The 57087-nt window shown below is 59.8% G+C and carries 52 protein-coding genes (2 of these 52 cut by a window edge); 28 read left to right on the top strand and 24 right to left on the bottom strand.

Features of this window, described 5'->3' with window-relative positions:
* The 4 genes from glgA to H4W29_RS12330 all read left to right on the top strand — a co-directional run.
* Window positions 1-1158: the 3' portion of a glycogen synthase GlgA gene (gene glgA, locus H4W29_RS12345; protein ID WP_192729163.1), read on the top strand. It extends 285 nt beyond the left edge of the window; 1158 of the gene's 1443 nt are visible here — the last part of the coding sequence; its start codon lies off the left edge, out of view; its stop codon occupies window positions 1156-1158.
* 6 nt (window positions 1159-1164) lie between these two features.
* Complete coding sequence (locus H4W29_RS12340; protein ID WP_192729162.1) at window positions 1165-2796, top strand: alpha-D-glucose phosphate-specific phosphoglucomutase; 1632 nt, start codon at window positions 1165-1167, stop codon at window positions 2794-2796.
* A 12-nt stretch (window positions 2797-2808) separates the two neighbouring features.
* Window positions 2809-4779: a glycogen debranching protein GlgX gene (gene glgX, locus H4W29_RS12335; RefSeq protein WP_192729161.1), complete on the top strand. Its 1971-nt coding sequence runs from the start codon at window positions 2809-2811 to the stop codon at window positions 4777-4779.
* 87 nt (window positions 4780-4866) lie between these two features.
* Window positions 4867-5355 (top strand): MaoC family dehydratase, encoded by a 489-nt coding sequence (locus tag H4W29_RS12330; RefSeq protein ID WP_192729160.1) that lies wholly within the window; start codon window positions 4867-4869, stop codon window positions 5353-5355.
* A 14-nt stretch (window positions 5356-5369) separates the two neighbouring features.
* Here the strand turns inward: H4W29_RS12330 and H4W29_RS12325 are convergent, their stop codons facing one another.
* Genes H4W29_RS12325 through H4W29_RS12310 form a run of 4 tightly spaced genes read right to left on the bottom strand, consistent with a single transcriptional unit; the run spans window position 5370 to window position 10508 of the window.
* Complete coding sequence (locus tag H4W29_RS12325) at window positions 5370-5918, bottom strand: sarcosine oxidase subunit gamma (protein ID WP_192729159.1); 549 nt, start codon at window positions 5916-5918, stop codon at window positions 5370-5372.
* Window positions 5911-8904, bottom strand: a complete 2994-nt coding sequence (locus H4W29_RS12320) for a sarcosine oxidase subunit alpha (RefSeq protein WP_192729158.1) — start codon at window positions 8902-8904, stop codon at window positions 5911-5913. Before H4W29_RS12320 ends, H4W29_RS12325 begins: the two co-directional genes overlap by 8 nt.
* Window positions 8901-9242 (bottom strand): sarcosine oxidase subunit delta, encoded by a 342-nt coding sequence (locus H4W29_RS12315; protein WP_192729157.1) that lies wholly within the window; start codon window positions 9240-9242, stop codon window positions 8901-8903. The genes H4W29_RS12320 and H4W29_RS12315 overlap by 4 nt, the downstream gene beginning before the upstream one ends.
* Window positions 9243-9254: 12 nt before the next feature.
* Window positions 9255-10508 carry a sarcosine oxidase subunit beta family protein gene (locus tag H4W29_RS12310; protein ID WP_192729156.1) on the bottom strand — a complete coding sequence of 418 codons (1254 nt, stop codon included), beginning with the start codon at window positions 10506-10508 and terminating at the stop codon, window positions 9255-9257.
* 241 nt (window positions 10509-10749) lie between these two features.
* On the opposite strand from H4W29_RS12310, the gene H4W29_RS12305 reads away from it, so the two are divergent.
* Window positions 10750-11919: a FecR family protein gene (locus H4W29_RS12305; RefSeq protein ID WP_192729155.1), complete on the top strand. Its 1170-nt coding sequence runs from the start codon at window positions 10750-10752 to the stop codon at window positions 11917-11919.
* Window positions 11920-11923: 4 nt separating this feature from the next.
* Here H4W29_RS12305 and H4W29_RS12300 read toward each other — a convergent pair whose 3' ends face one another.
* Entirely contained in the window at window positions 11924-14095 is a 2172-nt protein-coding gene (locus H4W29_RS12300; RefSeq protein ID WP_192729154.1) for a CHASE2 domain-containing protein, read from the bottom strand.
* A 299-nt stretch (window positions 14096-14394) separates the two neighbouring features.
* Here H4W29_RS12300 and H4W29_RS12295 point away from each other — a divergent pair, with 299 nt between their 5' ends.
* The 6 genes from H4W29_RS12295 to H4W29_RS12270 all read left to right on the top strand — a co-directional run bounded on the left by H4W29_RS12295 (window position 14395) and on the right by H4W29_RS12270 (window position 20918).
* The gene (locus H4W29_RS12295) at window positions 14395-16023 is read left to right on the top strand and encodes an adenylate/guanylate cyclase domain-containing protein (RefSeq protein WP_192729153.1); all 1629 of its coding nucleotides are present in this window, start codon (window positions 14395-14397) and stop codon (window positions 16021-16023) included.
* A 179-nt stretch (window positions 16024-16202) separates the two neighbouring features.
* Complete coding sequence (gene rpsU / locus H4W29_RS12290) at window positions 16203-16415, top strand: 30S ribosomal protein S21 (protein WP_003585885.1); 213 nt, start codon at window positions 16203-16205, stop codon at window positions 16413-16415.
* Window positions 16416-16553: 138 nt separating this feature from the next.
* The gene (locus H4W29_RS12285; RefSeq protein WP_192729152.1) at window positions 16554-17420 is read left to right on the top strand and encodes a tetratricopeptide repeat protein; all 867 of its coding nucleotides are present in this window, start codon (window positions 16554-16556) and stop codon (window positions 17418-17420) included.
* 24 nt (window positions 17421-17444) lie between these two features.
* Window positions 17445-18518 (top strand): NAD(P)/FAD-dependent oxidoreductase, encoded by a 1074-nt coding sequence (locus H4W29_RS12280; protein ID WP_192729151.1) that lies wholly within the window; start codon window positions 17445-17447, stop codon window positions 18516-18518.
* Between the two features lie 211 nt (window positions 18519-18729).
* The gene (locus H4W29_RS12275; protein ID WP_192729150.1) at window positions 18730-20373 is read left to right on the top strand and encodes a sensor histidine kinase; all 1644 of its coding nucleotides are present in this window, start codon (window positions 18730-18732) and stop codon (window positions 20371-20373) included.
* Between the two features lie 62 nt (window positions 20374-20435).
* Complete coding sequence (locus H4W29_RS12270; protein ID WP_192729149.1) at window positions 20436-20918, top strand: DUF992 domain-containing protein; 483 nt, start codon at window positions 20436-20438, stop codon at window positions 20916-20918.
* 47 nt (window positions 20919-20965) lie between these two features.
* On the opposite strand, the gene H4W29_RS12265 is transcribed toward H4W29_RS12270, so the two are convergent.
* The 6 genes from H4W29_RS12265 to H4W29_RS12240 form a co-directional block, all read right to left on the bottom strand.
* Window positions 20966-22360, bottom strand: coding sequence for an NAD(P)(+) transhydrogenase (Re/Si-specific) subunit beta (locus H4W29_RS12265; protein WP_192729148.1), 1395 nt, complete (start codon window positions 22358-22360; stop codon window positions 20966-20968).
* Window positions 22361-22367: 7 nt separating this feature from the next.
* Window positions 22368-22766 carry a proton-translocating transhydrogenase family protein gene (locus H4W29_RS12260; protein WP_192729147.1) on the bottom strand — a complete coding sequence of 133 codons (399 nt, stop codon included), beginning with the start codon at window positions 22764-22766 and terminating at the stop codon, window positions 22368-22370.
* Window positions 22766-23914 (bottom strand): Re/Si-specific NAD(P)(+) transhydrogenase subunit alpha, encoded by a 1149-nt coding sequence (locus H4W29_RS12255; RefSeq protein WP_192729146.1) that lies wholly within the window; start codon window positions 23912-23914, stop codon window positions 22766-22768. Before H4W29_RS12255 ends, H4W29_RS12260 begins: the two co-directional genes overlap by 1 nt.
* Before the next feature lie 106 nt (window positions 23915-24020).
* The gene (locus tag H4W29_RS12250) at window positions 24021-24245 is read right to left on the bottom strand and encodes an aa3-type cytochrome c oxidase subunit IV (protein ID WP_192729145.1); all 225 of its coding nucleotides are present in this window, start codon (window positions 24243-24245) and stop codon (window positions 24021-24023) included.
* 165 nt (window positions 24246-24410) lie between these two features.
* On the bottom strand, window positions 24411-25163 hold the full coding sequence (locus H4W29_RS12245; protein WP_192729144.1) for an N-acyl amino acid synthase FeeM domain-containing protein: 753 nt from the start codon (window positions 25161-25163) through the stop codon (window positions 24411-24413).
* Window positions 25164-25305: 142 nt separating this feature from the next.
* Entirely contained in the window at window positions 25306-27609 is a 2304-nt protein-coding gene (locus tag H4W29_RS12240) for a putative bifunctional diguanylate cyclase/phosphodiesterase (protein WP_192729143.1), read from the bottom strand.
* 318 nt (window positions 27610-27927) lie between these two features.
* On the opposite strand from H4W29_RS12240, the gene H4W29_RS12235 reads away from it, so the two are divergent.
* On the top strand, window positions 27928-28467 hold the full coding sequence (locus H4W29_RS12235) for a TRAP transporter small permease subunit (RefSeq protein ID WP_192729142.1): 540 nt from the start codon (window positions 27928-27930) through the stop codon (window positions 28465-28467).
* Between the two features lie 21 nt (window positions 28468-28488).
* Complete coding sequence (locus H4W29_RS12230) at window positions 28489-29979, top strand: TRAP transporter large permease (protein ID WP_192729141.1); 1491 nt, start codon at window positions 28489-28491, stop codon at window positions 29977-29979.
* 131 nt (window positions 29980-30110) lie between these two features.
* Here the strand turns inward: H4W29_RS12230 and H4W29_RS12225 are convergent, their stop codons facing one another.
* Window positions 30111-31217: a TRAP transporter substrate-binding protein gene (locus H4W29_RS12225; protein WP_007817421.1), complete on the bottom strand. Its 1107-nt coding sequence runs from the start codon at window positions 31215-31217 to the stop codon at window positions 30111-30113.
* Window positions 31218-31508: 291 nt separating this feature from the next.
* On the opposite strand from H4W29_RS12225, the gene H4W29_RS12220 reads away from it, so the two are divergent.
* Complete coding sequence (locus H4W29_RS12220; protein ID WP_192729140.1) at window positions 31509-32288, top strand: gamma-glutamyl-gamma-aminobutyrate hydrolase family protein; 780 nt, start codon at window positions 31509-31511, stop codon at window positions 32286-32288.
* Between the two features lie 54 nt (window positions 32289-32342).
* Here H4W29_RS12220 and H4W29_RS12215 read toward each other — a convergent pair whose 3' ends face one another.
* The 4 genes from H4W29_RS12215 to H4W29_RS12200 form a co-directional block, all read right to left on the bottom strand.
* Window positions 32343-33374 carry an aldo/keto reductase gene (locus tag H4W29_RS12215; protein ID WP_192729139.1) on the bottom strand — a complete coding sequence of 344 codons (1032 nt, stop codon included), beginning with the start codon at window positions 33372-33374 and terminating at the stop codon, window positions 32343-32345.
* Between the two features lie 262 nt (window positions 33375-33636).
* Complete coding sequence (locus H4W29_RS12210; protein ID WP_192729138.1) at window positions 33637-34593, bottom strand: 2-hydroxyacid dehydrogenase; 957 nt, start codon at window positions 34591-34593, stop codon at window positions 33637-33639.
* Window positions 34594-34617: 24 nt separating this feature from the next.
* Window positions 34618-35640 (bottom strand): LacI family DNA-binding transcriptional regulator, encoded by a 1023-nt coding sequence (locus tag H4W29_RS12205; RefSeq protein ID WP_112544249.1) that lies wholly within the window; start codon window positions 35638-35640, stop codon window positions 34618-34620.
* Between the two features lie 119 nt (window positions 35641-35759).
* The gene (locus H4W29_RS12200; RefSeq protein WP_007817440.1) at window positions 35760-36269 is read right to left on the bottom strand and encodes a MarR family winged helix-turn-helix transcriptional regulator; all 510 of its coding nucleotides are present in this window, start codon (window positions 36267-36269) and stop codon (window positions 35760-35762) included.
* Between the two features lie 84 nt (window positions 36270-36353).
* Here H4W29_RS12200 and H4W29_RS12195 point away from each other — a divergent pair, with 84 nt between their 5' ends.
* The 4 genes from H4W29_RS12195 to cysE all read left to right on the top strand — a co-directional run bounded on the left by H4W29_RS12195 (window position 36354) and on the right by cysE (window position 40196).
* The gene (locus tag H4W29_RS12195) at window positions 36354-37145 is read left to right on the top strand and encodes a creatininase family protein (protein ID WP_192729137.1); all 792 of its coding nucleotides are present in this window, start codon (window positions 36354-36356) and stop codon (window positions 37143-37145) included.
* 141 nt (window positions 37146-37286) lie between these two features.
* The gene (locus H4W29_RS12190; RefSeq protein ID WP_192729136.1) at window positions 37287-38378 is read left to right on the top strand and encodes a CobW family GTP-binding protein; all 1092 of its coding nucleotides are present in this window, start codon (window positions 37287-37289) and stop codon (window positions 38376-38378) included.
* On the top strand, window positions 38378-39367 hold the full coding sequence (locus tag H4W29_RS12185) for a WD40 repeat domain-containing protein (RefSeq protein ID WP_192729135.1): 990 nt from the start codon (window positions 38378-38380) through the stop codon (window positions 39365-39367). Before H4W29_RS12190 ends, H4W29_RS12185 begins: the two co-directional genes overlap by 1 nt.
* A 10-nt stretch (window positions 39368-39377) precedes the next feature.
* Window positions 39378-40196 (top strand): serine O-acetyltransferase, encoded by an 819-nt coding sequence (gene cysE, locus H4W29_RS12180; protein WP_192729134.1) that lies wholly within the window; start codon window positions 39378-39380, stop codon window positions 40194-40196.
* A gap of 15 nt (window positions 40197-40211) precedes the next feature.
* On the opposite strand, the gene H4W29_RS12175 is transcribed toward cysE, so the two are convergent.
* Window positions 40212-41369, bottom strand: coding sequence for a GGDEF domain-containing protein (locus H4W29_RS12175; RefSeq protein ID WP_192729133.1), 1158 nt, complete (start codon window positions 41367-41369; stop codon window positions 40212-40214).
* A 300-nt stretch (window positions 41370-41669) separates the two neighbouring features.
* Between H4W29_RS12175 and H4W29_RS12170 the strand changes: the two genes are divergently transcribed.
* The gene (locus H4W29_RS12170; RefSeq protein WP_192729132.1) at window positions 41670-42635 is read left to right on the top strand and encodes an NAD-dependent epimerase/dehydratase family protein; all 966 of its coding nucleotides are present in this window, start codon (window positions 41670-41672) and stop codon (window positions 42633-42635) included.
* Window positions 42636-42698: 63 nt separating this feature from the next.
* Here H4W29_RS12170 and H4W29_RS12165 read toward each other — a convergent pair whose 3' ends face one another.
* Both H4W29_RS12165 and odc2 read right to left on the bottom strand, forming a co-directional pair.
* Window positions 42699-43289: a GNAT family N-acetyltransferase gene (locus H4W29_RS12165; protein ID WP_192729131.1), complete on the bottom strand. Its 591-nt coding sequence runs from the start codon at window positions 43287-43289 to the stop codon at window positions 42699-42701.
* 96 nt (window positions 43290-43385) lie between these two features.
* Entirely contained in the window at window positions 43386-44519 is a 1134-nt protein-coding gene (gene odc2 / locus H4W29_RS12160; RefSeq protein WP_192729130.1) for an ornithine/lysine decarboxylase, read from the bottom strand.
* A 525-nt stretch (window positions 44520-45044) separates the two neighbouring features.
* On the opposite strand from odc2, the gene H4W29_RS12155 reads away from it, so the two are divergent.
* The 3 genes from H4W29_RS12155 (at window position 45045) to H4W29_RS12145 (ending at window position 47743) form a co-directional block, all read left to right on the top strand.
* Window positions 45045-45938 (top strand): LysR family transcriptional regulator, encoded by an 894-nt coding sequence (locus H4W29_RS12155; RefSeq protein WP_192729129.1) that lies wholly within the window; start codon window positions 45045-45047, stop codon window positions 45936-45938.
* Window positions 45939-46037: 99 nt separating this feature from the next.
* Complete coding sequence (locus H4W29_RS12150; protein ID WP_192729128.1) at window positions 46038-46679, top strand: DUF1007 family protein; 642 nt, start codon at window positions 46038-46040, stop codon at window positions 46677-46679.
* Window positions 46673-47743 (top strand): nickel/cobalt transporter, encoded by a 1071-nt coding sequence (locus tag H4W29_RS12145; protein ID WP_192729127.1) that lies wholly within the window; start codon window positions 46673-46675, stop codon window positions 47741-47743. Before H4W29_RS12150 ends, H4W29_RS12145 begins: the two co-directional genes overlap by 7 nt.
* Window positions 47744-47746: 3 nt before the next feature.
* Here H4W29_RS12145 and H4W29_RS12140 read toward each other — a convergent pair whose 3' ends face one another.
* The 3 genes from H4W29_RS12140 to H4W29_RS12130 form a co-directional block, all read right to left on the bottom strand.
* The gene (locus H4W29_RS12140) at window positions 47747-47953 is read right to left on the bottom strand and encodes a hypothetical protein (RefSeq protein ID WP_192729126.1); all 207 of its coding nucleotides are present in this window, start codon (window positions 47951-47953) and stop codon (window positions 47747-47749) included.
* Between the two features lie 85 nt (window positions 47954-48038).
* Entirely contained in the window at window positions 48039-48758 is a 720-nt protein-coding gene (locus tag H4W29_RS12135; RefSeq protein ID WP_192729125.1) for a tellurite resistance TerB family protein, read from the bottom strand.
* Window positions 48759-48887: 129 nt separating this feature from the next.
* Complete coding sequence (locus tag H4W29_RS12130) at window positions 48888-49526, bottom strand: 2-dehydro-3-deoxy-phosphogluconate aldolase (protein ID WP_192729124.1); 639 nt, start codon at window positions 49524-49526, stop codon at window positions 48888-48890.
* Between the two features lie 151 nt (window positions 49527-49677).
* Here H4W29_RS12130 and H4W29_RS12125 point away from each other — a divergent pair, with 151 nt between their 5' ends.
* The 4 genes from H4W29_RS12125 to trhO all read left to right on the top strand — a co-directional run bounded on the left by H4W29_RS12125 (window position 49678) and on the right by trhO (window position 52604).
* On the top strand, window positions 49678-50166 hold the full coding sequence (locus H4W29_RS12125) for a CYTH domain-containing protein (protein WP_192729123.1): 489 nt from the start codon (window positions 49678-49680) through the stop codon (window positions 50164-50166).
* Window positions 50144-51052 (top strand): CHAD domain-containing protein, encoded by a 909-nt coding sequence (locus H4W29_RS12120; protein WP_192729122.1) that lies wholly within the window; start codon window positions 50144-50146, stop codon window positions 51050-51052. The genes H4W29_RS12125 and H4W29_RS12120 overlap by 23 nt, the downstream gene beginning before the upstream one ends.
* Before the next feature lie 75 nt (window positions 51053-51127).
* Entirely contained in the window at window positions 51128-51604 is a 477-nt protein-coding gene (locus H4W29_RS12115; RefSeq protein ID WP_192729121.1) for a VOC family protein, read from the top strand.
* Between the two features lie 70 nt (window positions 51605-51674).
* Window positions 51675-52604 (top strand): oxygen-dependent tRNA uridine(34) hydroxylase TrhO, encoded by a 930-nt coding sequence (trhO, locus tag H4W29_RS12110; RefSeq protein WP_192729120.1) that lies wholly within the window; start codon window positions 51675-51677, stop codon window positions 52602-52604.
* Window positions 52605-52613: 9 nt separating this feature from the next.
* On the opposite strand, the gene H4W29_RS12105 is transcribed toward trhO, so the two are convergent.
* Window positions 52614-54818: a bifunctional diguanylate cyclase/phosphodiesterase gene (locus H4W29_RS12105; RefSeq protein WP_192729119.1), complete on the bottom strand. Its 2205-nt coding sequence runs from the start codon at window positions 54816-54818 to the stop codon at window positions 52614-52616.
* A gap of 181 nt (window positions 54819-54999) precedes the next feature.
* On the opposite strand from H4W29_RS12105, the gene H4W29_RS12100 reads away from it, so the two are divergent.
* Together H4W29_RS12100 and H4W29_RS12095 are read left to right on the top strand one after the other, a co-directional pair.
* The gene (locus tag H4W29_RS12100; protein ID WP_192729118.1) at window positions 55000-55470 is read left to right on the top strand and encodes a MarR family winged helix-turn-helix transcriptional regulator; all 471 of its coding nucleotides are present in this window, start codon (window positions 55000-55002) and stop codon (window positions 55468-55470) included.
* Window positions 55467-55931 carry a hypothetical protein gene (locus H4W29_RS12095; RefSeq protein WP_192729117.1) on the top strand — a complete coding sequence of 155 codons (465 nt, stop codon included), beginning with the start codon at window positions 55467-55469 and terminating at the stop codon, window positions 55929-55931. Before H4W29_RS12100 ends, H4W29_RS12095 begins: the two co-directional genes overlap by 4 nt.
* A gap of 39 nt (window positions 55932-55970) precedes the next feature.
* Here H4W29_RS12095 and H4W29_RS12090 read toward each other — a convergent pair whose 3' ends face one another.
* Window positions 55971-57087, bottom strand: partial view of a GH1 family beta-glucosidase gene (locus tag H4W29_RS12090; RefSeq protein ID WP_192729116.1) — the 3' portion only. It continues 257 nt past the right edge of the window; the window shows 1117 of its 1374 coding nt (coding positions 258-1374); the start codon falls outside the window, past its right edge; its stop codon occupies window positions 55971-55973.

Raw genomic sequence — 57087 nt, 5'->3', positions numbered from 1 at the left:
TATCTCGATACGACCGGCAAGGATCACCCGGATAACTGGCGCCGTTTTGCCGCTCTTTCGCTGGCTGGCTCCGAAATCGCCGCGGGCCTGTTGCCTGGCTGGTGGCCGGATCTCGTGCATGCCCATGACTGGCAGGCCGCCATGGTGCCGGTCTATATGCGCTATTATCCGACGCCTGAACTGCCGAGCATCCTGACGATCCACAACATCGCCTTCCAGGGCCAGTTCGGCGCCGATATCTTCCCCGGCCTGCGTCTGCCGCCCCATGCCTTTGCCACCGAAAGCATCGAATATTACGGCACTGTCGGCTTCCTGAAGGGCGGCCTGCAGACCGCCTCCGCCATCACCACCGTCAGTCCCTCCTATGCCGACGAGATTCTCACTCCCGAATTTGGCATGGGTCTCGAAGGCGTCATCGCCAGCCGCCGCGACGTGCTGCATGGCATCGTCAATGGCATCGATGCTGACATCTGGAACCCGGCGACTGATCCGGTCGTCCACACGCATTACGGCCCGACGACGCTGAAAAACCGTCTGGAGAACCGCAGGTCGATCGAGGAATTCTTCCATCTCGACCATGACGACGCGCCGATCTTCTGTGTCATCAGCCGGCTGACCTGGCAAAAAGGCATGGACCTTGTCGCAAGCACTGCAGATAGGATCGTCGCGCTCGGCGGCAAGCTCGTCGTGCTCGGATCCGGCGAGGCGGCACTCGAAGGCGCGCTGCTGGCAGCCGCCAACCGCAACCCCGGCCGCATCGGCGTTTCCATCGGCTACAACGAGCCGATGTCGCACCTCATGCAGGCGGGCTGCGACGCCATCATCATTCCGTCGCGGTTCGAGCCTTGCGGTCTCACCCAGCTCTATGGCCTGCGTTACGGCTGCGTCCCGATCGTGGCGCGCACCGGCGGTCTCAACGATACCGTGATCGATGCCAATCATGCCGCACTTGCGGCAAAGGTGGCGACAGGCATACAATTCGCGCCTGTAAACGAAGAAAGCATGCTACAGGCACTGCGCCGCGCCATGCACCTTTACGCGGATCAAAAAGTCTGGACCCAGTTGCAAAAGCAGGGCATGAAGTCGGATGTCTCTTGGGAGAAGAGCGCCGAACGTTATGTTGCCCTGTATTCAAGCCTCGTCTCGAAAGGCATGTGAACTAAAATGATCAAGTCCGTTCCCTCCACGCCCTATCAGGACCAGAAACCCGGCACTTCGGGTCTGCGCAAGAAGGTTCCCGTCTTCCAGCAGCCGAACTATGCGGAGAACTTCATCCAGTCGATCTTCGATTCGCTGGAAGGCTATCAGGGCAAGTGCCTGGTCATCGGCGGCGACGGACGCTACTACAATCGCGAAGTCATCCAGAAGGCGATCAAGATGGCCGCTGCCAATGGCTTCGGCAAGGTCATGGTCGGCAAGGGCGGTATTCTTTCGACGCCGGCAGCCTCTCACGTCATCCGCAAGTACAAGGCCTTTGGCGGCATCATTCTCTCGGCCAGCCATAACCCCGGCGGCCCGACCGAAGATTTCGGCATCAAGTACAATGTCAACAATGGCGGTCCGGCACCGGAAAAGATTACCGACGCGATCTTTGCCCGCTCCAGGGCGATTGAGAGCTACAAGATCGCCGACTTCGCCGACGTCAATATCGACCGCATCGGCAAGGAAGAGCTGCCGGGTGGCATGATCCTCTCGGTCATCGACCCGGTCGAGGACTATGCCGCGCTGATGGAAGAACTCTTCGATTTCGGCGCGATCCGCAATCTCATCAGCCTTGGTTTTCGCATCGCCTTCGATGCCATGAGCGCCGTGACCGGCCCCTATGCCAAGGAAATCTTCGAGAACCGTCTCGGCGCCCCCTCGGGCTCCGTTCGCAATTTCATGCCGCTGCCGGATTTCGGCGGCCATCATCCGGATCCGAACCTCGTTCATGCCAAGGAGCTCTACGACGAGATGATGGGTGAGGATGCGCCCGATTTCGGCGCTGCATCCGACGGCGACGGCGATCGCAATCTCATCATCGGCCGCGGCATTTTCGTCACCCCGTCCGACAGCCTTGCAATCCTCGCGGCCAACGCCAACCTGGCGCCCGGCTATTCCGGCGGCCTCGCCGGCATTGCCCGCTCCATGCCGACATCGGGCGCCGCTGACCGGGTGGCTGAAAAGCGCGGCATCGGTATTTACGAGACCCCAACCGGCTGGAAATTCTTCGGCAACTTGCTCGACGCAGGCATGGCGACGATCTGCGGTGAAGAGAGCGCCGGTACCGGATCCAACCATGTCCGCGAAAAGGATGGCCTCTGGGCCGTGCTGTTGTGGCTGAACGTCCTTGCCGTACGTGGCGAAAGCGTGCAGGAAATCGTTACCCAGCACTGGCAGACCTATGGCCGCAACTACTATTCCCGCCATGACTATGAAGGCGTCGACAGCGATGCCGCAAACGGCCTGGTCGACAATCTGCGCAGCCAGCTTTCCACCCTGCCCGGCAAGACGTTTGGCGATCTGACCGTCGAGAAGGCTGACGATTTCGCCTATCACGATCCGGTCGACAAGTCGGTCAGCGAACATCAGGGTATTCGCGTCCTTTTCCAGGGCGGCTCCCGCGTCGTCTTCCGACTTTCCGGCACCGGCACGTCTGGCGCAACCCTGCGCGTCTATATCGAGCGCTATGAGCCGGATTCGACTCGTCATAATATCGAAACGCAGGAAGCGCTCGCCGATCTGATCGCGGCCGCAGAAAGCATCGCCAACATTCGTGAGCGCACGGGACGCAACGAGCCGACCGTGATCACCTGATCCGGGGGGCATATGGGGGGCAACAGTTCCGCACAGGGCGGCGCCATCGTTTTTGAAACAGGCGTTGAATTTTCTGTCTGGTCGCATCATGCAGCGCAGATTGATCTCTGCCTCTTCGACGATGACGGCAAGGAATATGCGAGGCTCCCCATGGCCCGCGACAGCGATCATGTCTTCCGTCTCTTCGTCGATGGAGTGAAGGAAGGCGCCCGTTACGGCTACCGCGCGGATGGTATCTATGCCCCGGACAACGGCCTCTGGTTCGATCCCTCGAAACTGCTGATCGATCCCTATGCCAAAGCGGTCGACGGACCATTCCGTTACGATCTGCGCCTTGGCATCTTCGGTGAGGATACGCAGCACCTGATGCCGAAGTCGGTCGTCACCAAAGACGCGCCTGTCAAAATCCGAAAGCCGCTCTTCAAACCGGGCGGCTTTATTTACGAGGTCGCCGTCAAGCCCTTCACCATCCTGCATCCGGATGTGCCGGAAGCTCAGCGCGGCACGGTCGCCGCCCTTGCCCATCCCTCCGTCGTCGCTCACCTGAAGCGCATCGGCGTCGATGCCGTCGAGTTGATGCCCATCACCGCCTGGATCGACGAGCGGCATCTGCCGCCGCTCGGCCTGACGAATGGCTGGGGTTACAATCCCGTTGCCTTCATGGCACTCGATCCGCGTATCGTGCCCGGGGGCATCGCCGAGCTCAACGAAACAGTGGCGAAGCTGCATGAGGAAGGCATCGCCGTCATCCTCGACCTCGTTTTCAACCATACGGGCGAAAGCGACCGCTATGGCACGACGCTGTCGCTGCGCGGTATCGACAATCTCAGCTACTACCGCCACGTAGTGGACCGGCCATCCGTGCTCGTCAACGATACTGGCACGGGCAATACGGTTGCCTGCGACCATCCTTACGTCCAGCGGCTCATTATCGACAGCCTGCGCCATTTCGTCCGTAGTGCCGGCGTCGACGGCTTCCGTTTCGACCTCGCGCCGGTTCTTGGTCGCACAGCAAATGGCTTCGATCGGAACGGAACGCTGGCCGCGATTCTCGCCGACGATCTGCTCGGCGATCGCATCATGATCGCCGAACCATGGGATATCGGCCCAAGCGGCTATCAGCTCGGCAATTTCCCGACGCCCTTCCTGGAATGGAACGACCGTGCCCGAGATGACATCAGGTGCTACTGGCGTGGCGATGGCTGGAAGACGGGTTCGCTCGCAACTGTCCTGGCCGGCTCTTCGAACATCTTCTCAGCCAATGGCCAAACAGAGACCCGCAGCGTCAATTTCCTCGCCGCCCATGACGGTTTCACGCTCATGGACCTCGTGTCGTACAACGATAAGCACAACGAGGCGAATGGCGAGAACAACCGCGACGGCCACAACGAGAACCATTCCTGGAACAACGGCGTCGAAGGTGAAACCGCCTATCCCGTCATCCGGGAACGTCGCAAGGCTGATGTCATGGCGCTCATCTCCACCCTCTTTGCCAGCCGCGGCAGCGTCATGCTGACGGCAGGCGACGAGGGCGGCCGCACGCAGCACGGCAACAACAATGCCTATTGCCAGGACAACGAGATCACCTGGGTCGACTGGAAGCTTCTGGACGAAGACCTTATCGCCCATACCGCCTTCGTCGCCACGCTTCGCCGCCGCTTTTCGGTCTTCTCCGACCTGACCTTCTTCTCCGGCAATGGGGATGTGGAATGGATCTCGCTCTCAGGCGAACCGATGACAATAGACGAATGGGAAACGCCCTCGTTCTCCACCCTTGGCATGGTACTTGCGACCGGCGATCGTTCCAACCGCAAGCAGACCCGCCTTGCCGTGCTCTTCAACCGCTCCGAACAGCATCAACTCTTCACGCTTCCCTCAGCCGGCGAAACAAACTGGCGTCAGCTTTTGCCGGATGGCGCACGGAAAGTCGGCGGCCGCGCCACCATTGAGCCACGTTCGGTCGCCTTTTTCGTGGAAAATTGATCCACGAAACCCGCCAGCGCGAATCATTATCGCAATCGTCACGAATGCGCGATAAGGCTTGCGGCTGCGGCTTTTTACGAGGAATGCATGGTGATGGAAATTTCGCTCTCGGAGATCCGGGGGCTGGTTGGCACGGAAACAGGATTGTCTGACTGGATCCTCGTCGATCAGAAGATGATTGATGCCTTCGCAGAGGCGACCGGCGACCATCAGTTCATTCACGTCGATCCTGTTCGTGCAGCAGCCGAAAGCCCCTTCGGCGGAACTATCGCCCATGGCTTCCTGACACTCTCTCTATTGTCGACGATGAACTACAATTGCCTGCCCAAAGTGCGCGAGCAGACGTTGGGCATCAATTACGGTTTCGATAAGGTCCGCTTCATGTCGCCGGTCAGGAGTGGCACGCGCATTCGTGGCCACTTCGTACTCTCGGACGCCCGCTTTCGCGGCGCCGGCATGCTGATGACGACCTATGATGTCTCGATCGAAATCGAGAACGAAAAGAAGCCAGCACTGACCGCCCGCTGGATCACCATCATCCAGTTCGACCCGAAAGATCGGCCGGAAGACGCTTAGGTTCTTTGCGGGCCTTAGTGACTCGCATCCTCGGCGCCTTCGGCGAGCAGCCCGAAGACATAATCCGAAAACGACCGCCAGCACTCCACCCGGAACGTATCGTCCTCGGTGCGGAAGAGCACGATCTCGGCCTTGCCGAAGATTGTCCGCGAGCAGGCCCCCACGGGGAAAATCTCCAGAGAGAGGTTCTGAGGGCAGCCAGCGGACAGTGTCACCTCCGCACCCGGTCCGGAAACAATGATACCCACATTGCGGTGAGAAACATCGACCGCCGAATGAAGAGCGTCCGCGCCGGGGAGAAGCGACAGAAGATCCGAGCCGGCCTCGTCAATTACGAGCCACTCGTCCGGTCCCAGCCAGAGCGCCGAACGTCCCCCGGCACTGCCGGAGGTCTTGGGTGATGTAGGCAAAGTCACCCCTAGCGCGGAAGAGAGCGCGGATACGGATTCAGCCGGCGCACGCAGCGAAAGGCGGCTTGCGACCGGCGCCACCGTCAGGCGCACCGTCGCCGACCCGGCGAGGAGACCGGAGAGAGCCGGTTTGCGAATTGCGACCTCAGCCATGGATACGGCCTCCTTCCTTGTCAAAGAACACCAGATCCGTCACCTCGACCGGAATGGTCCGGTCCGGCATCGGCACATAGAGCGTTTCGCCCAGCAGATTGCGGCCACCTTCAACCAGTGCAAAGGCGATCGAGCGGCCACAATTTTCAGACCAGTAGGCCGATGTCACGTGACCGAGCATCGTCATCGGCTTAGGCTGGTTCGGGTTGGCGACGATCTGCGCGCCCTCTTCGAGCACCAGCTTCGCATCCTTCGTCGCAAGACCGACGAGTTGCTTGCGGCCTTCCTTGACGAGATCGGGCCGCTTCAGGCCGCGAATGCCGACGAAATCCGCCTTCTTCTTCGAAACAGCCCAGGAGAGCCCGGCATCATCGGGCGTCACCGTACCGTCAGTATCCTGGCCGACGATGATGTAGCCCTTTTCGGCGCGCAGCACATGCATGGTCTCGGTGCCGTAGACGCAGGCGCCGACTGGCTCGGCATTGGCCCAGACTGCCTCCAGCACCGACTGGCCATAGTCGGCTGGCACATTGATTTCGAAGCCTGTTTCACCGGTGAAGGAGACGCGGAAGAGACGCGCCGGAACGCCCGCCACCTTGCACTCGGCCACACTCATGTGCGGGAAGGCCTCGTTGGAAATATCAAGCCCTTCGACCAGAGGCGCGACGATCTCACGTGCTTTCGGTCCTTGCACCGCGATAACAGCCCATTGCTCGGTGACAGAGGTCAGCCAAACTTTCAGATGCGGGAATTCCGTCTGCAGATAGTCTTCCATGTGGTTGAGAACACGCGGCGCCCCACCGGTCGTGGTCGTTACATGGAAACGGTCATCGGCGAGACGACCGACGACGCCGTCATCATAAACGAAACCATCCTCGCGCAGCATGATGCCATAGCGGCATTTGCCTGGTTTCAGCGTATCCCAGGCGTTGGTGTACATGAGGTTCATGAATTCGGCCGCATCCGGCCCGACAACCTCGATCTTGCCGAGCGTCGAGGCATCAAAGATCCCGGCGACCTCACGCGCCGTGCGGCACTCGCGGGCAACCGCCTGATGCATCGTTTCACCGGCGCGCGGATAAAACCAGGCGCGCTTCCAGTTGCCGACATCCTCGAAGACTGCGCCCTTGGCTTCTTCCCAGCCATGCAGCGGAGTCTTGCGCGTAGGGTCAAACAGCGGCCCACGCGAATGCGAAATCAGTGCACCATAAGTCACCGGCGTATAGGGCGCGCGGAAGGTAGTGAGACCAACCTGCGGAATATCCTTGCCGAGCGTTTCTGCGGCAATCGCCAGACCATGCATGTTGGAGAGCTTGCCCTGGTCGGAGGCCATGCCGTTCGTCGTAAAGCGCTTGATGTGCTCGATCGAATGCATGCCTTCGCGTACGGCAAGGCGGATATCCTTGGCGCAGACATCATGCTGGAAGTCGATGAACGCCTTGGCATTCGTCTCCGGTCCGGCGCCTTCGGCAGCACCAATCATGCCGCCCGTCCAGTCGAAGGCCTGCTCGACGGAAATGCCGATCTTGCTGCCCGCCTGCCTGCCGACGGCCTGTGCCATCAGCTCGCCGGCGGCAAGCGATTCCTCGACGGTCTGCTGCAGTCCATCCGTGCCATTGCAGGCCCCGACGGAAAGGCAGTCCTGCGCATAGGTGCCGGGCAGGAAACGCTGCGTCTCGGCATCGAAGGCGACCTTGCCCCGCGACTGGGAGAAGAGATGCACGGAGGGTGTCCATCCAGCGCAGACGAGAAGCGCATCGACCGCAATCTTGCGCGGCGAACCGCCACCGTTGCGTGCAACCGTCATCGAGGAAATGCGCAGCGCACCCGACGTATTGACGACCGACTGACCGGTCAGCACATCGATGCCGAGCGAACGGGCTTCGGCCAATACAGCTGCACCCGGCGCCTGCCTACTATCGACGATCGCGGCGATCGAAACACCCGCCCGCTTCAGGTCGAAGGCAGCCTCGTAGGCAGAATCATGGGCCGTATAGATGCCGACCTTCTGGCCGACCGCGACACCATAATGGTTGAGATACATCCGCCCGGCCGAAGCGAGCATGATGCCCGGCCGGTCGTTGTTCGGAAACACCATGTGCCGCTCGATGCCGCCCGTGGCCAGGATGACGCGCTTGGCGCGGACCTGCCACAGCCGTTCGCGGGGCAGATCGCGGTCGGGGCGGGCAATATGATCCGTGACGCGTTCGACGAGGCCGATGAAATTATGGTTATAGTAGCCGAATGCCGTGGTGCGGGTCAGGACCTCCACGTTCTCCATGGCCTTCAGACGTGCAAGGGTCTTCTGCACCCAGGCATAACCATCAAGCCCATCCACTTTCACGCCGGCATCGAAGCGCAACGCGCCGCCAGCTTCCGCCTGCTCGTCGCAGAGGATGATTTTTGCTCCGGCTTCCGCAGCAGCCAATGCCGCCGAAAGACCGGCAATACCGGCACCGACGACCAGCACGTCGCAATGAGCGTAACGGCTGGCATAATGGTCGGGATCGTCTTCCGTCGGCGCGACACCGAGACCGGCAGCACGGCGGATCATCGGCTCATATACGTGCTTCCACGCAGCCCGCGGCCACATGAAAGTCTTATAATAGAAGCCCGCTGCGAAGAAAGGCGAGAACAGGTTGTTGACCGCACCGACATCGAAGGAAAGAGACGGCCAACGGTTCTGCGACTTCACGATCATCCCGTCGAAGACTTCCTGCACGGTTGCCCGCACATTCGGCTGCTTGCGGGCGCTGTCGCGGGCGACGTCGATCAACGCGTTCGGCTCCTCGGCACCCGCCGAAAGAATGCCGCGCGGGCGATGATATTTGAACGACCGGCCGACGAGGTGCACGCCATGGGCAATCAAGGCCGAGGCGACGGTATCGCCTTCGAGCGCCGTATAGCTCTTGCCATCGAAGGTGAAGCGCGCGGTCCTTGCGGGCGTCAGCCGGCCCTTGCCGACAATACGGTTCGCGCCGCTCATTGCGCCTCTCCTTCAACAGCTTCATAGGTCTCGACGGGTGCATGCGGTTCCGCCGCAGCGCCGATATCAGGCTTCGGTTCGCCGGCCTTGTAGGTCATGATGAACTTGTCGCTCACAGTATCGCGCGCTGCATTGAAGAAGCGCCCGCAGCCGTGCATGTGCCGCCAGCGCTCGAAGATCAGGCCTTTCGGATTGTCGCGCAGGAAGAAATATTCCTCAAACTCTTCATCCGAAATCGAAGCGATATTGGCCGGCCGAACGATGTGGGCGTCACCGGCACCACGGAACTCGAGCTCGGAGCGCTCTTCCTGACAGTAAGGGCAATAGATCAGCAGCATGTTGTCCTCCTGTCAGTGCGCGACGGCGGCAGCAGCCGCCTCGTCAATCAGCCGACCGGAGCGGAACCGCTCCAAAGTCAGCCCGGCATTGAACTTGTGCGCCTCGTCGCGCGCGATCAGATGGGCGAAGAGATTGGCCGAACCCGGTGTCGCCTTGAAGCCACCGGTACCCCAGCCGCAATTCACGTAGAGCCCGGGAACGGGCGTCTTCGACTGGATTGCCGAACGGTCCGGCGTATTGTCGACGATACCGCCCCACTGGCGCATCATCTTCACGCGGCGGAACATCGGAAAGAGCTCGCAGATGGCGTCGAGCGTATGCGTGATGATCTGCAGACCACCGGTCTGTGAGTAGGAATTATACTGGTCCGTACCCGCGCCGATGACGAGCTCGCCCTTGTCGGACTGCGAGATGTAGGCATGGACCGTGTTCGACATGACGACGCAGGGGAAGATCGGTTTCAGCGGCTCGGAAACCAGGGCCTGCAACGGACTCGATTGCAGTGGCACGCGCACATCCGCCATCTTCATGACTGTCGTCGTATGGCCGGCAGCCGAGACACCGACCTTCTTTGCGCCGATGAAGCCCCTGTTGGTCTCCACGCCGGTCACGCGACCGTCCGGACCGCGGCGGATGCCGGTAACTTCGCAATTCTGGATGATGTGCACGCCGCGGTCCGATGCCGCACGTGCATAACCCCAGGCAACCGCATCGTGACGCGCAGTGCCGCCGCGGCGCTGCAAGGCAGCCCCATTGATCGGGTAGCGAGCAGTCGCCGAAATATCGAGCGGCGGACAATAGGCCTTGGCCTGCTCCGGTGTCAGCCATTCATTGTCGATGCCGTAGAGCCGGTTGGCATGGATATGCCGTTTGAAACTCTGCATATCGTGCACATTGTGCGACAGCATCATCACGCCGCGCGGCGAATACATGACATTGTAATTCAGCTCCAGCGACAGCCCTTCCCAGAGCTTCATCGAATGCTCGTAAATGTGCATGCTCTCTTCATAGAGATAGTTGGAGCGGATGATCGTCGTGTTGCGGCCGGTATTGCCGCCGCCGAGCCAGCCCTTTTCCAGCACCGCCACATTGGTGATGCCGTGCTCCTTGGCGAGGTAATAAGCTGCGCCCAGCCCATGGCCGCCACCGCCGATGATGATCACGTCGTACTCGGATCGCGGCTCCGGCGAAGTCCACTGCTTTTCCCAGCCCCTGTGCCCGCGCAGAGCCTCCCGCGCTACGGCAAAAACCGAATATTTCCGCATCCGCCATCATCTCCTTCAGGCAAAGGCATTTTCGTCGTGGCCATACAAATCGCAAATCGAATTGCGGCACAACGGTTCTTTTGCGACGTGAAAGAGCTTTTGTTTTGACACGGAGACAGCTGCATCGCCCCGCTTGGCAGTGATCGGCCTTCGCAGATGCGGCATAACCCTTTTCTCACCCAACAGGGCAGGGAGAACGGGCCTGTTGTAAATGTTAGTATCCCCTTATGTGGGGTGTAAGATGTTTGGTTGGCGTAGCATATGGATCGCGAGCATCTGCTTAGCGCTGTCGGGCGCGTGGCCGGCGTTCGCCGCTGAACCCGTCGGCCAGGCGACTCTCATCAAAACAGAAGTGACGGGACAGGGCGGGCCGATCATCGTCAATGACGAAGTCCACCGCAACGAGCGTATCCGCACCTCCCAATCAGGGCTCGGCCAGTTCATCTTCCACGACGGCACCAAGCTTGCGGTCGGCTGGGGCTCGTCCGTCGTTATCGACAAATATGTCTACGACGATTCCGACTCCGTCAAACGCCTCTCCATCAAGGCGGCCAAGGGCACGTTCCGCTGGGTCAGCGGCAATTCAAAATCCTCCGCCTATCAGATCCAGACGCCCGCCGGCACGATCGGCGTGCGCGGTACCGCTTTCGATTTCTATGTCGGTCCTGATGGTACGACTGCCGTGGTGCTGTTGAACGGCGCGGCGACCTTCTGCGGCCCTGGCGGCTGTCGGCAATTGCAGCAGCGTTGCGATTGCGTCATTGCGCGGCCGAACGGCAACATGACGGATGCTCAGCCTGTCAACCGCAGTGTGCTGCAGAGGCTGGGCAACCAGCGCGCCCTTCCCTTCCTCTCCGGCAATCAGAGTTTAACGGGCGGCCTCGGCCTGCTTGGCGGCTGCCGGATGGCCTCGGTTGACCCTGAACGCAAAGACCGGCTTCGCCAGACACCGGAGCAGCGAGATCCGGATCCACAGCCCCAGCAGCAACCACAGAAGCAGGATGCTCCGCCGACACAGCGGCCGGAAAAACCGCATCACGACAAGCCGCATCATGACAGGCCCCACCATGATAAGCCCCACCACGATAAGCCGGAGCGCGACTGGCATGATAAACACGACAGGCATGGCTGGAAGGACAAGCACGATAGAGACGATCACCATGGCGACCATGGAAGACCGAACCGGCACGAAGGGTTCGATCGCCCGGACAGGCACGACGCACCTCACCAGGATCGCAGCCATCAGGACAGACCGAGCACGCAGGAAAGAAGCGGAGGCGAAAACCAGACTGCCGGCAACGACCAGAGCGCGGGAAGAGATCGGGATCGTGACCGTAGCCACCATCGGGATGAGAACCGGGATCGTGGCTGGGGCGGAAACGGAAACCGGGACTGGAACCGCAACCGCTGACTGACTATTCGACGGCCTGTTGTTCCGGCAGGCCGATATCCTCCCGAAAATGGTCGTTCCTGGCCGATATCCGCTCGTAGAATTCCGTGAGGCCGGCCAGGACCTGTACGCCGGCGAGTTTTGCCGCGCCGATCAGCTTGCGGCTGTTCCTTGAGCGCTCGCGTAAGGCGCCTATTACCTCCTCGTGGGCGAGATGCAGCGCGCCGAATTCCGGCGAGACAGCGACCTTCTCATCGCCGATCACAGCAAAGATCTGCGTCCGGCTGCTCTTTCCTTTGAGCGGAATAGCTCCTGCCTCCAAGAGCGCCGCCCCGCTTTGCGCCCGTGCCGTGCTGTCGGAAATCAGGATATCAAAACCAACGTCCTTGCAGCAGGATTCGATGCGCGCCGCCACATTCACTGCGTCGCCCACCGCCGAATAGTTGAAGCGTGTCTTCGCACCCATGTTGCCGACACAGGCCAGACCGGTATGGATGCCGATGCCGATCCTCACCTGCTGAGCGCTGCCGAAACCGAAAGCGTCACGGGCATTGAGCTCGGCTAGCGTCTCCCGCATGGCGAGCGCCGCTCGCAGCGCCTTTGCCGCATGATCCGAAACATCGACCGGTGCATTCCAGAATGCCATAATGGAATCGCCGATGAACTTGTCGAGCGTTCCCTCATTCCCGACAACATGACGGCTCAGCGCATCGAGCAGCGTATTGAGAAACTGGACGACGGCGGTCGGCGTCAACCTTTCACTGATCTCTGTGAAATTGCGCACATCGACGAACATCATGGTGAGCTCGCGCTCGTCCCCGCCAAGCTTCAGAGCATCAGGCGTATGCTCGATCCTGTGGAGCAGCGAGGGCGAGAGGTAATGGCCGAAGGCGCGCCGCACCTCCCGCCGCTCCCTGTCGATGACGAGGATGCGGAACGATGTTGCCGCAAAATGCGTGATGGAGCCGCTGATAATAGGCGCCAGAGGGTCGAACAGCAGACCGGCATAAAGAAAGCTGAACCACGAAGCAGCAAGCGCCATCGCGGTGATCGCCAGGCCGCAGATCAGCGCTACGGCCGGACTGACGAAGGTCGTTATGATGACGAGCAGGGAGCCGAGCACCGCGATAGACAGGATCTCCAGCCCGTCGGCCCAGTCCGGCCGTGACAGGTAGCGGCCCGAAAGGATCTGCTCGACAGTCTGCGCCTGCAGCGAAACACCCGGCACATTTTCTCCAAGCGCGGTGGTGCGAATGTCCTGCAGCCCGACAGCCGAGGTGCCGATGAAGATGATGCTGCCGTCGATTTGGGCCGCGACATCGGGGGCCACTCCGCCGGCAGCGAGGACCTTTCCGGCTGAGACATAACGCTCTGCCCGGTTCGGCGTCACATAAAGCCAGATCTCTCCGGCAGCCGTCAGCGGAACGATGAAATCGCCGATCTTCGCCGAGGTGATAATCCCTGCCCGGTCGGGCGCGCCGGCCAGCACATAGGTCGAGGCGCCCTGCGCGACCCGCAACGCTTCGATCGCAAGATTGGGATAAAACTGCTCGCCGTCACTGAGGAACAGCGGCACGGCGCGCACGACCGATGAAGGGCTGCCGGGATTGAGACTGACGTGGCCAAGCCCCGCAGCATTCGCCTCCAGCCCCGGCCGGAGCGGTGTCGAAGCGCCAAGATGCGGAGGTGCCGACAGTGGACTTTCACCGGTAAAGGCAAAGCCGGCCTTTACCGGCGGCTTATAATTGCCTTCGTTGGAAAGCCCGAAGCCAAGAACGACAGGCTTTCCTTCTATCGACTGCGCGAATATCTCATCATTGTCAGGCAACTGCGCCGCAAGCGACGGATCGACGCCCTCCACCTCCTGGATGACATTGCGCGGCGACATCCGGTCGGGCTCGGCAAAGATAACGTCGAAGGCGATGGCCGCCGCTCCCATATCCGAGAGACGCTGGACCAGCATTGCCAGCCTGTCGCGAGGCCAAGGCCACTGGCCAAACGCTCGCAGGGAAGCCTCGTCGATATCGACGACTCTGACCGGCATGGCCTCAAAGCTGCGCGGCACAAGGCGCTGATATTCGTCGAAGGTAACGTCGCGGACCTGCTTGAGCACCGGCGGATCGCTTGCCCGGAACATCGTGAGCGCAGCTACGATGACGAGGCCGATCAGGACACCGATCTGCTGCAAACGCGTCATGCTTCCGTCGATATCCCCTACAAGCGCTCCAAAGCTATCCTGTCTGCCGGCAGGCTACGCTTGTTTGACGCCAAAGACTATTCGTTCATGCTCAGAAGCTGAAAAACCAAGTGAAATATGGCCGTCGGTACCGCCCAAGTATTTTCGCTCCGGTGTAACAGCAGCACAGTGGGTAATTACTTCCAGATTTGGCCCGCGGTTGCAGCCAGACTCTCCAGCTTCGGCCTTGCCGCGCATGCGACGAAATGTTTTTCTCCTCAGGGGATTTAACAATTCGATCATTGTCGAGGGGATGAGCCATGGCAGATCCGCAAGGAGCGACCACGGCAAGAACTGCGGAAAATTCAACTTCTGCCGCCCGCAGAAGCAGCTATTGGCTGATCGCCGTCGTTCTGGCGATGCTGGCGGGGCTGCCCCTTGCCGTCTGGCTTGATATCAGCGACCTCTCCGAAAATGCGCTGCGCCGGCAGGCGCGGGACATGAGTTCGCTCGTCACCAGCATACGCTCCTATTATTCAGCGAATGTCGTCGGCAGGGTGCTCGCCGCCCACCAGGCGGGCGATGTCAGCGGTACGGTCGTCTCACACAACTATGCCAATATTCCAGGCGCCATTCCGCTGCCCGCCACGCTTTCGCTGGAACTCGGCGACGTCATCAGGGAGCAGCAAGCCAACATCACCTATCGCTTCCTCTCCGACTTGCCCTTCAAGAATCGCGCGCCTCACGGTCTCGACAATTTCGAAACGGCATCACTCGCATCCTTGCGCGCCAATTCCAGCCAGACACTGACTGATCTCACCCGCGTCGGATTTACCGATACGCTGCGGCTCATCACGCCTGTGATCATGGGCCAGGCTTGTGTCGCTTGCCATAACACGCATCCTGAAAGTCCGAAGAAGGATTGGAAGGTAGGCGATGTGCGCGGCATTCAGGAGGTCATCATCCGCCAACCCTATGCGAGCAACGTTCTCGCCTTCAAATATCTGCTCTGCTATTTCTTCTTCGTCGCCATCATCGGCATCAGCTTCATTGTTCTGCAGCGCCAGCAGACGCGCGTCATCCACAGTGCCAACCGCGACCTCGAAGCGGCCAACGAATTCCTCGCCAGCGTTTCCCTGAAGATTTCCCGCTATCTATCGCCGCAGATCTACAAGAGCATCTTCAGCGGCCAGAAGGATGTGGTCGTCCATACCGAGCGAAAGCGCCTGACGATCTTCTTCTCCGACATCAAGGATTTCACCGCCACCACCGAGCGCCTGCAGCCGGAAGCGCTGACGGAAATGCTGAATGAATATCTGACCGAGATGTCCACGATCGCGCTCAAACATGGCGGCACGGTGGACAAGTTCATCGGCGATGCCATGCTGGTCTTCTTCGGCGATCCGGAAACCAAGGGAGCGGAGGAAGATGCCAAAGCTTGCCTGCGCATGGCAGTCGACATGCAACGCCGGCTCGGCGAATTGAAGGAGAGATGGCGCCGGAACGGCACGGAAGAGCCCTTCGTCGTACGTATGGGAATCAATAGCGGCTATTGCAACGTCGGCAATTTCGGCAGCAGTGACCGCATGGACTATACGATCATCGGTGCCGAAGCGAACCTCGCCGCACGCCTGCAATCAATCGCCCAGGGCGGGGAGATTGTCGTCAGCTATGAAACCTATGCGCTAGTGAAGGATATCGTCGACGCCCATCCTTTGCCACCGATCACCATGAAGGGCATCCAGCGGGAGATTGTACCCTACGCCGTGGACGGGCTGATGCTCGGCGCCGATCACAAGAGCCGCGTTCTCAGCGAACATCTCGCGGGACTGGACCTGCATCTGGACACGGCTCGGCTTGAGCCGGCGGACCGCGCCCGTGTTGTCGCCGCGCTGAAGGAAGCGATCGCTGCTCTGGACGAAACGAAACCCGAGAAGGCGCGCTCCTAGCTCCGTATAGGCACGGGCGGGATTTTTCCGCGCGATCGCATATCCCGTCTGGACTTCATTTCGTCGATCTGATATCTCGCAACACCAATCGCAAGGCCGCGGCCGCGCGAACGTTATATTTTTGCCCCAGGCGCTGCGCCGCCTTTCGGCATCAACCAAACCAAAGGAACGTGATTCTCGTGCAGGTACTTGTCCGCGATAACAATGTTGACCAGGCTCTCCGCGCTCTCAAGAAGAAGATGCAGCGCGAAGGCATTTTCCGCGAAATGAAGATGCGCGACTACTACGAAAAGCCGTCGCAGAAGCGTGCTCGCGAAAAGGCCGAGGCTGTTCGTCGTGTTCGCAAGCTGGCCCGCAAGCGCGCTCAGCGCGAAGGTCTGGTTGCACGCTAAGGCGGTGCCGTCGTTTTTTCGACGTTTTCAGATGCATGTGTGGCGGGGGCGATAGGTTTCGCCGCCGCCTTTTTTAATTTGCTGCTGAAGATTGCATATCCGCCTTGCCGGATATGATGCAGGGGGAAGCGAGCCCGAATGGCTGTCATAACGTTCAATCCGTCCCGCTCGTTGCGTTCGCATAAATCGGTCGCATTCGCCTCGCTGGCACTTGCCGCGGCGCTCGGCCTTGCCGGTTGCGAAACGACCAACACGTCGGATGCTGTGATCCGCATCGACAAGGCGCAGGGCTCACAGGAAAACATCGCGTCGCTCACGGCCGTCATCAACGCCAATCCACGCGATCCAGAAGGCTACAATGTTCGCGGTTCCGCCTATGGCCGCGCCGGCGAATTCCGCAAAGCGCTCGACGACTTCAACACCGCGCTGCAGATCAACCCGCGCTTCTTCCAGGCCTATGCCAACCGCGCGCTTGTATACCGCAACATGGGTCAGCAGCCGCAGGCGATCGCCGATTACAATGCTGCCCTGCAGATCAATCCGAGCTATGACGTCGCCTATATCGGCCGCGGGAATGTCTACCGCATGGCCGGCCAGGATGATCAGGCCTTCAATGATTTCTCCCGCGCCATCCAGCTCGGCACCACCGATGGCCGCGCCTATCACAATCGCGGCCTGATCTACCAGAAGCGTAACCAGCAGGATAAGGCGATCGACGACTTCTCGAAGGCGATCTCGCTCTCGCCGAACTCGCCCGAGCCCTATAATGGCCGCGGCATTTCCTATATCGCGCTGAACGATAACGACAACGCCTTCGCCGACTTCAACCACGCGATCGAGCTCAACGGCAACCTCGCCGAATCCTGGGCAAACCAGGCTCTCGTCTACGAGCGCCGCGGCGAAAAGGACAAGGCAATCCGCTCCTATCGCCACGCTGTCGGTCTCGATCCGAAATACCAGCCGGCCCGGGATGGACTTGCCCGCGTCGGCGGCACCACGGGCTGACGGATAAGGGAAGAGGTGGCGACGATGACAGCGAAACCGCATGTGATCGTCGTCGGTGCCGGCATCATCGGTGCCTCGATCGCCTGGCATCTCACACACAAGGGTGCAGCGGTCACCGTCGTCGGCGAAGAACTCGGAGGCGTGGCGACGCCCTGTTCGTTTGCCTGGATCAATGCAAGCTGGGGCAATCCCGAATTCTATTTCCATTTTCGCCGCAGAGCGATGGCCGAATGGAAGCGGCTGGCACGGGAACTGCCTGGCCTGCCACTCGCCTGGTGCGGCGGCCTCTGCTGGGATAGGCCGGCGACCGATCTCGAAGCCTATGCCGATGAACATGGCGGTTGGGGCTACGGTATCAGCCGGCTAAACCGGGAAGAAAGCGCGCTGCTCGAACCCGGCCTTGGCGAATATCCGGATTTCGCCCTCTATATCGCAGAAGAGGGTGCGGTGGAGCCTGTTGCCGCCGCACGTTTGCTGCTTGCTGATGCCGAAGCGCATGGTGCGACATTCGTTCATGCGACTGTCAATGGTCTGCTGCAGAGTGCCGGACGAATCGTCGGGGTTGTCACGTCGGAAGGCATTCTCGAAGCCGATCATGTCGTGCTGGCCGCAGGTGCAGGCTCAGTTCCGATCGCCGCCTCGGCGGGGATCACATTGCCGCTGTCCGCACCAGCCGGCCTGATCGTGCACTCCCGCTCCATCTCGAAACGCTTGAACGGCCTTGTCATGACACCGCAGCTGCATATGCGCCAGACGGTGGACGGCCGTATCATCGCCGGCTCGGATTTCGGTGGCGGCGATCCTGGAGAAGATCATCAGGCAAGTGCAGCCGAACTCTTCGCACGCGTAAGAGCGATGATCATGGACAATGCCGATCTGAAGCTCGATTTCTTCACGGTCGGCTATCGCCCGACACCGGCTGATGGTTTTCCCATCATCGGCAATGCCGGCCTGCCGGGCCTCTATGTCACGGTGATGCACTCCGGCGTCACGCTTGCTCCGCTTGCGGGCCTGCTTGCTGCCGAAGAGCTTCTGTCAGGCAAGGGTGACGAAGGCCTCATGCCCTTTCGGTTGCAGCGCTTCACCAACGAAAAATAGTCCTTAAGAAATTGACGATTTTGCACCTGACTATTTTAGTAGGTTGCAACCAAATGCCCCGCCCCCTAACATGACCCCGCTTTGATAGCGGGCTATTGGGCGGTATGAAATGTAAGGGGCGTTTGCGAGCGATGCGGATTCTTGCTTTCGTTAGACTCTGCGAAACCGAGCTTCCCCAGCATCCAGCCCCGGCAGTTCGGGGGCGGCATCGATGAGGTTTGCCGTACGTCTTTTTCCGAAAGCTTCGATCGGAACATATCTCATCGCCATGGCAGTGGCGATTGCACTGCCCATCTTCGCCTTCGTTGCCCTTCTTCTCATGCAGCTGGAAGACAACCAGCGGTCTACGCTCAAGCGCGAAACCGCACAGGATGCACTCGCCCTCTCACGCACCATCGACCGCCAGCTTCAAGATATGGCAACGACGCTGCGGCTGCTGTCCTCCTCGCCGGAGCTGGAGAGCGGCGACTATGAGTCTTTCTACAATCGTACGGAAACAGCACTGCGTGGCGATACGCTCTATGTGATCGCCGTCGACAGAGCCGGGCAGCAATTTCTGAATACCCGTCGCACCTTCGGCACGCCGCTTGGCAAGACGACGAACATCGCGGCCTTGGAAGCCGCGATGAAGTCCGGCCGGATCGAAGCCTCCGATGTCTTCATGGGCGGAACGAGCGGCATGTGGGTCTACAACGTCACCCTACCGCGCGACGAGGATCCTGTCGCCGCATTGATCATCACCCAGAATGCCAACGATCTTGCAAAACTCGTCACGACCGAGGGACTTGCCTCCGGCTGGTCGGCGGCGGTCATCGATCAGGGTGGTCATGTCGTAGCGAGCCGCGGTCCTGCCAATCTGCAGCCCGGCGAACCCTTCGACCCTCGCATCCTGCCTTCGCTCGTCGCATCCAGCGGCGTTTTCGAAGACAGCGATATCCTCCCGCATGCCCTGTTGGGCTATGCGCAAATTCCCGGCTGGTCCTGGAAGACTGTGGTATGGGGCCCGATCGCCACCGCCCAGGCACCGATCCTCAGCACTTGGCGCTTCCTGCTGATCGGCGGCCTCGTGCTGCTGCTCGTTGCCGTGCTTGCCACCTATGCCGTCGCCCGGCAGGTCCGCTCGACAATCCGCGAAATTGCCGACATGGCGAACCGGCTCGGCGAAGGCCATATCGTCTCTCCCGTCGAAACCAGCGTCATTGAGGCCAACCAGGTGGCGATTGCGCTTTCCAATGCCTCTTTCGACCGTAGCCAGAGCGAAGACCGGCTGCGCTTCGTCATGCATGAGCTGGTTCATCGCACCAAGAACCTGCTGACGCTTGTTCTCGCAATGATGCGCCAACTCTCCAAGCAGGCCGACAGCGTCGAGACATTCAGGCTGGCCGTCGCTCACCGCCTTGAGGGGCTCGTGCGCTCGATTGAACTTCTGACGGGCGAGCAATGGTCCGGCGTCTCGCTGCATCGCGTCATCGATATTCATCTCCAGGCCTTTCCACAGGCGCGCGAGCAGGTGGAAATCGTGGGCAAGGATTTCATCCTCAAGCCAGATGCCGTGCAAAATCTCGGCCTGGCGCTGCATGAACTCGCCACCAATTCGGTGAAATACGGGGCGCTCTCCATGCCGCAGGGCCGTGTGCGCTTCGAATGGCAGCCGGCGGAGGACAACATGTTACGGTTCACCTGGACTGAAAGCGGCGGCCCGCTAGTCAGTCCGCCGTCGCGCACCGGTTTCGGCACCACCGTCATCAAGGCACATGCCGCCTCCGCTTTCCGGGGCAAGGTCGATGTCGACTTCCGCCCTGAAGGTCTCGTCTGGATCCTCACCGCCCTGCGTGGGACGATGGAGCGCGAGTAACGGCAACCGGAACAATCACTGCAACTACCCGTTTGGAACAGGTCATTCAAAGGAGAAGGACCATGTTCAAGCAAACCATGATTGCCGCAGCAGTCCTTTCGGCAGCAGCCTGGGCCAGTTCGGCCGCAGCAGCCGACTATATGTCGCTTGGCCGGCTCGTCTGCGGATCAGATGGCGGCCAGGGACTGATCGTCACTTCAGAGAAGAACCTGATCTGCACCTATACGCCCGCTTCCGGAGGCCCCAAGGCGGTCTATGCCGGCAAGATCGAGAAATTCGGCATCGATATCGGCCAGACCGGCAAGAGCGTGATGATCTGGCAGGTGCTCGCCAAGACCGGCACCAACATGCCAGATTTCGCACTCGCCGGCGAATATTACGGCATCGGCGCTGACGCCAGCCTCGGCGCCGGCGGAGGTGCCAAAGTCATTGCCGGCGGCACGGACAAGGCCTTCATGCTGCAGCCGCTGAACCTGCAGGCCCAGGAAGGTCTCAATCTCGCCGTCGGTGTCGAGAAGATGACGCTGGTGCCGGGCGAAATCTGACGGTTCGCCGACGATAAAAGAAAAGCCTGCCGAAGCGGGCTTTTCGGTTAGTGGGCGATTGCCTTGTTGATCTCTTCGGTCACCTTCTTGGCGTCCCCGAGCAGCATCATCGTGCCGTCCTTGTAGAACAGCGTGTTGTCGATGCCGGCGTAACCCGAGCCGAGCGAACGCTTGACGAAGAGGCAGGTTTTGGCCTTGTCGACGTCAAGGATCGGCATGCCGTAGATCGGCGAGGACTTGTCGTCGCGCGCAGCCGGATTAGTGACGTCATTGGCACCGATGACATAGGCGACATCGGCCTGAGCGAATTCGGAGTTGATGTCCTCAAGCTCGAAAACTTCGTCATAGGATACATTGGCCTCGGCAAGCAGCACGTTCATATGACCCGGCATGCGGCCGGCAACCGGATGGATGGCATATTTTACCTCCACGCCGTTCTTCTTGAGATTGTCGGCAAGCTCGCGCAACGCATGCTGTGCCTGCGCCACCGCCATGCCGTAGCCTGGTACGATGATGACCTTGGAGGCATTCGCCATCAGATACGCCGCATCCTCGGCCGAACCGAGCTTGACGATCTTCTCCGACGTATCCGCCGCACCGCCTGCCGTCTCGCCGCCGAAGCCGCCGAGGATGACGGAGAGGAAAGAGCGGTTCATGCCTTTGCACATGATGTAGGATAGGATCGCACCCGATGAGCCAACCAGCGCACCGGTAATGATGAGCGCCAGATTGCCGAGCGTGAAGCCGATGCCGGCGGCAGCCCAGCCCGAATAGGAATTCAGCATCGACACAACGACAGGCATATCCGCCCCGCCGATCGGCACGATCAGCAGCACGCCGAGTAACAACGAAAGCGCAACGACCGCCCAGAAATCCAGGTGGCTCTCAGTCACCGCCAGACCGATGATGAAAAGCACGATCAGCGCAGCGAGGCCGATGTTGATCAGATGGCGGAAGGGTAAAAGGATCGGCTTGCCGGACATGCGCCCATCGAGCTTCAGGAAGGCGATGATCGAACCGGTGAAGGTCAGCGCGCCAATCGCCACACCGATCGCCATTTCGATGCGTGCTTCCGTATGAATCTGGCCGATCTCGCCGATACCGAAAGCATCAGGCGTATAGAGCGCCGATGCCGCGACCAGAACCGCGGCGAGACCAACCAGCGAATGGAAGCCGGCAACGAGCTGCGGCATCGAGGTCATAGCAATGGTGCGCGCAATATAGGCGCCGGCGCTGCCGCCGATGGCGAGTCCGAGGATAATGAGAACGAAGCCGCCGAAGTCAGGCGTCGCCAGCACCAGCGTCGTGAGGATGGCAATCCCCATGCCGATCATGCCGTAGAGATTGCCCTTGCGGCTGGTGGCCGGATGCGAGAGGCCGCGGAGCGCCAGGATGAAGAGAACGCCGGAGACGAGATAGAGGAAGGCTGCAAGACTGGTCATCGGCCCCTCACCTGTCCTTCTTGCGGTACATCGCCAGCATGCGCTGGGTGACAAGGAAGCCGCCGAAGATATTCACCGAGACGAGCACGAGCGCCACGAAACCGAAGCCGGTCGCAAGGCCACTGGTCGAAATCCCGACGGCGAGCAGCGCACCGACCACAATGACCGAGGAGATCGCGTTGGTAACGGCCATCAGCGGCGTATGCAGCGCCGGCGTTACCGACCAGACGACGTAGTAGCCGACGAAGATAGACAGCACGAAGATCGCGAACTGGAAGACGAAGGGATCGATCGCCCCGCCGGTGGCGGCGCTTGCCGCTTCAGGCGCTTGGGCAGCAGCGGTGATGACCGCGGTGACGGCCTGGTCGAGCTGCTCCAGCGCCTTGTCCATTGCTTCACTGGCCATCAATTATCCCCCTTCTTGGCGCCGCCGAATGCCGGATGCACGACGTCCCCCGCATAGGTCAGCATCGTCGCCTTGATGAGCTCGTCCTCGAGGTTGAGCACGACCGACTTCGTTTCCTTGTTCACCATCGTCTCCAGGAAGGTGACGAGGTTCTTGGCGTAAAGCACCGAGGCACTGGCCGCCACACGGCCCGCCATGTTCGGAAAGCCGATCACCTTCACACCTTCGACATCGGCGACCTGCCCCGTTACCACACCTTCAATATTGCCGCCGCGCTCGACTGCGAGATCGACAGCGACCGCCCCCGGCTTCATAGAAGCCAGCATGGTGCGCGAGACGAGCCGCGGCGCTGGACGGCCGGGAATGAGTGCCGTCGTAATGACGATGTCCTGCTTGGCAATGTGTTCGGCGACGAGTGCCGCCTGCTTCGCCTGATAGTCGGCCGACATTTCCTTGGCGTATCCGCCGGCCGTTTCCGCCGCCTTGAACTCGTCATCCTCGACGGCGATGAACTTCGCGCCGAGCGAGGCGACCTGCTCCTTCGCCGCGGGGCGAACATCGGTTGCAGAGACGGCCGCACCGAGACGGCGCGCCGTCGCAATCGCCTGGAGGCCGGCAACGCCCGCACCCATGACGAAAACCTTGGCGGCAGGAATCGTCCCCGCTGCCGTCATCATCATCGGCATGGCGCGGTCATAAACGACAGCTGCCTCGATGACTGCTTGATAGCCTGCAAGATTAGCTTGCGATGAAAGCACATCCATCGACTGCGCACGGGTGATGCGCGGCATCAGCTCCATGGCGAAGGCGGAAAGACCGGCGCGGGCCATCGCGGCGACCGCCTCGTCATTGCCGTAGGGATCCATGATGGCAATGACGACGGCACCGGTCTTATAGCCGGAAATTTCGCTTTCGCTCGGCCGGCGGACCTTGAGGATCACATCTGCGGACGCTGCATCCGCGAACGTGCCGATTACGGCGCCCACGGCCTCGAACTCACTATCGGGAATGCGAGAAAAGGCTCCGGCACCCGCTTCGACAGTGACATCAAAGCCGAGCGACTTTATCTTTTTCACAGTTTCGACAGATGCGGCAACGCGCGTCTCATCGCCCGTGATTTCCTTTGCTACGAAAACGATATTGGCCAACTGCCCCCTCCTCCGGGTCAGCTGGGCCGTGGCAGGCTGCTTGCCTGCACGGGCCAAGCATCTACATCACAAAGTTCGGAAGACCGTGCCTTCCCGCAGGCCGCGCTCAGCGGAGCAGGAAGATGCCGGCAACGAGGATGATGAGGAAGACAAGGATGCCACCGAGGAAACCGGCGCCACCGAAGAAACCGGCAGCCATGGCAAGCATCAGGGCGATCAGAAGCATCGTGCCGTATTTCGTGCCGGCAATGAACATGTTGTAGGTCTTTTCATGTTCCTTGTAGTCCATCGGCGCGCCGGTCTCGACCGGTCCGGTATGATGTTCGGCCATGAATATCGTCTCCCTGAAATGCCTTAGCGCTGCCTGATTCCCTCGCCTCAGCGAGCCAAATCCCCACCCGCAGGGATTACACAATGACGGGCGAAAGCGCAATGCATGAGAATGCCGCAGGGACGCCCTTCTCCTGATATGGAGAAGGCGTTCCCTATAGAAGAATCAAAGCGGCAGATCCGTTCCGAGCTGGCCTTCCGGCACGAAACGGGCGGTGGGAACGATGGTGAGCGAAGGCAGCGTGTTTTCCGGGCCGCGCGCGAACATCATCCGCTGCTCGCTGGCGCTGGAAATGAAGAACGGATAACGCGTAAGAAGCTTGCGGCCGACCTCGACGACGTTAGTTGCCATCAGCGTCATGTCGATCCCGTAATTTTTAGCCTTCTGGCCCGGCACGATGGTGTCTGCATAGAAGACACGCTTGTAGAATGCCGCATGTGGCGGGCGGACGAACTGCAGAACCCGATGTGCGCGGAAATGCGCGGCCGCTACTATGCTTGGCCGCAGCGTCAGGTAGGGAATCCAGGTTAGATCGGCGGTCAGATCGGGATCGGCAGCAAAACGCGCCGGATCGATTAAGCTCAGGCCTGCATCGAGAAGCGCATCGATCGCTTCTGGGAAGGCGCCGGCCGACTGGCTAACGCGATGCTCCGGCGTCACATGGTGGATACGGATCGTGCTGACGAGTTCGCCGTAATAATAGAGCCCGAAAACATGAGCATGGCTGTCGAAATCCGTGTCATCGAGCAGTCCCTTCGGGGCCAGCGCCAGCGTGTCGTGCGCCTTGTAGGCCTTGTAACGCAACCGCTCGACATCTTCCATGTCCTCAGTGCTTTCGACGCGGCGATATTCGACATTATCAAGAATTTCGAGAACCTTCTTCGAAAAGTCACTCGTACTCAAAGAGACAGACGCCATAATGGACCCCGTTGTTAACGGGTCATTAATCATATCTCATTCTTCAAAGCGCAAGATTTGATAAAAATTCGGGACATATTTGAATTATTAAGGTTAACAGCCGCGAACATGCCGGTGGTCACACCGTCATATAGCGCCCTGATCAGGCGACCTTGGCGCGGCGACGCGGTGCCGTGCGGCGGTTGAGAGCGTGGGAAAGGATGCCGATTTCCTTCGAGGGAACCGGTGGGGAAAAGACGTAACCCTGTATGAGATCCGTGCTGCGGTGCTTGTTGAGAAGCGCCAGCTGCTCCGGGGTTTCGACACCCTCGACGACGATCTTGAGACCGAGCTCGCGGGCAAGGTGGACCGTGCCGCGCAACAGTTTCAGGCGGCGCGTATCTTCGACGATGTTACGTACGAAGGAGCGGTCGATCTTGACGATATCGAGCGGCAGAGTGTCGAGATAGCTGAGGCTGGAGAAGCCGGTGCCGAAATCGTCGATGGCGATGGTGATGTCGCGGCTGCGCAATTCGGCAAGGATGGCGCGCACGACCGCCGGCTCGTCGATCAGGCTGCTTTCGGTGATTTCCAGATGCAGGCGCGATGCCTCAAGACCGGAATGCGCCAGCGCGTCCGAAACGACCGACAGGATGTCCGCGTCACGCAAGTCGCGCGCCGACAGGTTCACCGAAACGGCGATATGATCCGGCCAGCTCATGCATTCTTCGCAGGCCTTGAAGAGCACGAACCGCGTAATCTGCGAGATGATGCCCATCTCTTCGGCAAGGCGGATGAAGACGTCGGGCGGAATGTATCCCTTTTCCGGATGCACCCAGCGAGCCAGTGCTTCAGCACATTCGATGCGCAGGCCATCAGCCTTGAACATTGGCTGGAAGACGAGGTGAAGTGCATTTGCAGCCACGGCCTCGCGCAGATCCGCCTTGAGCTTCTGCTGCTCGATATAGCGACCATCCATTTCGCGCTCGAAACCGGCAATACCGCCCTTCAAGCGCGACTTGCTTTCGAACAGCGCAAGGTCAGCCTTGACACTCCATTCGTCCATGGCGAATGCGTCGCTCTCGAGGACGGCGTACCCGGCACTGAGCGAGACGAGGAAGGTTACCTCATCAACTTCATATTGACCCTGGATCGTAGCATGCAGCTTACGGATGTCGGCATCCAGCACCTGCCGGTCACGCGCATGCGGGAAGAAGAGGATGAACTGGTCGCCCATCAGGCGGCCGACGATGGCGTTGCCGGCCACCTCCTTGACCCGCATGGCGATGGCGCAGAGCAGGTGGTCGCCGGTCACGTGACCCCGCATGTCGTTGACATGCTTGAACTCGTCGATATCGAGGATCATGAAGCCGAGGGGACCGCGTTTCTTCGAATGCCTGGCGAGATAATCCTGCACGAGATGGCCGAAATACTCGCGGTTCGGCAGGCCGGTCAGTGCGTCGAAGCGCACCATGTGCAGGATCTTCTGCTCGGCCTTCACACGGCTCGAAACGTCTTCGAAGATCAATACCGCACCGCCATCTGCGCGTCGGCTTGCTGAGAATTCCAGCGACAGTCCCTCGGGGAAATGGATGAGCGTCCGCGACAGGCTGCCTTCGGCCACCTGTGTCAGCTGCCGCAGGATCAGCTCCGGCTGCGAAGCGTCCATGAAGCTGTAACGTGCGCCATAACGCAACACAGCGCCGAGATCGCGATCCTTCAGCCGGTCCGGCACGCCAATTTTCAACAGCTCGCAAGCCTTGCGATTGATGACCTGGATCCTGTTCTCGTCATCGACCATGACCAAGCCGTGCGGCATATTATTCAGCGCCGTATCGAAGCGATCGGCAATCGAAGCGATCTCGCGTCGCGCGATCACGTTCTCATAGAGGAACTCACGCACGCCGGTCGCCATGGCCCGCGTCGTCAACCAGAACGGAATGAGGAAGACCGACAGGATGCCGCGGTAGAAATCGAGCGTCATCACGCTGCAGATGATCATCGGCAGACAGCAGGAGAAGGTCTGCAGGTCGACCGCCATGCGCGAGCCGTAGTTGCGGCCGACCACCGAAACCATCGTCGCCATGGTCACTGCAATACAGGCGAGCTCGGCAAAGGAATCACGCGTGAAAAAGATGGCATACCCGCTGCCGATGCCAAGAAGCGTGGTGATGCCGGCTGCGCCGACCACGAGAATCTTCTCCCAGCGCTCGATCTCGGCAAAGGAGAGCTTCTCCTTGTCTACCTTGTCGAACAGGCGGAAAATCGCCATGCGGGCGCAGAACACCACGATGACGGCGACAGCCAGAAATATATAGACGGGAGACTCGGTCTTGGCGGCGACAGCCAGGAAAGTGGCGGAGTGTACGATGACGCCAGCCAAAAGCGTCATGCGGTTCCCGGAGAGGGAACTCACAAACGACAGATACACATCCTTAGGGACCCTGTTCGGGTTATGTGGCTTCATCCATACTTTCCCTGTGCGCGGGAAATGTAAACCGAACCCTTTAAAAATTGATTTCAAACGGTTCAAACATTTGGTCAATTTTTCTAAAACCATAGGATGAACTACGCATCCTGGACGCGACAATGCAGCTTTATGGCGAGGTTTTTGAAAAAAATATCCGCGCCAGAGTTGCCGGAATTTTCAACGGGATCACGGGAGCCTCGCCGCATAAGACTATAATCCAAGGCGGGCCATTTATCCTTCCAATTTCAAAAACGCTGGTTTACACCGGCTAGAGGGGAGAACTGCCGAAAACGGCAAGATAATAAGGGGAGGCGAATGTCGGTATTCCTGGCCGTCAGTCGGCTGATCGACTCGATCAGCGAGTTCATTGGCAAACTATCCGAATACCTGGTGCTTTTCTGCTGCCTGATCAGCGCCGGCAATGCGATTGTGCGCTATGCATTCAACTATAGCTCTAACGGTTGGCTCGAGATCCAGTGGTATCTCTTCGCCTTCGTCGTGGTGCTCGGTGCCTCGCATGCGCTGCGCAACAACGAGCATGTCCGCGTCGATCTGATCTATGGGTCGGTTTCTGACAGGGGGAAGATCTGGATCGACATCGTTGGCCTCATCCTCTTCCTCATTCCCGTCTGCATCTTCCTCACCTGGGTCTCCTGGCCCTTTTTCGCGCTTTCCTACCGGCAGGGGGAAATATCGGGCAACGCCGGCGGGCTGATCCGCTGGCCCGTCAAGCTCGTCCTTGTCGCCGGTTTCGCGCTGCTCACCCTTCAGGGCGTTTCGGAGCTGATCAAGCGGATCGCAGCCGTTACCGGCCATATCAGCATCGATACGAAATACGAAAAGCCGCTGCAGTAACGCGCGCCTGGAGGAACAGATTTGTTTGATTTCGGCATCATTCCGCCGGCCATGTTCCTGGGCATGGTCATCTTCATGCTCTACGGCTTTCCGGTCGCCTTTTCGCTGGCCGCCGTCGGCCTGTTTTTCGGCATCATCGGCATCGTCACCGGCCATTTCGACGAGGCCCTGCTGCAGGCTCTGCCGCTGCGCTTCTTCGGCATCGTCTCCAACGACCTCTTGCTTGCCATTCCCTTTTTCACATTTATGGGCGCGGTGCTGGAGCGTTGTGGGCTGGCCGAAGACCTGCTCGAAGGTACCGGCAAGCTCTTCGGTGGCGTTCCCGGTGGCCTGGCCTATGCTGTCATCCTCGTCGGCGCCGTGCTTGGCGCGATCACCGGCACGGTGGCCGCCTCGGTCATCACCATGGGTGTGATTTCGCTGCCGATCATGCTGCGTTACGGCTACAATCCTCGCCTTGCCACCGGCGTTATCGCCGCTTCCGGCACAATCACCCAGGTGATCCCGCCCTCGCTGGTACTCGTCGTTCTCGCCGACCAGCTCGGCAAATCGGTCGGCGACATGTATCGCGGCGCGATCGGCCCGTCGATCCTGCAGGTGGTGATCTTCGTGCTCTTCATCCTGGTGTTGTCGATCATCCGACCAAAATCGATGCCGCCACTGCCAAAGGAAGTGCGCGGCGACTTCAATTGGGCGCTGCTCGTGAAGGTGCTGATGAGCATGGTGCCCTCGATCGTGCTGATCTTTCTGGTACTCGGCACGATCTTCATGGGTCTCGCTACGCCAACGGAAGCCGGCGCGCTCGGCGTCGTCGGCGCCATGGTGCTCGCCGCCATGAACCGGCGCCTCACCTGGCCGCTGATCCGCGAGGCGATGACATCGACCACACACATCACCTCCATGGTTGTGATGATCCTTATCGGCTCCACCTGTTTCAGCCTGGTCTTCCAGGGTATGGACGGCTCGCGCTGGATCGAGCACATGCTATCGGGCATTCCCGGCGGCCCGGTCGGCTTCCTGATCTTTGTCAACATCTTCATCTTCGTGCTCGCCTTCTTCCTCGATTTCTTCGAGATCGCCTTCATCGTCATCCCGATGCTCGCCCCCGTCGCCTCCAATCTCGGCATCGACCTGATCTGGTTCGGCGTGCTGATCTGCGTCAACATGCAGACGAGCTTCATGCACCCACCCTTCGGCTTCGCGCTCTTCTACCTGCGCTCGATCGCCGGCCGCGAGGTTAAGACCTCGGATATCTACATGGGCGCACTCCCTTGGGTCGGCATGCAGCTGATCCTGGTAGCGATCGTGATCTTCTGGCCGCAATCGGTGACCTACTGGCTGGACCATGGTCCGAAGATCGACCCGAACTCGATCAAGATTGAAGTCCCGGGCTTCGGCGGCCAGCTCGGCCTGCCGCCATTGGGAGCACCGGGCGGTGGCGGTTCCCCGCAGATTCCGGGCCTGACCTTGCCGGCCCTGCCGAGCGCGCCCCCGCCGCCACCTGCGCAATAGAGCAATTCCAGCAAAAGCGTGCAGCGGTTTTGCGTCCGGAATCGTATGAAACAAAGAAATAGAGGAATACAAAAGCCCCGGATTTTCATCCGGGGCTCCTTTATTGATAGCGCTTGAGAAAAGAAGATCTTTTAGATCTTACCCGCGCGCTGCTGGATCATCATGAACGTATCGAACGTGTATTCCGAGAGCTGCATCCAGAGATAGGCATCCCGCTTGAACGCAGTCTGGTCGTCGTAGATCTTCTTGAAATACTGGTTCGTGCCTGAGATTTCGCTGTAGATACCCATCGCGGCCTGGAAGCAGGCTTCCATGATCTCCTGGCTGAACGGCCGTAGCGTTGCGCCCTCAGCAACAAGCTGCTTCAGCGCGCTCGGGTTCTTCGTGTCGTATTTTGCCAGCATGTTGGTGTTGGCGAAAGCGCAGGCGTCGTTGAGCGCTGCCTGATAGTGCTTCGGCAGGCTGCTCCATTTATCGAGATTGAAGAAGGCATGCACCGTCGGGCCACCTTCCCACCAGCCCGGGTAGTAATAGTACTTCGCCACCTTGTGGAAGCCGAGCTTCAGGTCGTCATAGGGGCCGACGAATTCTGCCGCGTCGATCGTTCCCTTTTCCAGCGCCGGATAGATGTCGCCGCCGGCGATCTGCTGCGGGATGACGCCGACCTTCTCCATGACGCGGCCGGCGAGACCGGCAATGCGCATCTTGACGCCCTTGAGATCGTCGAGCGTATTGATTTCCTTGCGGAACCAGCCGCCCATCTGCGCACCGGTATTGCCGGCCGGCAAGGCATACATTCCCTGTGTGGCATAGAATTCGTTCATCAGCGTATTGCCGTTGCCCTGGTAAAACCAGGCATTGGTCAGGCGGCTGTTCAGTCCGAACGGAATAGCAGTTCCGATGGCGTAGGTCGGGTCCTTGCCGACAAAATAATAGGAGGTGGTGTGGGCTGCTTCGACAGTACCGGCCGCCACCGCATCGACGGCCTGCAGGCCGGGGACGATTTCGCCGGCTGCGAAAGGCTGGATCGTGAAATTACCATCAGTGGCAGCCGAAACATGCTTGGCAATATCTTCGGCGCCGCCGTAGATCGTGTCCAGGCTCTTCGGAAACGACGAGGTCATACGCCAGGCAATCTTCGGGTTTTCCTGCGCAATTGCAGGTGCCGCCAAGGCAGTCGCGGCAACGGCACCGGCGCCGGCTGTTCCCGCCTTCTTCATAAATGAACGACGATCCATCAAAAACCTCCCGTATAGATGGCACTGCGTGGTCAATCCTCACCCCTACCCGCAGTAATGGCAAAGCTAAGCATGGCGGAAGAAGCGTTTCAAGCTCTAGTCTATTAGTCTTTGGGATCACGACGCTTCTGTGGCACAAGCCACACATCCATCGGAATCAGCAGCTTAGCTGCATCGTGCCCGGCCCCACAGCAAGAACCGCCGCAATTTGGTCACCGCGTGCATCCAAGCGTTGACTTCACGGTCGATCTGGCCGCACAAACGTCCGATATTGTTTTCCTCGGGGCAAAAATGACGAAACCGATCGTTGCGATTCCCGCCGATATCCGCAGCCTTGATGGCGCAACCTGGCATGCCGTCCAGCATCAGTATCTGCGCGCAGCGCTGAATGCGGCCGGCGTAATGGCCTTCATCATTCCCGCCTTTGAGGAGGGCTATGACACAGATGCCATTCTCGATCGCGTGGACGGCGTGCTGGTTTCCGGCTCGGCAAGCAATGTGCATCCCTCGCTCTACGGCATCGAAGCCACCGAAGCTGATGGCCCTTTTGATCCGGCGCGCGACGCCACCAGCCTGCCGCTCATCCGCCGTGCCATCGACCGGGCTATCCCGCTTCTTGCCATCTGCCGCGGCATTCAGGAGCTGAACGTTGCGCTAGGCGGCTCGCTTGCGAGCGAAATCCAGGAACAGCCCGGCATCTGGGACCACCGGAAACCCGATGTGAAGGATCGCGACGGCATGTATGCAATCCGCCAGAGCGTCTTCGTTAAGGAGGGTTCGTGCATCGCTGGCATCATTGGCGCCGGCGAAATCCGCGTGAACTCGCTGCATCGCCAGGCTATTGCCAAGACCGCTCCCCGCCTGCAGGTTGAAGCCACGGCAGAGGACGGGACGATAGAAGCGGTCTCCGTCATCGACGCCAAGGCCTTCGCCGTCGGCGTGCAATGGCACCCGGAATACTGGGCCGAGACCGACAAGCCCTCCAACAAGATCTTCACCGCCTTCGGCGATGCCGTCAGAGACTACGCCGCCGGCAAGTTGCCTTCGCGCTCGGCGCAGGCAATCGGCTGAAACGAAAAGGCCGCCGGATCGCTCCGACGGCCCTTTTCTTGCTGATCGAATGGCTCAGCGACCACCTTCGATCTTGCGATGACGCTGGTTCGTACCGTTGACGCCATAGGGATATTGCCCCGGAGTTGGTGCGCTGACCTCATTGAGCTTTGCCGTCTCTTCAGCCGAGAGCACGAATTCCGCGGCAGCGAGATTGTCGGCAAGTTGTTCGGAGGTACGAGCACCGAGAATGACCGAAGTCACAGCCGGACGCGCGGCCACCCAGGAAAGCGCCACCTGCGCCATACTGACGCCGCGTGCCTTGGCGATCTCCTCGACGCAACTGATGATACTCCAGGTCCGCTCCTGCGCGTTGCGGCCAGCATAGGCCTCGCCGCCGCGATTGGGATTTTCGCCGAGGCGCGTCGCACCCGTCGGCATCTCGTCGCGCCGGTACTTGCCGGTCAGCCAGCCGCCACCAAGCGGTGACCAGGGCAAAAGGCCCATGCCGGCATCCTGGCAGGCATCGACGATCTCGAGTTCGATATCGCGCATCAGCAGGTTATATTGCGGCTGCAGGGTCACCGGGCGCGTGTAACCCTGTGCCTTAGCGATTTCAGAAGCCTTGGCAATGTGCCAGCCGACATAGTTGGAGAAGCCGTAATAGCCGATCTTGCCGGCACGGACGGCATCATCGAGGAAGCGAAGGGTTTCCTCGATCGGTGTCAGCGCATCCCACGCATGCATCTGGTAGAGATCGATATGCTCGACACCGAGACGACGCAGCGAGTCATTCAGCGCCTGGTTGAGATGGCGGCGGGAAAGGCCGATATCGTTCGGCCCGTCGCCCATAGGAAAACGGCCCTTGGTGGCGATGACAGCCTGCTTTGCCTGCGCGGGACGCGCCTTCAGCCAGCGACCGATGATCTCCTCCGATACACCGGCGCTATAGACGTCTGCCGTGTCGATGAAATTGCCGCCCCAAGCGAAGTAGTCGTCGAGCATCTTGAAGGATGCCGCCTCATCGGACTCCTTCCCGAATGTCATGGTACCCAGGCAATATGCGGTGACGACGGCCCCGCTGGGACCGAGCTTGCGATAATCCATTTCTGCCTCCTTCAGAAGTGCCGGCTGCCGGCGTCAAAATGCGCCGGGCGGAGCAGACGCTCCCCGATCAAATCGCTATGTGTGTGCTTGAGACGGCGAGATGCCGCCGATGATAATCGCGGTCGCTGGGAATGACGCGGCCGGGGCTAACCATAGCCAATCCTTCCCCGCTGACCAAGTAGGAAACTGGAAAAAGACCAAGGGCAAAATGGGAATAAGCGAAAACCCTCCTCCGCCTTCACGAAAAGGAGTGCGAAGAGGCCTATTGTTTAACCGGTGTTTCGGCGACCGGTGTCACCGGCTTCCCCTGCTCGAACCAGGAGATGAGGTTTTCCGCCACCAGATCCGCCATCGCATTGCGCGTCGGGATGGAGGCCGAGCCGACATGCGGCACCAGCACGGTATTCGGCGCGGAAAGCAGACCGGCCGGCACGTTCGGCTCGTCATAGAAGACATCGAGGCCGGCGCCACCGATGGTGCCTGCATTGAGCGCAGCAATCAACGCATCCTCATCCATCGTCCAGCCGCGGCCGATATTGATGACGATGCCGTCAGGGCCAAGCGCAGTAAATATCTCCGCGTTGATCGTTTTATGCGTCTGCGGGGTCTTCGGCACGATCGCAATCAGCGTGTCTACGGCCTCGGCAAGCCCTTTCAGCGTCGGGTGATAATCATATGGCGCATCGGCATGGCGGGAGCGGGTGTGATAGCTGATCTTCACCTTGAAGGGTTCCAGGCGCTTGGCAATCTCAAGACCGATGCGGCCAAGGCCATAGAGACCAACATGACGGCCCTTGAGCGAAAAGCGTGTCAGCGGATAGGCAGCACCCGGCTTCCAGTTGCTGTCTCGCAGCCAAGCCTCAGCCTTCGGCAGCTCGCGAATGGCGTTAAGCAGAAGCGCAACGGCTGTGTCGGCCACCTCGTCGTTCAACACGTCGGGCGTGTTGGTGACGATGATGCCCTTCGAACCTGCAAGCTTGGCATCGATGCCGTCGTAACCCACCCCGAAACTGGCGACGATCTCCACATTCGGCAATTGTTCGAACCAGGCGGCCGGGAAAACTCCGCTGAGCGCCACGCCGCGAATACGTTTCGCCGTCTCGGCATCAAGCTTCAGCGTCTCGTCGCGATCGACGGTTACTACCTCGAAACGATCCTTCAGCTGGGCGAGAACGCGATCATGCATCTTCCCGGGAACGAGAACGGCAATGCGGGACATGGCTTTTCCTCTTGGCTTCGGCGGTCAGGAACGCGGCCGATAAGGGCTTGTAGACTGGCGGATACGCATTTCCGGCTTGATGAGATGGATGCCATCGGGCTCATGGCTGCCGGCAAGTCGATCAAGTAGGGCGCGGGCGGCGAGACGTCCAACCTCCGTCTGGCCGTTCCAGACGGTGGTCAGTGCAGGTGTCGCGATCGAGGCCTCTTCCAGATCGTCATAGCCGGTCACCGAGATATCGCTGCCGGGCACGAGCCCCGCGCGGGCAATGCCGTTCATAAGGCCGATTGCGACCAGATCGTTCCAGCAGACGGCCGCCGTAGGCTTCTGCGGCAGGGACAGGAAATGCACTGCGGCCTCGAAACCGCCCTGCTTCGAGCGCGGGCCGGGAATGCGCAGGTTCGGATCGACCTCGATGCCGGCCTTGCGCAGAGCATTGACATAGCCCTGATAGCGGTCGCGCCCGGTCGAGGTCTGGTCAGTACCACCGATCATCGCGATCGTGCGATGGCCGAGGCCGATCAGGTGGTTGGTGGCAAGCGAAATGCCGTAGCTGTCGTCGCCGCGATAGGTCGGCACATCCTGGCTGTCCATGGAGCGGGCGACAAGGATCGCCGGCATGCCGTTTTCTTCCGCGAGTTGGATATCCTCCGGCGGCGTGCCGATCGCCGGCGACATGATGACCCCGTCGCCACCGAGCTGCAGCAGGGTTTCGATGAAGGTGCGCTGCTTCTCGACGGAATCGTAATGATTGGAGAGAATGAAGGTGTGGCGGCTGCGATCGAGTTCGCTTTCGATCGCCTTCAGGATTTCCCCGTAGAACGGGTTCATGATGTCGTGGACGACGACTCCGATAATGCCGGAGCGCGACGTGCGCAGGCTGGCGGCGCGGCGATTGTAAATGTAACCGAGCGCGCGGGCCTGTTCCTTGATCTTTTCGCGGGTATTGCCGGCAACCAGCGGACTGTCACGTAAGGCAAGGGAAACAGTCGCCGTTGATATGCCGAGCGTTTCGGCAATCGTCGAAAGCTTGATCTTCTGCGCCACGTCTCCTCCTCCAGGCAACGCGTGAAGCCGATAACGGACTGCCGCGGTGCAGCGACAGCCTTAAAAAATTTAATTAAAAGATTTAAGCGGCGCAGGCAATTCGCGTTTTGAGGAAAATTTCAATCTTCCTCATCTTCGTCGACATGTATGGCCTCCGCCTGCAGATTGGCATCGATCGCCTTCAGCAGTCGCACCAGATTGCGGATCTCCTTTTCGGAGAAATCGAGCGTCGCGAGCTTGTCGCAGGAGGAAGCCGCAAGCTCGATTGCCTGTACGCTGCCGCGACCGAGTTCAGTGAGATAGACCTTGGTAAGGCGAGCATCTTCGGCGTCGGGCTTGCGTTCGACAAAGCCCTGCGCCTCCATGCGGCCGATGGTGCGGGTCATGGTGGGCGCCTTCACGCCGAGCTTCTGGGCAAGCCCGCCGGCCGTCATGCCGTCACTTTCGGAAAGGGAAATGATGACGCCGTCCTGGCCGGCATAGAGACCGCTTTCGAGAAGATTGCGCGACAGGACCGTACGCATGGAGCGGGCAGCCTGCGTCAGAGCCGGCGAAAGATCGACAAGCGTATACTCGGTCTGGTCCTTCTTTTTCTTATGCTTCTTGCCGTCCTTATGCTTCTTGCCCATTGCCATCCCTTTGATCTTTAAGCACTGCCCAGGCTGCGTTATGACATTGCCCATCATCTCGTCATAAACAAGAGGCAACGCCCGATGTTGGTTCCGTCGTTCCGTTTCGAGGACAATGATCCCGCACTTGCTCCAGAGGCACGCCGCGGCTGGATTGCGGTTCTGCCACTCGGCGCACATGAACAGCACGGTCCTCATCTGCCCTTCGAAACCGACACATTGATCGCGCAGGGCATCGTCAACAGGCTGAAAACCGCCCTGCCGGCCGGTTTGCCCGTCACCGTACTCCCCATCGAATCGGTCGGCTACTCCTTAGAGCACATGGATGTTGAAGGAACGAAGACGCTCTCTTTTGATACAGCCGTAAAGCGCTGGCTCGATATCGCTGAAAACCTCTCGAAGCTCGGTATCCGCAAATTCGTGATGCTGAATGCCCACGGCGGCAACTCGCCGTTGATGACCATCGTCGCCACGGAAGCACGCGTGCGCTTCAATATGCTGGCGGTCGCCACCAGCTGGACCCGCTTCGGCCTGCCGGAAGATGTGATCTTGCCGGATGAAAAGGCTGTAGACATTCATGGCGGAGATATCGAAACATCCGTCATGCTGGCGCTCTATCCGGACAGGGTGGATATGGAGAAAGCTGCCGATTTCCCTTCCAGCCAGACAGAGTTCACCCGGCGCTTCAAGCACCTGCGTGCTTATGGCCCGCATGCCTTCGGCTGGAAGATGTCCGACCTCAACCCGCAAGGCGTTGCAGGCAATGCGAAAAAGGCGACTGCAAAAAAGGGTGAGACGCTGATAGCCCATGCCGTCGGCGGATTGGTGGAACTGCTGCAGGATGTCGATGCCTTCGACGCAGAAACACTGCGATGAAGGCGCGGCTTTGCATAGAAAGCAATGTGATCTTATAACATACAAAACCCTTTGAACTGCCGCTTCCAAGCGCCTATATGAAACCGACCCATTCAGGCCCCGCACTTTGCCCTCGGGGTCAATCCTACTTTCGAGGTTCTCATGACCGACGCGATCCAGACACAGCAGAAGCCCATCCCCGTCACCGTGCTAACCGGTTATCTCGGTGCCGGCAAGACGACGCTGCTCAACCGCATCCTTTCCGAAAACCACGGCAAGAAATATGCAGTCATCGTCAACGAGTTCGGCGAGATCGGCATCGACAACGACCTGATCGTCGAATCCGACGAAGAAATCTACGAAATGAACAATGGCTGTGTGTGCTGCACGGTCCGCGGCGACCTGATCCGTGTCGTCGAAGGCCTGATGCGCCGTCCCGGCCGCTTCGACGGCATCATCGTCGAAACCACCGGTCTTGCCGACCCGGTACCGGTTGCCCAGACCTTCTTCATGGATGACGACGTCCGCGCCAAGACCGAGCTCGATGCCGTCGTCGCCCTCGTCGATGCCAAGCACCTGCCGCTGCGTCTCAAGGACAGCCGCGAAGCCGAAGACCAGATCGCCTTCGCCGACGTCGTCATCATCAACAAGACAGACCTGGTAACCCCGGAAGAGCTCGCGCAGATCGAAGACATCGTGAACGCCATCAACCCGGCTGCCCGCGTCTACAAGACGAGCCGTTCCAGCGTTGACCTCGCCCGCGTTCTGGACCAGGGCGCCTTCAATCTCGAGCGCGCGCTGGAAAACGATCCGCACTTCCTCGAGCACGGCCATGACGATCATGTCTGCGGCCCGGACTGTGATCATGATCACCATGGTCACGACCACCATCATCACGATCATGACCACGACCATCACCACCATCATCATGGTGAGATGTCGGCCATCCATGACATAACGGTGCAGTCCGTTTCGTTGCGCGGCGGCGAGATGAACCCGGAGCGCTTCTTCCCCTGGATCCAGAAGATCACCCAGACACAAGGCCCGAATATCCTGCGCCTCAAGGGCATCATCGCCTTCAAGGATGATGCCGAGCGCTATGTCGTCCAGGGCGTGCATATGATCATCGAAGGCGATCACCAGCGTCCGTGGAAGGATGGCGAAAAGCATGAGAGCCGTCTCGTCTTCATCGGTCGTGATCTTGATCGCACCAAGCTCGAAGAAACCTTCAAGGCATGCGAGGCGACGGCCTGATGCCAACAGTTGCACCGCTTGATCTCGACGGCCACGTTCTGGCCGTCGAATTTTTAGGTGATGTCCCCTTCTTCGCGAATGCCGACGGTACCTTTCACCGGCTCGATGGCGGCGACAAGGTCATCGAAGCCCATCAGGGCATGCTGACAGCGATCCGCGATCCCTACAGCGAAAGCCTGATTTCGGGCGGCGAGGATGGCAAGGTGCTGCGCATTGCCGCTGACGGAAGCGTCAGCGAAATTGCCTCGGCTCCGCGCAAATGGATTTCGCAAGTCGCCGCCGGCCCGCAGGGTGCGATCGCTTATTCCTACGGCAAGAGCACGCTCGTGCGCCTCACCGATGGCACAACGAAGGAATTTCCCGAAGAGCGCACGGTCGAAGGCATCGCCTTCGCGCCCAAGGGCCTGCGCATCGCAGCCGCCCGTTATAACGGTGTATCGCTGCATTGGGTCGGCACAAGCGCCAAGCCTGTTGATCTCGAATGGAAGGGCGCCCATACCGGCGTCACCTTCTCGCCCGACGGCAATTTCCTCGTGACATCCATGCAGGAAAACGCGCTGCACGGCTGGAAGCTCGACGTCAAGTCGGGCACCGAAGCCCGCCACATGCGCATGACCGGCTATCCGGCCAAGGTAAAGTCGCTCTCCTGGTCCGCCAAGGGCAAGTGGCTTGCCTCCTCCGGTGCGCCGGCCGCCATCGTCTGGCCCTTCCAGGGCAAGGACGGCCCGATGGGCAAGGCGCCGCTGGAGCTCGGCACCCGCGCCAACATCATGGCAACCGCAGTGAAATTCCACCCGGTCGAGGATATACTCGCCATTGGCTTCATCGACGGCATGATCCTTGCCGTTCGCCTCGCCGACAGCAAGGAAGCCCTGCTGCGCCGCCCCGGCAAGGGCGCCATCACCGGTATGAGCTGGAGCAAGGACGGCAAGCTGCTCGCCTTTGCTTCCGAGACCGGTGATTGCGGTGTAGTAGATATTGCGGCCTGAGGAAAAGCGGATGCCGATGACAAAGATAGCAGCACCAGAAGAGCGGGCGGGAGGTAGCATGGGTTCTCCGTGGTCCACCATCCGTGCCGAAGCTATCGACCTGGCGGATCGCGAGCCCACGCTTCGTAAGCTGCTTTCGACAGAGGTCATCGACGCGGAAAACGAGGCGGCCATCACCGCACATGTAATCTCCGCGCGTCTTTCGGTGGCCGGTGTCGCCGCCGAAGACCTGTTCCGGCTGTTTTACGGCATATTGCGGGAACACCCCGATATCGGGGCCGCCATCGAAGCCGATCTTCTGGCCGTGCGTGAACGAGATCCCGCCTGCACCACCTATCTGCACGCATTGTTGAACCTGAAGGGCTTCCATGCCCTTCAGACACACCGTGTTGCCCATGCGCTCTGGATGGCTGGCCGTGTTGAGATTGCAAGCTGGCTTTCCAATCTCGCCTCGCTGGTCTTCGGCCCGGATATCCATCCGGCTGCTCGGATCGGCTCCTCCATCATGCTCGACCATGGGTCGGGCATCGTGATCGGCGAGACGGCCGTCATCGAAGATGAAGTCTCCATCCTGCAGAACGTTACGCTCGGCGGTACGGGCAAGGAGACAGGTGATCGCCACCCGAAGATCCGCCACGGCGTGATGATCGGCGCCGGAGCAAAGATCCTCGGCAATATCGAGATCGGCGCTTTCAGCAAGATCGCCGCCGGCAGTGTTGTCCTGAAGCCGGTGCCGGCTCATTGCACTGTCGCCGGCGTTCCGGCGGCTGTCGTGCGTATTCATCGCAATGATGAAATCCCGGCCGAAACGATGGATCAGAACATCTAGAAGGGATGGACCGGCTCAAGCGGCCTGCTGGTTTTCCCCTGCTGCTTCGACCCGGTCGCGGCCTTGGCGTTTCGAACGGTAAAGCGCCTCATCCGCCTTCTGCATGAGCCGCTCGAAGTCCCCGTTCCCTTCCGTACGTGTGGAAACGCCGATGCTGAGTGTCGGGAAGATTGCCAGATCTGGCATCTGCATGACGGCTGCTGCAAAGGAAAGGCGAATGCGGTTTGCGATCTCTATCGCTTCGTCCCGACCGACATTCTTGAGCACAGCCAGGAATTCATCCCCGCCTTGCCGGGCAAGCAGGTCGCAGGAGCGTATGATGCCCTTCGATATTTTGGAGAAAAGTCGCAGGACCTCGTCGCCGGCGGCATGACCATGCTGGTCATTCAATTGCTTGAAATTGTCGATATCGATGATGAGAAGCGATACCGGCTGGCCGGCAAGCAACGGCACGTGCTGGGCAAGGCCGCCGCGGTTGAGCGCTCCGGTCAGGGGATCGTGATGTGCAAGCTGGATGAGCTGGTTCCGGCTGCGTTCGGCCGCCATCAGCACCATTGCCATGCTGCGAAGCATGATGAAGGCCACGGCCGATACCGCCATCCAGCTATGGATTATGCTGCCGCCGAAGGGATCCGGCCCGCCGATGTCTCCGGTTGCGGCGAGGAAGCTGCGAACCGCGAAGATCGCCGCGGTGACGACGTAAAGCCCCAGAAGAAGGGCCGCCGAATAAAGTTTCTCGCGGCGGAGAATGCCCGCTGCTTCCCTGGCGATGGTGACATCGCAGAGACAGCAGATCACCGAGACATAAAGGAGACGCTCGGATATCGCTGCGGGATCGCTGATGAAAAGCGCCACAGGCATGCTGCCGCAGATTATCACGAGCCAGATATAGCGCCGGTCGGGAGGATGTCCCGCAAAGGCGCGGACGGCAAAGAGCATCAGCATGTAGCCGACAATGGTCAGCACATTACCCGCGTCGATGGAGATATAGTAGGGAACGAGATTGCGCAGCGCGACGAGAAGGGAACCGATGCCGATGAGCAGGTTGCTGGCGCCCCACCAGAGCGGCCAGCGTTCGAAACGGCCGGTCGCATAGGCAGCGAACTGGAGAGCGCTCAGAACAACGCAGCTCACTGCAACGATGAAATAAATTGTCCGCAGATCCAGCAGCATCGAGCCTGTCCCGAAGTCCCATGCCGCGGACCCTACAGGAAGCGATTTGCAGTTTGATTGGACGCTTCGCTAAAAATTTAGCGACCGCCAGTTTTTTGCGTCAGGCGGCGCGTACCTTGCCGATGATCTCAGTCAGCGGGCCGTGCAGCAAATCCCGATAGCCGTTACAGGCGGAAGGCCCGCTCGGCGATTCACGCGGACGTGAAACTTTATGATCCGGGTACTGGCCACTTGCAGTCCCGCGAAGCGAAACGACATAGTACACAGCACAAGCCCAAACGCGTATCTGGAGGAGACTACATGGCCCGCGTGATCGTCATCGGAGCAACAGGACATGTCGGCACCTATCTCGTACCCCGCCTCGTCGAGGCCGGCCATGAGGTGGTGGCGATCAGCCGCGGCGCGGCCGCGCCCTATAAGACGCATGACGCATGGAGGCGCGTCGACACCAGACGTATGGATCGCTCGGCACTCGAGGCCGAAGGTCGCTTCGGGGATGAGATCCGGGCGCTGGAAGGCGAGATCGTCATTGACATGATCTGCTTCACGCCTGATAGCAACGAACATCTCGTGACCGCCCTCGAGGGCCATGTCAGCCATTTTCTTCATACCGGCACGATCTGGACGCACGGTTTTTCCACCGTAGTGCCGACACCTGAAGAGGCGCCGAAGAAGCCTTTCGGTGACTACGGCGTGAACAAAGCCGCGATTGAAGCCTATCTGCTCAGGATTGCGCGGGAAAAGAATTTCCCGGTAACCCTTATCCATCCCGGCCATATCGTCGGCCCCGGCTGGAATCCACTGAACCCGGCCGGTCACTTCAATCCCCATGTTTTCACCGTGCTGGCGCGTGGCGAAACCTTGGCTCTGCCGAATTTTGGCATGGAAACGGTGCATCACGTCCATGCCGACGACATTGCCGAACTCTTCATGGCTGCTATCGCAAAACCTGAAGCGGCGATCGGCGAAGCTTTCCATGCCGTTTCGGAAAAGGCGGTGACGTTGCGGGGTTATGCCGAAGCAATGGCCGCCTGGTTCGGCAAGGAAGCGAAGCTGGAATTTCTTCCCTATGACGCCTGGGCGCAACAGCAGAACCCCGAGGAGGCAAAAGCCACCTGGGAGCACATTGCCCGCAGCCCCAACTGTTCGATGGAAAAGGCCCGCCGGCTGCTTGGTTTCACGCCGCGGCACAGCTCGCTGCAAGCCGTGCAGGAAGCCGTCCGCTGGCTCATAGAGAATGGCCGCGTCGAGGCAAAGGCGCCTTGAACCATCAAAGATAGCCTTGAAACAAAAAAGCCCCTCCCACGGAATGGGAGGGGCTCTGACCGGTCAGGCCGCCTTCCGGACCGGCGCGCCGGCCAGCATGCGCCCCGAGGGGACGATCATGCCGGCCGCGCCGCCAAGCCAGCCCTCGACGAGCTCAAGCGCCAGAAAGCGCGAGCGTTCGAAGGGGCCGGGCATGACAAGGTGACGAGCCTTCTCGGCAAAAAAGCCGAAACGCTCGTAATAGTCCGCATCGCCGACGAGCAGGATTGCACCGTGGCCGCGCTTCTTTGCTTCGAGGATCGCCGCGCGCATCAGCGCAGAGCCGATGCCCTTGCCGCCATGCTTGCCGTCGATTGCGAGCGGACCGAGCAGCAGCGCGTCGAGCGGCGTGCCCTCGTAGTTGATGCCGGCTTCAACATTCCACAGGCGCACCGTGCCGATCACATGGCCGTCGCGGTCGCGCGCGACCAGCGCCAGGCCTTCGGCCGGCAGTCGGTTACGACGGATCATCTCGGATGACTTCTTGCGGCGATCCGGACCCATGACGCGATCGAGCAGGGTTTCGCGAGCGACGACGTCGGACGGATTTTCTACGTCGATGGTGAAAGTAACAGGCGCAAAGAATGCGCGGACAGAATCAAGAACAGCGGCCATCTTGGCCTCCCGTACCCAATACCGTTATCAGCGGTGACTTCGGAGAATTGTGAATTTGCCGCCCCGGCTGGTTACGGGGCTGGCGGAAACAAGACCTTAGATAACGTAGGCCTTCAGCGGCTCGAAGCCGTTGAAAGCGACTGCCGAATAGGTCGTCGTGTAGGCGCCGGTGCCTTCGATCATAACCTCGTCACCGATCGTCAGCGTCAGCGGCAGCGGGTAGAGGTTCTTTTCATACAGCACGTCGGCCGAGTCGCAGGTCGGACCGGCGATCACGCAGGGCTCCATCTCGTCGCCGTCGCGCTCGGTGCGGATCGGGTAACGGATGGCCTCGTCCATGGTTTCGGCGAGACCGCCGAACTTGCCGATGTCGAGGAAGACCCAGCGGGCGTCATCATTGTCCGACTTCTTGGAAATCAGCACGACTTCAGCCTTGATGACGCCTGCATTGCCGACCATGCCGCGGCCCGGCTCGATGATCGTCTGCGGGATCTGGTTGCCGAAATGCGTGCGCAGCGCCTGGTAGATCGACTTGCCGTAAGCTTCTGCGGACGGAACGTCGCGCAGGTACTTGGTCGGGAAGCCGCCGCCCATGTTGACCATCTGCAGGTGGATGCCCTGCTTGGCAAGCTGAACAAAGACGCGCTTGGCATCGGCCAGAGCCGAATCCCAGGCATCGACCTTGGTCATCTGCGAACCGACGTGGAACGAGACGCCGTAGGACTGCAGGCCGAGCTGATGAGCGTAGACCAGAACGTCGACGGCCATCTGCGGAACGCAGCCGAACTTGCGCGACAGCGGCCATTCAGCACCTTCGCCATCCGTCAGGACGCGGCAGAATACGCGAGCACCCGGAGCTGCACGGGAAATCTTCTCGACTTCTTCGTGGCTATCGACGGCAAAGAGACTGACGCCGAGTGCGTGGGCACGAGCGACATCGCGTTCCTTCTTAATCGTGTTGCCGTAGGAAATGCGGGCCGCAGTCGCACCGGCTTCGAGCGCCATTTCGATTTCTGCGACGGACGCGCAATCGAAATTGGAGCCGAGGCCTGCGAGCAGCTTCAGGACTTCCGGGGCCGGGTTGGCCTTGACGGCATAGTAGATTGCGCTGTCCGGCATGGCGTGACGGAAGGCATGGAAATTGTCTCTGATGACGTCGAGGTCGACCACGAGGCAGGGACCGTCGGGACGTCGGGTTGCGAGAAAGTCGCGGATGCGCTGGGTGGTCATATCGATTCCCTCTTCCAATTCCAGAGCTCCGGCAGGAACCGGAGGACAAAGGGCATGCAAGAACCGCTCAGGAACCAGCCGGTGGAGACCCCGGATCCTTGACGGCGCTTGATGCGCGGATAGTGAACCAACGCCGCAAAAGCGGTATAGGTTCGGCTTTGTCTGCCATGGATTGGAGGGAATATCCCTGCCGCACTTCCGGCAATGAAGGTGTGCCTCTTCAGTAACCCCCGCTGATGGAAAGCAGGGAGAGAACAAAAAGGCCCGCACCGTCGTTGCTTCAGGCGTCCTCGCATTTTCCGGTTGGCCGGAATAGCGACTGGAGGGGTTAATTCCAGGTACCTTACCGATTTCCTCACCAATTCGAGGGTTCGGCGGACACCCATGGGCACGTGCGACTTTGGGCTGAGTGGGAAATAAGAATATTTGCCGACATAATCAAGAGAATTTTTGATGACGCCCCAAAAAATAAATTGAACACGACAGCCAGATTTGTTCAACATTCTGAAACAGATCGGAGGAATCATGGACACGCTGACCCGCATACGCGCCTTCATCGATGTGGTCGAAGCGGAAGGTTTTTCCGCTGCTGCGCGGCGCACCGGCCGCTCCAAGGCGCTGCTCTCGAAATACGTGCGTGAACTGGAGGATGAGCTCGGCGCTCTACTGCTCAATCGCACCACCCGGCAATTCTCGATGACCGAGGCTGGGCACACCTACTATCGCACGGCGTCCGACATCCTCAAGGAGATCGACAACCTCGCAGATCTCGTGCGCGAAAACAATGCGCAGCTGAAGGGTCGTCTGAAGGTCTCAGTGCCCCGCACCTTCGTCGATGCCGATGTCGGCCAGTCGCTGATCGATTTCGCCAAGGAAAATCCCGATCTGCAGCTGGAAATTGCCGCCGACGACCGTTTCGTCGACCTGATCGAGGAAGGCTTCGACGTCGCGGTCCGCGTCACCAAACTCGAAGATTCCGGTATGATCGCTCGCAAGATCTCCGATTTCCGCGTCCACATCTGCGCCACGCCGGAATTCCTCGAACGCTACCCCAATATCGAGCACCCGAGCGATATCTCCAACGTGCCCTTCATCGTCGATACCAACTCCCGCAACCAGGCGAGCATCCGCTTCTACAATCCCGACAGCACCTCCTTTGCGGTCGCCGTTTCCGGCCCGATGGAGGTCAATAGCCCGCACGCGACGCTGCGCGCCGCGCTCTCAGGAATTGGCATTGCGCTGATCCCAGATTTCATCGCGCGCAAACCGATCGAGGACGGCAGGCTGGTGACGCTGTTCAACGACTATATTCCGACCGATCGCGGCATTTATGCCGTCTATCCGCACCGCCGCTATCTGCCGGCAAAGGTCAGGATCTTCGTGGACTACCTCCACAACTGGTTCAAGAAACATCCCTGAAGCAAGCGGGATGCGCGCCCAAGCGTCGCAGGGGCGGTCCCAATTCCGTCCCATTTTCTGGTGAGAAATCACCCCAACCGAACAGGGCAGCGGGTAAGCATGAAAAGATCGACACTTCTGACGGCTGGGCTTCTTTCGCTCGCACCCGCCACCGCCTTCGCCCATCCGCATATCTTCGTGGAAGCGCGGCTGGAGGTCGTCGCAGCACCTGACGGCAGCATTCAGGAACTGCGCAATGTCTGGCGTTTCGACGAGGTCTTCTCCTCCTCGGTCGTCATGGATTTCGACAAGAACACCGATCTGAAGCTGGAGCCGAACGAACTTGCCGAGGTCGGCAAGACGGTCCGGGATTCGCTTGCCGACTACGATTACTACATGAACCTGACGATCAACGGGAAGAACATCACCGTCCAAAAGCCCGACGTCATTCATGTCGACTACAAGGAAGGTCAGCTTCTGATGTTTTTTGCGGTCAAACCGATCGAAAAGATGCCGCTGAAGGGCAAGCTGACCTTCGGCGTCTATGATCCGACACTCTACACCTCGATCGACTTCCCGACCGACACCGAACTCGCCATGGTCGGCGACGGCTTCAAGGCCTGCAAACACGCAGTCGTGCGCCCGGACGCAGACCAGGTAATCTCGGAAAACAAGCAGTCGCTGACCGACGCTTTCTTCAACGATCCGACCGGCACCAATATGTCGAAACTCTTTGCCACGCGGCTGGAGGTCACATGCTGATAAAACGCCTGCCCCTCGCCCTGCTTGCGCTCGCTGTCATGGCCGTCACTGCCCATGCGCAATCGCCGCTCGGCATCGGCACGGCTGAGCCGAGCTTTCAGCCGACAGGCGGGCCGCTGGCACCTCTTTTCCTGTATGTGAACTACGAGCAGCAAGCCTTCTATCGCGCGTTGACCGGCGCGCTGAAAGCCATGCGCGAAGACCCCTGGCAACTATCCTCGCTGATCGGTCTTTCTTTTGCCTATGGCGTCTTTCATGCTGCCGGCCCGGGCCACGGCAAGGCTGTCATCTCGTCCTACATGATCGCCAACGAAGTCGAGCTTCGACGTGGTGTCGTCATCTCCTTCATCTCGGCCTTCGTCCAGGGCGTCATGGCCGTCGTGCTCGTCGGCGGCGCGTGGCTGGTGCTGCGCGGCACCGGCATCACGCTGACCATGGCAACACAGGCCATGGAAATCGCAAGCTTCGTGATGGTCATCCTCTTCGGTGGCTGGCTGCTCTTCCGCAAGCTGCGCTCGATGGCCGGCAGCCTGCCACGCCGTCGGCTGATGGCAACACCGGCCGGGCCTGTCAGCATGATGCTGGACTGGAAGGACAATGCCGCTGAACGCCAGAGCGCCAGTTTCAGCTTCAACGGCAAGGCGCAGGCCGTGGACCCCGGCCATACCTATGTGCCCGGCATGGTCTGCGAGACCTGCGGCAATTCACACCTGCCCGATCCCTCGCTGGTCAGTGGCGACAAGTTCAGCGTGCGTGAGGCGTGGTCGGCGGTGATCGCCGTGGGCCTACGTCCCTGCTCCGGTGCACTGCTGGTCATGACCTTCTCGCTGCTGAACGGGCTTTATCTCGGCGGCGTACTCTCGGTCGTCGCCATGTCACTGGGTACCGCCATTACCGTTGCAATTCTTGCCACGCTCGCCGTCACCGCCAAGAGCACGGCGGTGCGCCTCTCCGGCCGCGGCTCGTCCGCCTCCGTCTGGATCGGCAATACGATCGAGATATCAGGTGCAATTCTTGTAATCTTGATGGGTGTATTGCTGCTCGGAGCCTCCCTGCAGGGATAGGCTTCAGGGCTTTCTGCTGCGCTGATAGCGCGCCCGCAGCCAGAATATACCGAAGAAACACATCATCAGGCAGACGCCGACGATAACAGCCAATGTCGGCGAGAAACTGCCGATCCACAGCACGATGGTCGGTAGGAAATAGATCACCAGCCCGGCAGAAAACAGAATGATAGCGGCGGCGATCGCCTGCGAACGGCTTTCCGGGCTCATGGATAGGTCACTCCTCTTGTCCGGGAGTGGGATAGGCCAGCCGCTCCGCAAAGGCAACTGGCCCGATATCGCCGGGGTCCCAGGATTACTGAGACAGAGTGACCTTGGCGGAGGAGACCGTCGCTTCGATGTGATCGACCAGTTGATCGGGCAAACCGAGCCGTCCTGCAAGTAGATCGAGATAACCGCGTTCGGCCCTTGAATCCGGCTCGATCGTCAGACGCGAGGCCGTGTAGAGTTCAACCTTCTGCTCCTCGGTCACCGCGGCTGCGACAAGCGCATCAATATCCGTCGGTTCCGAAAGTTCGCGCTCGATGAAGCTCGCAGCCTCGCCGCTGACATCGGCGGCCTTGACCTTGTCCATAATGAGGCCGCGCTCCGCGTCGTCGATATGGCCGTCGGCTTTGGCGGCAGCGATCATGGCGCGGATGAGGACGAGCACGAATTCATTGCTGGTCGCTGGCGAAGCTGTACCGAAGCCGGATTCGGCAGGCGGAGGCAGGAGAACGGGATTGTTCGCCGTCGGCGCATTGGAAGGTGCTGCAGGCGCCTGTCCAGCCTGATAATTCTTCCAGGCCTGATAGCCGAGGCCTGCGATAGCTGCGAGACCGCCAATGGTAATGGCATTGCCTGCGATGCTGCGGCCGGTCTTGGTACCGAGAAGCACGGCAGCGAGCGCACCGGTCTTCAACGGATTATCTTTCGCCATCTGGATCGCGTCGCCGGTCCGGTCACGTACGCTGCCGCCTACACCCGGTATCTGCGATCCCAGAAACTGGTCGAGTAGTTTCTTCGCGTCGAACATGTCCTCGTCTTCTCCCTGTTTTAAAGGCTGGAGAAGAACATAGGTTTGCGACTGCCGAAATACAAACGAGGGCGGCACGGCCACCCTCGTTCAACCTGTCAGCTTTCAAAACCCGGCAGCTTCGACAGATCAGCCCTTCAGCGCGAACGCTTCGGAGGCAAGCTTGGTAATGCCTGCCCAGTCGCCGGCAGCCACCAGCTCCTTCGGTGCGACCCAGGAACCGCCGACGCAGATGACGTTCGGCAGCGACAGATAGTCATTGGCATTCTTCAGCGAGATGCCGCCGGTCGGGCAGAAGAACGTGCCAGCAAGCGGCGATGAAAGCGCCTTGAGATAGGCAACACCACCAGCCTGTTCGGCCGGGAAGAACTTCAGCACCTGATAGCCTTCTTCGCGCAACGCCATGACCTCGCTTGCGGTCGCAGCACCCGGCAGCAGCGGCACCGGGGAATCGGCTGCCGCATCCAGAAGCTCCTGGGTCGTGCCCGGGCTGACGATGAACTTGGAGCCTGCCTGCACGGCGGCTTCCCAATGGGCGGCGTTGAGGATGGTGCCGGCGCCGACTTCCGCGCCTTCCACTTCAGCGGCGACCGCGCGCACCGCATCGAGGGCGGCCGGGGTGCGCATGGTGATCTCGATGGCCCTCAGACCGCCTGCAACGAGCGCTCTCGCGAGCAGGACGGCCGATTTCGCGTCCTCAACGATCAGGACTGGAACGACGGGCTGGAGTTTCAGGATGGAAAGGAGTTTTTCTGTCTTCTCGCCCATGGCCACGGTTCCCTTAAACGATTGAAATCGGCTTTCGAATAGCGCCCTCATGACGGCTTGTCGAGATAAAACCAGCCCGTGCGACAAGACGGGTATTAAATCATTGTAAATTAGGGTAGCGTGCCACGATCGTCACAAAAGGTTCATTCGCATGGCGAAAGAGATCGAACGGAAGTTCCTCGTACGCGGTGAAGCATGGCGCTCTGCCGTAGCGTCCAAATCGGTCCTGAAACAGGGCTATGTCGCCTCGATGGACGATCGCTCCGTGCGGATTCGTATCCTTGATGAGAAGACCGCGCGGCTGACGATGAAAATAGGCCGCGGCACCCTCACCCGCGATGAATTCGAATACGAGATCCCTGTCTCGGACGCCGAGGAACTGCTGGGAAACGCCATCGGCATCGTTATCGAAAAGACCCGTTACCGCGTCCCCTATGAAGGTTTCGTCTGGGAAGTCGATGTCTTTGCCGGCGCCCATCGTGGCCTCATAATCGCCGAAGTTGAGATGGGGGCCGAAACTGACAGTCCTCCCTTACCTGCCTGGCTCGGCCGCGAGGTCACTGGCGATTTCCGCTATTCCAATCAGGCGCTTGCCACAGAATTCGAGTACGACAGGCATGGGCTATCGCATACGGCCTGAAGCCGACTTTACTAACGAGTTCCGAAGCGCAGCCGAGGAGCAGCTTACGCGTGCCATCACTGTTCTGAAAGAGCGGCCGGAAGGTGCGCATGAAGCGATCCACGCTTTCCGCAAGAACATGAAGCGGCTGCGTTCGCTCTATCGCCTCGTATCCCGCGAAGTGCCGGATTTCCAGAAGCAAGAGAATGCACGGCTGAGGGACACCGCAAAGTCGCTCTCGGCCATCCGCGATGTCGCAGCAATCGTTGGCACTGGTCGTTACCTGCAGGAGAATGCTCGCAACACTGAAGAGGCAGAGGCGCTCGGCCGCATCGTCTCCATTTTGGAATCGCGCCGCGATTGGATGGCGGAAGCAGAAAGTGACCTCGAACAGCGGCTGCATGATACCGCCGCCACGCTGCGGGAAGCGATCGCAGCGCTTGAGGACGTCGCCTTCGACAAGAGCCATCGCAAGAATGCCCGCATGCTGGCAAAGAGTTGGCACCGGACGGCATCGCGCGCCAGGGAGGCGCTTGATGCCTGTCATGAAGATGCGGCAGCCGAAAACTTTCACGAATTGCGCAAGCGCACCTACGACTATCGTCTCTATCACGCGCTTCTGCGCGATCTCTGGCCGAGCGCGATGAAGGCCAAGCGTGATTTCGCCAAGGACCTCGTCGAACGGCTCGGGCATATCAACGATCTCTCGGTGCTTTCAGGTCTCGTGGAGGCAGAGCCGCAACTCTTTACCAGCAACGATGATCTCGCCCATCTGCTGGATGCCATCATCTTCCGCCAGCAGGAGGACCGGCGCGAAGCGTTACGAGATGCCGAAACGCTCTATGGCGATCATCCTGACGATGAGGCGCAGCGTCTGGAACTGCTTTGGCTGTCTATCGGCAATTGACGCATTTGATCTATTGACCTCAACTTTACTTGAGATCCTAGCCTCGGCCCGGTCAATGAACCGATCGAGGAAAATATGTCTGCAGACAATGCCACGACGCCCCAGATTCAGGGCATCTATGAAACCCATCTTACCGTCGCCGATCTGAAGATCTCCATTCCTTTCTACCGCGATATTCTCGGCCTGGAGCTCGCCGCCGAATTTCCCGAGCGTCGCATTGCCTTCTTCTGGGTGAACGGCAAAAAGAACGCCATGCTCGGCCTTTGGGAGACCGGCACCGGCCCCTTGAAGATGCGCCTGCACATGGCGTTCCGCCTGTCGCAGGAAGAAATGATGCGAGCGCCGGCGCTGTTGATCCACAAAGGCCTGAAGCTGCATGGCTTTCACGGCGAGCCGATCACCGAACCGATCGTCATTGGCTGGGTGCCGGCGCTGTCGCTCTATTTCAACGATCCCGATGGACATTCGATCGAATTCCTGAGCGTACTCGACGGAGAGCCGGATGCTGCGTTTGGCATGCGGTCCCATGCCGAATGGAAGGCGCGCGGATAGGCACAATCCCGTATGCCGTCCTTGCGTAATGTCATTGCGCAGGGACGGCATATTCTGTATTTCCACGCGCATGACCGACAATGCGACCCACACAAGCCCCTTCCTGGTGGCAGCGCTCTATCATTTCGTATCCCTGCCGCACTTCGAGAGCCTGCAGGCGCCGTTGCAGGCGCTGTGCGAGGAGAATGGCGTGAAGGGCACGCTGCTTCTGGCCCATGAAGGCATCAACGGTACGATTGCAGGTCCGGATGCCGGCATCCGGACCGTGCTCGCCTTCCTGCGCACCCAGCCGGAATTCGCCACGCTCGAGCATAAGGAAAGCCACGCTTCCAAGATGCCTTTCCTGCGCATGAAGGTGAAGCTCAAAAAGGAAATCGTCACCATGGGCGTCGAGAATATCGACCCCAACAAGGTGGTTGGAACCTATATCGCTCCAAGCGACTGGAATGCCCTGATCTCCGATCCCGATACGATCGTCATCGACACCCGCAACGACTACGAGACGGCAATCGGCACCTTCCGCGGCGCAGTTGACCCCAAGACCAAGACCTTCCGTGAGTTTCCGGATTGGGTGCGCAACAATCCCGGCCTGCACAACAAGCCGAAGATCGCCATGTACTGCACCGGCGGTATCCGCTGCGAGAAGGCGACGGCCTTCATGAAGGAACAGGGCTTCGAAGAGGTCTATCACCTCAAGGGCGGCATCCTGAAATATCTGGAGGAAGTGCCCCAGGAAGAAAGCCTGTGGGATGGTGCCTGCTTCGTTTTCGACGAGCGTGTTTCCGTCGAACATGGTCTGAAGGAAGGCGAGCACAAGCTCTGCCACGCATGCCGCAACCCGATCACGGCAGAAGAAGTCACCTCACCTTATTACGAGGAAGGCGTTTCCTGCAGCAACTGCTATCACACCCGTAGCGAAGAAGACCGGCTGCGCTATCGCCAGCGTCAGCATCAGATCGCACTCGCCAAAAAGCGCGGCCAGAAGCATATAGGTACATAAAGCGCCGTTTCAGCCGGCAATCCGGCGCAGCACTCGGGCTTCGCGCCGCTCCTGCAACAGGTCGTTGATCTGATCGGCCACCATCGGCTTGCCGAAGAAATAGCCTTGCAGACAGTCACAGCCGAAGAGACGCAGAGCGATCGCCTGCTCCTCCGTCTCAATGCCCTCAGCCGTGACGGGAATATCGAGTGCGCGCGCGAGCGCCACGGTCGCCTGCAGCATCTCCCGCTGCCGGCTGTCGGTGGTGATATCTGTCACGAGCGAGCGGTCGATCTTGATGCGGTCGAAGCCGAACTGACGCAGGTAGCCGATCGAAGAGAAGCCGGAGCCGAAGTCGTCGAGCGCCACCTTGACGCCGAGCGACTTCAATCGTTCGATCGATTGGCGTGTACGCTGCGGATTTTGGATCATGTAACCTTCGGTGATTTCCAGCGTGACGCGACTCGCCTCGATCTCCGTTTGCTTCAGCACATAGCGAACATAATCGGTGAAGGCGGGATTGCGGAACTGGCCCGGTGAAACGTTGACCGAGATTTTCAGCTCCGGCCATTGCTTTGCTGTTTCGCAGGCCTTGCGCAGTACGAAAAGACCGAGGGATTCGATAAGTCCACTGGTCTCGGCGATCGGAATGAAAACCTCAGGCGAAACCGGGCCGTGGCCCGGCCGGTTCCAGCGCACTAGCGCCTCCACGCCATTCATTTCATGCGTCGCGGCATCGACGAGTGGCTGATACGCAAGCGTGAGATCGCCGCTTTCGATCGCCATGCGCAGATCGAGTTCCAGCGCGTTACGCTGTGCGCGATCGGTATCCATGGCCGGATCATAGAGCGTCATGCGGGCGCGGCCAGCTTCCTTCGCCTTGTACATGGCAAGGTCGGCGCGACGTACCAATTCCTCCCTACCGATCGAACCGAGCGACGACATGGCAATGCCGATACTGGCGCCGACCACGACGATACGACGGCCGACTTCGAGCGGCTCGGCAAGGAAATCGAGGATTTGCTCCGCAAGCTGCAACGCGGCCGCATTCTCCGCATCCGAAAGGAAAGCGATTGCAAACTCATCACCGCCGATGCGCGCGAGCACCGCATCATCAGGGATCAGCACGTCCAGTCCTGCCGCAACCGCGCGGATCAGCTGGTCGCCGGTGCCGTGCCCATAGCTGTCGTTGACTTCCTTGAAGCCGTCGAGATCGAGATAGAGCAGCAGGACGTTCCGTTTCGTTTGCCGTGCTTCCGCAACAAAACTGTCGACGGCAAGCCCCAGGCCATCGCGGTTGGAAAGGCCACTCAGGCGATCGCGAAGTGCTTCTTCGCGTGCATTGTTTTCCTCTGCCTTCAGGCGCTGCCCGGCCAGCCAGCCGATGATGAGGAGGACGACGAAGAACAGGCCGACAAGACCAAGCGCCTGGATGACCATGGGCCTTACCTGCGCATAACCGATATCGCCTGGCGAACGCGACACCCAGACAAGCTTGCCGAGAACCGCGCGAGCAGGGTCTGCAACCTCCACCGAATATGCCGAGGCAAAATCCGCAGGCACCAGCCGCAATCCATTCAGTACGTAAGTGGTGCCAAGGGCAGATATTTTTGCATCATCGAGATGCCTGGCGAAAATCAGATAGCGATGTTGACCGGCAGGCATATCAAGCTCACCCGACTTCTGTCGCACAAGCGCGATACCGACGGCGGCAATGCCTCTGGCGGTCTTGATGAAACCAGTGGCTTCCGGTTTCTCGCCGGCATCAGGCTCGCGAACCTTGTCCAGAAGCCGCCAAAGCGATGGGGAGAAGAAATCACTGACCGGCATCTGCATTGGCAAACCGTCCTGATAGGCCATGACGGTTTTCTTCTGGTCATCAATGACGATAGCCATGTCGAAGAGAGGGCTGTTGAGGGACATCTCGCCGTAATTGCTGATCGTCCACGCCATGCCCTCCGGTGCGTAGACATTGGCAGCCGCATCATCCCAGGCGGCGTAGTCGTCAAGCGTCGCGGCAAGCTGATCTTCGAAGGTCTTGAGTGCGCCGACAGTGGTTTCGCGGGAGCGCTCGTCATCGAGCACATTAGCATTTTCGGAGACGCGCTCCAGCGCCGTCAAAACCATGATGGTGACAACAGCAACAATGACCGCAAAGGAAAAAAGCACGCCAGTAACCGTGGTATGGCGGCCTAAACCCGATCCATTGCTTTTTGACCTCAAGACTGCAGGCAACTCATACAACTCCCCGTTCAAGAAATCTTCGCAGTCAACGGTCAAGAAACGCTTAAGATCATGGGAACTATCGAGAATTCGGCTCAGGATTTACCTGAATACCGTATGTTGTCGCAGATTGACAACTAGTTTCCAATAATGGTAACTAGTTACCATTATTGGAAACGGAGAATCGCGAATTTTGAAGCGCAAAATCGAAGCCGATCTGCTGACGGACATTATGCTGATGGTCTTCCGCATCAACGGACGACTGCTGGATGGCGGCGACCGGCTGGGCGCATCGCTGAACCTCACCAGTGCCCGCTGGCAGGTACTCGGAGCAATTTCGCTGTCCCCAGGTCATATCACGGTGCCCGGGATTGCAGAGATGATGGGCATGACCCGGCAGGGCGCCCAAAAGCAGGTGAACAAGCTCGAGGAAGACGGCTTCATCGAAAAGCGGCCCAACCCGCGCCATCAGCGCTCGCCCTTCTATGTGCTGACAGAACAAGGCGCCGAAAGCTACGCCCGGATAACCGCCCTTCACACCGGCTGGGCCAACGCCCTCGCCGATGGACTGGACGCATCGGAACTGAAGGCGGCGCTCCATCTCCTGAACAGGTTCGATCAACGGCTCGCGCTGGACACGGCAAAAGGTGAGGAACAGACATGAGAACGATCATTCACGCCAGCGCAGGCACCGTTGCCATGTTCCTCATTGCGGGTTTTCTGACCGCGACCATGATTTCCGAACTTCTTCTGAATGAGGCGGCCGTGCTTGTCGTCAAGAAAGCGATTCTGAGCGGCCTCTGTCTGCTGATCCCCGCGCTCGCAATCACTGGCGGCAGCGGTTTTTCGCTCGCCGGCAGCCGTCATTCGCCGGCTATCGAAAGGAAGCGCAGGCGAATGAAGATCATCGCTGCAAACGGCCTGCTGATCCTGCTGCCGCTGGCAATCCTGCTTTACTTGCGTGCAGCGACTGGCCGCTTCGACGGTCTTTTCTACGCGATGCAGGTACTGGAAGTGCTCGCCGGCTTCGTCCAGCTTTCGCTGCTCACCCTCAACTTCCGCGACGGGCGGAAACTGACGAGAGGGAAACGTCTCGCAGCGGCAAAGACATTGAATACGACCTGAAACGGCAGGGCACGAATGCCCTGCCGAAAATGCCTGGCCTCAGACGGCCTTGTGATTGCCCTTCGGGAACTGGCTGGCGAGCTCGCGATACCACTTGCCGCTCTTCTTGACCGTACGAACCTGTGTTCCATAATCGACATGAACGAGGCCGAAACGCATGCGATAGCCTTCTGCCCACTCGAAATTATCCATCAGGCTCCAGGCAAAGTAGCCGCGCATCGGATAGCCATCCTTGATGAGGTCGGCGACGACGTTCAGGTGATCGCTGACATAGTCCAGACGCATCACGTCATCCACCTCGCCGTTGACGACATCGGTGTTATCGCAGGCGCCGTTCTCGGTGATATAGCATTCCGGCAGGTCGTAGCGGCGGTAGAGATCCTCAACGAGCAGCTTGAGGCCTGGCGAATAGACTTCCCAGCCAATATCCGTCTTCACGTCGCTGGCGGGAGGCGCTTCCACCGTCCAGGGGAAATCGCCCTTCCGGCTCGCATCGTCCGCAACGCGCTCCGGCTTGTAATAGTTCAAGCCCCACCAATCCAGCTTCTGATTGATGATCTTGAGATCACCATCCTCGATGATAGGCATGCGGTCGCCAAGCGCCTCGACGAATTCCTTGGGATACTCGCCCTTGAAGACCGGATCGAAGAAGGCACAGTTGTGGAACTGATGCGCGCGCTCGCCGGCAGCAAGATCAGCCGCGCTATCAGAGCCCGGAATGATCGAGGAAGCATTGAGCACCAGACCGACAGGCACATTCGGCGCTTCCGAACGGATCGCTTCGACGCCGAGACCATGCGCCAGGTTCATGTAATGCATGGCATGCAGGGCGGCCTGCATGTTGCGCTCGCCCGGCGCGTGAATACCGTAGAGGTGACTGAGCCAGACGATGCACCACGGCTCATTGAAGGTGGCGACGCTGTCGAGACGGTCGCCGAGGCGGCTCATGACCGTATTGGCATAACGCTGATAGGCATAGGCCGTCGAACGCGCCGTCCAGCCACCGTCACCGGCGAGCAGCAGAGGCAGGTCCCAGTGATAAAGCGTCGCGAAGGTCTTGATGCCACGTGCCTTGCAGCCGTCGACGAGACGATCGTAGAAATCGAGGCCGGCCTCGTTCACCGGGCCTGTGCCGTCGGGGATGATGCGCGGCCAG

It is taken from the genome of Rhizobium viscosum, assembly GCF_014873945.1.
Taxonomy (GTDB): domain Bacteria; phylum Pseudomonadota; class Alphaproteobacteria; order Rhizobiales; family Rhizobiaceae; genus Rhizobium; species Rhizobium viscosum.
Note: the sequence above shows the minus strand (reverse complement) of the source record. Positions and strands in the feature narration are given on the sequence as shown.

Excerpts from the sequence above, each read along its gene's own strand:
- H4W29_RS12340 (WP_192729162.1), top strand. The coding sequence starts at position 1,165 with ATGATCAAGTCCGTTCCCTCCACGCCCTATCAGGACCAGAAACCCGGC.
- glgX (WP_192729161.1), top strand. The coding sequence starts at position 2,809 with ATGGGGGGCAACAGTTCCGCACAGGGCGGCGCCATCGTTTTTGAAACA.
- H4W29_RS12330 (WP_192729160.1), top strand. The coding sequence starts at position 4,867 with ATGGTGATGGAAATTTCGCTCTCGGAGATCCGGGGGCTGGTTGGCACG.
- H4W29_RS12325 (WP_192729159.1), bottom strand. The coding sequence starts at position 5,918 with ATGGCTGAGGTCGCAATTCGCAAACCGGCTCTCTCCGGTCTCCTCGCC.
- H4W29_RS12320 (WP_192729158.1), bottom strand. The coding sequence starts at position 8,904 with ATGAGCGGCGCGAACCGTATTGTCGGCAAGGGCCGGCTGACGCCCGCA.
- H4W29_RS12315 (WP_192729157.1), bottom strand. The coding sequence starts at position 9,242 with ATGCTGCTGATCTATTGCCCTTACTGTCAGGAAGAGCGCTCCGAGCTC.
- H4W29_RS12310 (WP_192729156.1), bottom strand. The coding sequence starts at position 10,508 with ATGCGGAAATATTCGGTTTTTGCCGTAGCGCGGGAGGCTCTGCGCGGG.
- H4W29_RS12305 (WP_192729155.1), top strand. The coding sequence starts at position 10,750 with ATGTTTGGTTGGCGTAGCATATGGATCGCGAGCATCTGCTTAGCGCTG.
- H4W29_RS12300 (WP_192729154.1), bottom strand. The coding sequence starts at position 14,095 with ATGACGCGTTTGCAGCAGATCGGTGTCCTGATCGGCCTCGTCATCGTA.
- H4W29_RS12295 (WP_192729153.1), top strand. The coding sequence starts at position 14,395 with ATGGCAGATCCGCAAGGAGCGACCACGGCAAGAACTGCGGAAAATTCA.
- H4W29_RS12285 (WP_192729152.1), top strand. The coding sequence starts at position 16,554 with ATGGCTGTCATAACGTTCAATCCGTCCCGCTCGTTGCGTTCGCATAAA.
- H4W29_RS12280 (WP_192729151.1), top strand. The coding sequence starts at position 17,445 with ATGACAGCGAAACCGCATGTGATCGTCGTCGGTGCCGGCATCATCGGT.
- H4W29_RS12275 (WP_192729150.1), top strand. The coding sequence starts at position 18,730 with ATGAGGTTTGCCGTACGTCTTTTTCCGAAAGCTTCGATCGGAACATAT.
- H4W29_RS12270 (WP_192729149.1), top strand. The coding sequence starts at position 20,436 with ATGTTCAAGCAAACCATGATTGCCGCAGCAGTCCTTTCGGCAGCAGCC.
- H4W29_RS12265 (WP_192729148.1), bottom strand. The coding sequence starts at position 22,360 with ATGACCAGTCTTGCAGCCTTCCTCTATCTCGTCTCCGGCGTTCTCTTC.
- H4W29_RS12260 (WP_192729147.1), bottom strand. The coding sequence starts at position 22,766 with ATGGCCAGTGAAGCAATGGACAAGGCGCTGGAGCAGCTCGACCAGGCC.
- H4W29_RS12250 (WP_192729145.1), bottom strand. The coding sequence starts at position 24,245 with ATGGCCGAACATCATACCGGACCGGTCGAGACCGGCGCGCCGATGGAC.
- H4W29_RS12245 (WP_192729144.1), bottom strand. The coding sequence starts at position 25,163 with ATGGCGTCTGTCTCTTTGAGTACGAGTGACTTTTCGAAGAAGGTTCTC.
- H4W29_RS12240 (WP_192729143.1), bottom strand. The coding sequence starts at position 27,609 with ATGAAGCCACATAACCCGAACAGGGTCCCTAAGGATGTGTATCTGTCG.
- H4W29_RS12235 (WP_192729142.1), top strand. The coding sequence starts at position 27,928 with ATGTCGGTATTCCTGGCCGTCAGTCGGCTGATCGACTCGATCAGCGAG.
- H4W29_RS12225 (WP_007817421.1), bottom strand. The coding sequence starts at position 31,217 with ATGGATCGTCGTTCATTTATGAAGAAGGCGGGAACAGCCGGCGCCGGT.
- H4W29_RS12220 (WP_192729140.1), top strand. The coding sequence starts at position 31,509 with ATGACGAAACCGATCGTTGCGATTCCCGCCGATATCCGCAGCCTTGAT.
- H4W29_RS12215 (WP_192729139.1), bottom strand. The coding sequence starts at position 33,374 with ATGGATTATCGCAAGCTCGGTCCCAGCGGGGCCGTCGTCACCGCATAT.
- H4W29_RS12210 (WP_192729138.1), bottom strand. The coding sequence starts at position 34,593 with ATGTCCCGCATTGCCGTTCTCGTTCCCGGGAAGATGCATGATCGCGTT.
- H4W29_RS12200 (WP_007817440.1), bottom strand. The coding sequence starts at position 36,269 with ATGGGCAAGAAGCATAAGGACGGCAAGAAGCATAAGAAAAAGAAGGAC.
- H4W29_RS12195 (WP_192729137.1), top strand. The coding sequence starts at position 36,354 with ATGTTGGTTCCGTCGTTCCGTTTCGAGGACAATGATCCCGCACTTGCT.
- H4W29_RS12190 (WP_192729136.1), top strand. The coding sequence starts at position 37,287 with ATGACCGACGCGATCCAGACACAGCAGAAGCCCATCCCCGTCACCGTG.
- H4W29_RS12185 (WP_192729135.1), top strand. The coding sequence starts at position 38,378 with ATGCCAACAGTTGCACCGCTTGATCTCGACGGCCACGTTCTGGCCGTC.
- cysE (WP_192729134.1), top strand. The coding sequence starts at position 39,378 with ATGCCGATGACAAAGATAGCAGCACCAGAAGAGCGGGCGGGAGGTAGC.
- H4W29_RS12175 (WP_192729133.1), bottom strand. The coding sequence starts at position 41,369 with ATGCTGCTGGATCTGCGGACAATTTATTTCATCGTTGCAGTGAGCTGC.
- H4W29_RS12170 (WP_192729132.1), top strand. The coding sequence starts at position 41,670 with ATGGCCCGCGTGATCGTCATCGGAGCAACAGGACATGTCGGCACCTAT.
- H4W29_RS12165 (WP_192729131.1), bottom strand. The coding sequence starts at position 43,289 with ATGGCCGCTGTTCTTGATTCTGTCCGCGCATTCTTTGCGCCTGTTACT.
- odc2 (WP_192729130.1), bottom strand. The coding sequence starts at position 44,519 with ATGACCACCCAGCGCATCCGCGACTTTCTCGCAACCCGACGTCCCGAC.
- H4W29_RS12155 (WP_192729129.1), top strand. The coding sequence starts at position 45,045 with ATGGACACGCTGACCCGCATACGCGCCTTCATCGATGTGGTCGAAGCG.
- H4W29_RS12150 (WP_192729128.1), top strand. The coding sequence starts at position 46,038 with ATGAAAAGATCGACACTTCTGACGGCTGGGCTTCTTTCGCTCGCACCC.
- H4W29_RS12145 (WP_192729127.1), top strand. The coding sequence starts at position 46,673 with ATGCTGATAAAACGCCTGCCCCTCGCCCTGCTTGCGCTCGCTGTCATG.
- H4W29_RS12140 (WP_192729126.1), bottom strand. The coding sequence starts at position 47,953 with ATGAGCCCGGAAAGCCGTTCGCAGGCGATCGCCGCCGCTATCATTCTG.
- H4W29_RS12135 (WP_192729125.1), bottom strand. The coding sequence starts at position 48,758 with ATGTTCGACGCGAAGAAACTACTCGACCAGTTTCTGGGATCGCAGATA.
- H4W29_RS12130 (WP_192729124.1), bottom strand. The coding sequence starts at position 49,526 with ATGGGCGAGAAGACAGAAAAACTCCTTTCCATCCTGAAACTCCAGCCC.
- H4W29_RS12125 (WP_192729123.1), top strand. The coding sequence starts at position 49,678 with ATGGCGAAAGAGATCGAACGGAAGTTCCTCGTACGCGGTGAAGCATGG.
- H4W29_RS12120 (WP_192729122.1), top strand. The coding sequence starts at position 50,144 with ATGGGCTATCGCATACGGCCTGAAGCCGACTTTACTAACGAGTTCCGA.
- H4W29_RS12115 (WP_192729121.1), top strand. The coding sequence starts at position 51,128 with ATGTCTGCAGACAATGCCACGACGCCCCAGATTCAGGGCATCTATGAA.
- trhO (WP_192729120.1), top strand. The coding sequence starts at position 51,675 with ATGACCGACAATGCGACCCACACAAGCCCCTTCCTGGTGGCAGCGCTC.
- H4W29_RS12095 (WP_192729117.1), top strand. The coding sequence starts at position 55,467 with ATGAGAACGATCATTCACGCCAGCGCAGGCACCGTTGCCATGTTCCTC.